The organism is Asanoa siamensis (assembly GCF_016862555.1).
Classification (GTDB): Bacteria; Actinomycetota; Actinomycetes; order Mycobacteriales; family Micromonosporaceae; genus Asanoa; species Asanoa siamensis.
Genome location: NZ_BONE01000066.1, coordinates 1 through 42,698, shown reverse-complemented (window position 1 = coordinate 42,698; position 42,698 = coordinate 1). Strand labels below are relative to the sequence as shown.

36 protein-coding genes and 3 pseudogenes are annotated in these 42,698 nt (G+C 70.8%); 31 read left to right on the top strand and 8 right to left on the bottom strand.

The window, feature by feature from the left end; genetic code table 11:
• The first annotated feature begins 5 nt into the window (after nucleotides 1-5).
• The 5 genes from paaA to paaE are packed head-to-tail and all read left to right on the top strand — an operon-like array spanning nucleotide 6 to nucleotide 3,479.
• Complete coding sequence (paaA, locus tag Asi02nite_RS30860; RefSeq protein WP_239127278.1) at nucleotides 6-929, top strand: 1,2-phenylacetyl-CoA epoxidase subunit PaaA; 924 nt, start codon at nucleotides 6-8, stop codon at nucleotides 927-929.
• The gene (gene paaB, locus Asi02nite_RS30855) at nucleotides 926-1,207 is read left to right on the top strand and encodes a 1,2-phenylacetyl-CoA epoxidase subunit PaaB (protein ID WP_203717517.1); all 282 of its coding nucleotides are present in this window, start codon (nucleotides 926-928) and stop codon (nucleotides 1,205-1,207) included. The genes paaA and paaB overlap by 4 nt, the downstream gene beginning before the upstream one ends.
• The gene (paaC, locus tag Asi02nite_RS30850; protein ID WP_203717516.1) at nucleotides 1,204-1,908 is read left to right on the top strand and encodes a 1,2-phenylacetyl-CoA epoxidase subunit PaaC; all 705 of its coding nucleotides are present in this window, start codon (nucleotides 1,204-1,206) and stop codon (nucleotides 1,906-1,908) included. The genes paaB and paaC overlap by 4 nt, the downstream gene beginning before the upstream one ends.
• Nucleotides 1,902-2,369, top strand: coding sequence for a 1,2-phenylacetyl-CoA epoxidase subunit PaaD (gene paaD / locus Asi02nite_RS30845; RefSeq protein WP_203717524.1), 468 nt, complete (start codon nucleotides 1,902-1,904; stop codon nucleotides 2,367-2,369). Before paaC ends, paaD begins: the two co-directional genes overlap by 7 nt.
• A gap of 3 nt (nucleotides 2,370-2,372) precedes the next feature.
• Nucleotides 2,373-3,479 carry a 1,2-phenylacetyl-CoA epoxidase subunit PaaE gene (paaE, locus tag Asi02nite_RS30840; RefSeq protein ID WP_203717515.1) on the top strand — a complete coding sequence of 369 codons (1,107 nt, stop codon included), beginning with the start codon at nucleotides 2,373-2,375 and terminating at the stop codon, nucleotides 3,477-3,479.
• Here the strand turns inward: paaE and Asi02nite_RS30835 are convergent.
• The 3 genes and pseudogenes from Asi02nite_RS30835 to Asi02nite_RS42455 all read right to left on the bottom strand — a co-directional run.
• On the bottom strand, nucleotides 3,467-4,285 hold the full coding sequence (locus tag Asi02nite_RS30835) for an SWIM zinc finger family protein (RefSeq protein WP_203717514.1): 819 nt from the start codon (nucleotides 4,283-4,285) through the stop codon (nucleotides 3,467-3,469). The two genes, paaE and Asi02nite_RS30835, sit on opposite strands and share 13 nt — an antisense overlap.
• Nucleotides 4,285-6,828 carry an SNF2-related protein gene (locus Asi02nite_RS42460; protein WP_203717523.1) on the bottom strand — a complete coding sequence of 848 codons (2,544 nt, stop codon included), beginning with the start codon at nucleotides 6,826-6,828 and terminating at the stop codon, nucleotides 4,285-4,287. Before Asi02nite_RS42460 ends, Asi02nite_RS30835 begins: the two co-directional genes overlap by 1 nt.
• 405 nt (nucleotides 6,829-7,233) lie before the next feature.
• Nucleotides 7,234-7,977, bottom strand: a pseudogene (locus Asi02nite_RS42455) (SNF2 helicase-associated domain-containing protein); the annotation flags it as partial.
• A gap of 673 nt (nucleotides 7,978-8,650) precedes the next feature.
• Between Asi02nite_RS42455 and mqnC the strand changes: the two are divergent.
• From mqnC to Asi02nite_RS30715, 22 genes and pseudogenes are all read left to right on the top strand, one after another.
• Nucleotides 8,651-9,841, top strand: a complete 1,191-nt coding sequence (mqnC, locus tag Asi02nite_RS30820; RefSeq protein WP_203717513.1) for a cyclic dehypoxanthinyl futalosine synthase — start codon at nucleotides 8,651-8,653, stop codon at nucleotides 9,839-9,841.
• Nucleotides 9,842-10,160: 319 nt separating this feature from the next.
• Complete coding sequence (locus Asi02nite_RS30815; RefSeq protein WP_203717512.1) at nucleotides 10,161-11,324, top strand: LPXTG cell wall anchor domain-containing protein; 1,164 nt, start codon at nucleotides 10,161-10,163, stop codon at nucleotides 11,322-11,324.
• A 63-nt stretch (nucleotides 11,325-11,387) separates the two neighbouring features.
• Nucleotides 11,388-12,080, top strand: a complete 693-nt coding sequence (locus Asi02nite_RS30810; protein WP_203717511.1) for a demethylmenaquinone methyltransferase — start codon at nucleotides 11,388-11,390, stop codon at nucleotides 12,078-12,080.
• 185 nt (nucleotides 12,081-12,265) lie between these two features.
• Entirely contained in the window at nucleotides 12,266-13,555 is a 1,290-nt protein-coding gene (locus tag Asi02nite_RS30805) for a geranylgeranyl reductase family protein (RefSeq protein WP_203717510.1), read from the top strand.
• Between the two features lie 105 nt (nucleotides 13,556-13,660).
• Entirely contained in the window at nucleotides 13,661-14,026 is a 366-nt protein-coding gene (locus tag Asi02nite_RS30800; RefSeq protein WP_203717509.1) for an NADH-quinone oxidoreductase subunit A, read from the top strand.
• A 16-nt stretch (nucleotides 14,027-14,042) separates the two neighbouring features.
• Nucleotides 14,043-14,717, top strand: a complete 675-nt coding sequence (locus tag Asi02nite_RS30795; RefSeq protein ID WP_203717508.1) for a NuoB/complex I 20 kDa subunit family protein — start codon at nucleotides 14,043-14,045, stop codon at nucleotides 14,715-14,717.
• Between the two features lie 146 nt (nucleotides 14,718-14,863).
• Entirely contained in the window at nucleotides 14,864-15,565 is a 702-nt protein-coding gene (locus Asi02nite_RS30790; protein ID WP_203717522.1) for an NADH-quinone oxidoreductase subunit C, read from the top strand.
• The gene (locus Asi02nite_RS30785; protein WP_203717507.1) at nucleotides 15,562-16,890 is read left to right on the top strand and encodes an NADH-quinone oxidoreductase subunit D; all 1,329 of its coding nucleotides are present in this window, start codon (nucleotides 15,562-15,564) and stop codon (nucleotides 16,888-16,890) included. Before Asi02nite_RS30790 ends, Asi02nite_RS30785 begins: the two co-directional genes overlap by 4 nt.
• Nucleotides 16,887-17,573: pseudogene (gene nuoE, locus Asi02nite_RS30780) on the top strand (NADH-quinone oxidoreductase subunit NuoE); the annotation flags it as partial. The gene Asi02nite_RS30785 and the pseudogene nuoE, both read left to right, overlap by 4 nt.
• 26 nt (nucleotides 17,574-17,599) lie before the next feature.
• Complete coding sequence (gene nuoF, locus Asi02nite_RS30775; RefSeq protein WP_203717506.1) at nucleotides 17,600-18,919, top strand: NADH-quinone oxidoreductase subunit NuoF; 1,320 nt, start codon at nucleotides 17,600-17,602, stop codon at nucleotides 18,917-18,919.
• Complete coding sequence (locus Asi02nite_RS30770; RefSeq protein ID WP_203717505.1) at nucleotides 18,919-21,357, top strand: NADH-quinone oxidoreductase subunit G; 2,439 nt, start codon at nucleotides 18,919-18,921, stop codon at nucleotides 21,355-21,357. Before nuoF ends, Asi02nite_RS30770 begins: the two co-directional genes overlap by 1 nt.
• Entirely contained in the window at nucleotides 21,354-22,745 is a 1,392-nt protein-coding gene (nuoH, locus tag Asi02nite_RS30765) for an NADH-quinone oxidoreductase subunit NuoH (protein ID WP_203717504.1), read from the top strand. Before Asi02nite_RS30770 ends, nuoH begins: the two co-directional genes overlap by 4 nt.
• Nucleotide 22,746: 1 nt before the next feature.
• Nucleotides 22,747-23,328 (top strand): NADH-quinone oxidoreductase subunit NuoI, encoded by a 582-nt coding sequence (nuoI, locus tag Asi02nite_RS30760; RefSeq protein WP_203717503.1) that lies wholly within the window; start codon nucleotides 22,747-22,749, stop codon nucleotides 23,326-23,328.
• Nucleotides 23,325-24,086, top strand: a complete 762-nt coding sequence (locus Asi02nite_RS30755; protein WP_203717502.1) for an NADH-quinone oxidoreductase subunit J — start codon at nucleotides 23,325-23,327, stop codon at nucleotides 24,084-24,086. The genes nuoI and Asi02nite_RS30755 overlap by 4 nt, the downstream gene beginning before the upstream one ends.
• Entirely contained in the window at nucleotides 24,083-24,382 is a 300-nt protein-coding gene (nuoK, locus tag Asi02nite_RS30750) for an NADH-quinone oxidoreductase subunit NuoK (RefSeq protein WP_203717501.1), read from the top strand. Before Asi02nite_RS30755 ends, nuoK begins: the two co-directional genes overlap by 4 nt.
• 13 nt (nucleotides 24,383-24,395) lie before the next feature.
• Nucleotides 24,396-26,315, top strand: coding sequence for an NADH-quinone oxidoreductase subunit L (nuoL, locus tag Asi02nite_RS30745; protein ID WP_203717500.1), 1,920 nt, complete (start codon nucleotides 24,396-24,398; stop codon nucleotides 26,313-26,315).
• Between the two features lie 2 nt (nucleotides 26,316-26,317).
• Nucleotides 26,318-27,853 (top strand): NADH-quinone oxidoreductase subunit M, encoded by a 1,536-nt coding sequence (locus tag Asi02nite_RS30740; protein ID WP_203717521.1) that lies wholly within the window; start codon nucleotides 26,318-26,320, stop codon nucleotides 27,851-27,853.
• Nucleotides 27,850-29,412 (top strand): NADH-quinone oxidoreductase subunit NuoN, encoded by a 1,563-nt coding sequence (gene nuoN / locus Asi02nite_RS30735; RefSeq protein ID WP_203717499.1) that lies wholly within the window; start codon nucleotides 27,850-27,852, stop codon nucleotides 29,410-29,412. Before Asi02nite_RS30740 ends, nuoN begins: the two co-directional genes overlap by 4 nt.
• A 132-nt stretch (nucleotides 29,413-29,544) precedes the next feature.
• Nucleotides 29,545-30,543, top strand: coding sequence for a polyprenyl synthetase family protein (locus tag Asi02nite_RS30730; protein ID WP_373312355.1), 999 nt, complete (start codon nucleotides 29,545-29,547; stop codon nucleotides 30,541-30,543).
• Between the two features lie 275 nt (nucleotides 30,544-30,818).
• Nucleotides 30,819-31,613, top strand: a complete 795-nt coding sequence (locus tag Asi02nite_RS30725) for an IclR family transcriptional regulator (RefSeq protein ID WP_203717498.1) — start codon at nucleotides 30,819-30,821, stop codon at nucleotides 31,611-31,613.
• A gap of 80 nt (nucleotides 31,614-31,693) precedes the next feature.
• Complete coding sequence (locus Asi02nite_RS30720) at nucleotides 31,694-32,188, top strand: sigma-70 family RNA polymerase sigma factor (protein WP_239127274.1); 495 nt, start codon at nucleotides 31,694-31,696, stop codon at nucleotides 32,186-32,188.
• Nucleotides 32,185-32,910, top strand: coding sequence for an anti-sigma factor family protein (locus Asi02nite_RS30715; protein ID WP_203717496.1), 726 nt, complete (start codon nucleotides 32,185-32,187; stop codon nucleotides 32,908-32,910). The genes Asi02nite_RS30720 and Asi02nite_RS30715 overlap by 4 nt, the downstream gene beginning before the upstream one ends.
• Nucleotides 32,911-32,967: 57 nt before the next feature.
• Here the strand turns inward: Asi02nite_RS30715 and rarD are convergent, their stop codons facing one another.
• From rarD to Asi02nite_RS30695, 4 genes are all read right to left on the bottom strand, one after another.
• On the bottom strand, nucleotides 32,968-33,891 hold the full coding sequence (gene rarD / locus Asi02nite_RS30710) for an EamA family transporter RarD (RefSeq protein ID WP_203717495.1): 924 nt from the start codon (nucleotides 33,889-33,891) through the stop codon (nucleotides 32,968-32,970).
• Nucleotides 33,888-34,322: a GNAT family N-acetyltransferase gene (locus tag Asi02nite_RS30705; RefSeq protein WP_203717519.1), complete on the bottom strand. Its 435-nt coding sequence runs from the start codon at nucleotides 34,320-34,322 to the stop codon at nucleotides 33,888-33,890. Before Asi02nite_RS30705 ends, rarD begins: the two co-directional genes overlap by 4 nt.
• A 159-nt stretch (nucleotides 34,323-34,481) precedes the next feature.
• Nucleotides 34,482-34,868, bottom strand: a complete 387-nt coding sequence (locus tag Asi02nite_RS30700) for a phage holin family protein (RefSeq protein ID WP_203717494.1) — start codon at nucleotides 34,866-34,868, stop codon at nucleotides 34,482-34,484.
• Nucleotides 34,869-34,969: 101 nt separating this feature from the next.
• Nucleotides 34,970-37,288: a hypothetical protein gene (locus Asi02nite_RS30695; protein ID WP_203717493.1), complete on the bottom strand. Its 2,319-nt coding sequence runs from the start codon at nucleotides 37,286-37,288 to the stop codon at nucleotides 34,970-34,972.
• Between the two features lie 212 nt (nucleotides 37,289-37,500).
• Between Asi02nite_RS30695 and eccB the strand changes: the two genes are divergently transcribed.
• The 4 genes and pseudogenes from eccB to Asi02nite_RS43000 all read left to right on the top strand — a co-directional run.
• Complete coding sequence (gene eccB, locus Asi02nite_RS30690) at nucleotides 37,501-38,844, top strand: type VII secretion protein EccB (RefSeq protein WP_203717492.1); 1,344 nt, start codon at nucleotides 37,501-37,503, stop codon at nucleotides 38,842-38,844.
• Between the two features lie 133 nt (nucleotides 38,845-38,977).
• Nucleotides 38,978-39,295 (top strand): WXG100 family type VII secretion target, encoded by a 318-nt coding sequence (locus Asi02nite_RS30685; RefSeq protein ID WP_203717491.1) that lies wholly within the window; start codon nucleotides 38,978-38,980, stop codon nucleotides 39,293-39,295.
• Nucleotides 39,296-39,307: 12 nt separating this feature from the next.
• Nucleotides 39,308-39,601, top strand: a complete 294-nt coding sequence (locus Asi02nite_RS30680) for a WXG100 family type VII secretion target (RefSeq protein WP_203717490.1) — start codon at nucleotides 39,308-39,310, stop codon at nucleotides 39,599-39,601.
• A 528-nt stretch (nucleotides 39,602-40,129) separates the two neighbouring features.
• Nucleotides 40,130-40,565 (top strand): annotated as a pseudogene (locus tag Asi02nite_RS43000) (SseB family protein); the annotation flags it as partial.
• Here the strand turns inward: Asi02nite_RS43000 and Asi02nite_RS41920 are convergent.
• Nucleotides 40,465-40,851, bottom strand: a complete 387-nt coding sequence (locus Asi02nite_RS41920; RefSeq protein ID WP_239127279.1) for a hypothetical protein — start codon at nucleotides 40,849-40,851, stop codon at nucleotides 40,465-40,467. The pseudogene Asi02nite_RS43000 and the gene Asi02nite_RS41920 overlap by 101 nt on opposite strands.
• Nucleotides 40,852-42,698 lie beyond the last annotated feature (1,847 nt).

Sequence of the window (42,698 nt, the reverse complement as noted above, 5' to 3'; positions counted from 1 at the left end):
CGGCTCTGCAGGACTATTTCGACGCGGTGATCGCGGCCGACCAGAAGATCGAGCCGCGTGACTGGATGCCCGACGCGTACCGCCGCGGTTTGGTCCGGCAGATCGCCCAGCACGCCCATTCCGAGATCATCGGCATGCAGCCCGAGGGCAGTTGGATCGCCCGCGCGCCGTCGCTCAAGCGCAAGGCGATCCTGCTGGCCAAGGTCCAGGACGAGGCGGGACACGGCCTCTACCTCTACGCGGCCGCGGAGACGCTGGGGGTCAGCCGCGCGGAACTCGTCGACATGCTCCTCGACGGCCGCCAGAAATACAGCTCGATCTTCAACTACCCGACGCTGACCTGGGCCGACATCGGCGCGATCGGCTGGCTCGTCGACGGCGCCGCGATCGTCAACCAGGTGCCGCTGTGCCGCTGCTCCTACGGGCCCTACGCGCGCGCGATGATCAGGATCTGCAAGGAAGAGTCCTTCCATCAGCGGCAGGGCTACGAGATCCTGCACACGCTCGCGCAGGGCACGCCCGCGCAGCACGAGATGGCCCAGGACGCGGTCGACCGCTGGTGGTACCCGTCGCTGGCGATGTTCGGCCCGCCCGACACCGACTCCACGCACTCCGCCCAGTCGATGGCCTGGAAGATCAAGCGGTTCTCCAACGACGACCTGCGCCAGCGGTTCGTCGACATGTGCGTGCAGCAGGCCGGCGTCCTCGGTCTGCGGATCCCCGACCCCGACCTGCGCTGGAACCCCGACCGTCAGGCGCACGACTACACCGCGCCCGACTTCGACGAGTTGATGCGGGTCATCAAGGGCGACGGTCCGTGCAACGCCGAGCGGATGGCGCACCGCCGTCGGGCCCATTCCGACGGCGCCTGGGTCCGCGAAGCGGCCGCGGCCTACGCCGAGAAGCAGAGGGAGGCGGTGACCGTATGAGCGGTGAACCCTTGTACGAGGTGTTCGTGCGGCCGCGGCGTGGGTTGTCACACACCCACGTCGGCAGCCTGCACGCGCCCGACGCCGCGATGGCGCTGCGCAACGCCCGCGACGTCTACACCCGGCGCGAGGAGGGCGTGTCCATCTGGGTCGTGCCCGCCACCGCGATCACCGCGTCGAGCCCCGACGAGAAGGACGCGTTCTTCGACCCGGCGGCCGACAAGGTCTACCGGCACCCCACCTTCTACGACGTCCCTGACGGAGCGCAGCACCTGTGACGACGGTCGACTACGTTCTCCGGCTGGGCGATGACGCGCTGATCACCGCCCAGCGCCTCGGCGCCTGGTACGCGGCCGGCCCCGAGATGGAAGAAGACGTCGCGCTGGCGAACATCGCCCTCGACCAACTCGGCGCCGCCCGGCTGCTGCTGACCTACGCCGGCGAGCGGGAGGGCGCGGGCCGCGACGAGGACGCCCTGGCCTACCAGCGGGACGCCGCCGCGTTCCGCAACTGCCGCCTGGTCGAGCAGCCGGAGCCCGACTTCGCCGCGGTGATCGCCAAGCTGCTGCTGCTCTCCGCGTTCCAGCTCCCGCTCTACGAGGCGCTGGCCGCCGGCGCCGACGAGCGGCTGGCCGCGATCGGTGGGAAGGCCCGCAAGGAGTCCGCCTACCACCTCGACCACAGCACACTGTGGACACTGCGGCTCGGTGACGGCACCGACGAGTCGCACGAGCGCATGCAGGCCGCGATCGACGCGCTCTGGCCGTTCGTCGACGGCCTGTTCTCAGGCGAGGGCGGCCCGGTCGCCCCCGCCGCGATCCGCCCGGCCTGGACGTCCACTGTGGAAGACGTGCTCAAGCGGGCGACGCTGAGCGTGCCGGCCCCCGTCGCCGAGCCGGCCGGGGAGCGCCCGCACCTGGTCGAGCTGCTGGCCGAGATGCAGGAGCTGCACCGTGCCCATCCGGGGGCCCGCTGGTGACCCCACGGGAGGCGGTGGCCGCGGTCGTGGACCCGGAGCTGCGCGTGGTCACCATCGACGAGCTCGGCATCCTGCGTGACGTCGAGACCGACGAGCACGGCCACGTCACCGTCACGATCACCCCGACCTACACCGGCTGCCCGGCGATGGACGTGATCCGCGCCGACATCGGCGCCGCCCTGCGCGCCGCCGGGCACGGCGACCACGAGGTGCGGACGATCTTCGCGCCCGCCTGGACCACGGACTGGATCTCCGCCGGCGGCCGCGACAAGCTCGCCGCGGCCGGCGTCGCGCCGCCCGGGCCGAGCGGTGGGCCCGTGGCGCTGTCGATCGGCGTGCGCTGCACCCACTGCGGCTCACCCGACACCGAGCAGCTCAGCCGCTTCGGCTCGACCGCCTGCAAGGCGCTCTGGCGCTGCCGCGCCTGTGGCGAGCCGTTCGACGCGATGAAGGCGTACTGACCCATGAGCGTGACGATCAGCCGGCCGACCCGCCGGCGCCCGGTGTTCCACCCGCTGCCCGTCGCCGCGATCGACCGGCTGACCGACGACGCGGTCGCGATCACCTTCGCCGTGCCCGTGGAGCTGCGCGACCAGTTCGACTTCCGGGCCGGCCAGCACCTGACCGTGCGCAAGACCGACGACGGCGACGCCCGCCGGTCGTACTCGATCTGCTCCACGCCGGCCGACCTGGCCGCCACCGGCCTGCTCCGGATCGGCGTCAAGGAGATCCCCGGCGGCGTCTTCTCCACCTACGCGGCCGGCGCGCTGCGGCGCGGCGACGCGATCGACGTGATGCCGCCGCTGGGCAAGTTCACCTCGGCGTTCGACGCGGGCCGGCGGCGGCACTACGGCGCGATCGCCGCGGGCTCGGGGATCACGCCCGTGCTGTCGCTGGTCGCCACCGCCCTCGCGGTCGAGCCCGACAGCCGGTTCACCCTGCTCTACGGCAACCGGTACGCCCGCAGCGTGATGTTCGCCGACGAGCTGGGTGACCTGAAGGACCGGTACGCCGCCCGGCTGCACCTGGTGCACGTGCTCTCGCAGGAACCCGGCGAGTCCGAGCTGCTCTCCGGCCGGATCGACGCCGACCGGCTGGCCCGGCTGCTCGACCTGGTGATCCCGGCGGACGCTGTCGACGAGTGGTTCCTGTGCGGGCCGTACGGGATGGTCACCGACGCCCGCAACGTGCTCGCCGGCCGCGGCGTCGCACCGGGCGCCGTACACACCGAGCTGTTCCACGTCGACGACGTGCCCGAGCCGCCGCGGCGCGCCGGCGGCACCGGCGAGGCCGGCCCGGTCGAGGTCTCGGTGCTGCTCGACGGCCGGGTCTCCACCCTGCGGATGCACCGCGACGAGCGGGTCCTCGACGCCGCGCTGCGGGTGCGCTCCGAGCTGCCGTTCGCCTGCAAGGGCGGCGTCTGCTCGACCTGCCGGGCCCGGATCGTCGAGGGCGAGGTCACGATGGCCCGCAACTACGCGCTCGAGCCGGACGAGGTCGCCCGCGGCTACGTGCTGACCTGCCAGAGCAGCCCGGTCACCGACAAGCTGGTCGTCGACTACGACGGCTGATCGTTCAGGCTTCGATAGACGGGGCGGAGCAGGTCGACCAGCGGGATGTGCCGCACCTTGACCGGCGGCGGGTCGAGCACCCGCAGCAGCAGCTCCGGTGGCGCGGCCGCACCGCCGGGCAGCTCCTTGAGCTTCGCCAGCGACTGGGCGGGCGCGTAGAAGTCGGTCACGGCCAGCGGCCGGTCCGGCACCTCCAGCGGGTCGGCCGGAGGCTCGTCGGCGGCCGGGCCGCGCAGCGCGCCCAGGAGCTCGTCGCGCGCCCGGCCCCGCCAGGCGAGCACCAGGAACGGGTCCTCGTCGAACGCCTCCGCGAGCAGGTAGAGCACCGCGGAGAGGTGCTTGCACGGGAAGCCCCAGTCCGGGCAGGTGCAGCTCATGTCCAGGTCGGTGGGGAACAGCGGCAGGCCGAGGTCGTCGAAGACCGCGACGATCTCGATCGGCATCTCGCCGGCGAGCAGCTTGGCCCTGAACACCGCCTGGTGTGCGAGGGCCTCCTCGACCCGTTGCCAGGCCGCGTCGTCGTACACCGGGATGGTGATCTTGACCTGATAGGGCGCGGTGCGCGAGCCCTGGACCCGCGAGTGCACCGAGCCGGGCTCGAGGTCGAGGTCGAGCACCTGGCCGGCCCGGGCGTAGCGGCGGCCGCGCTCCAGGCGGCCCTTGTCGCAGATGCCCTCGAGGATGTCGATGAACCGGCGCGACCACCACTCCTCGCCGATCCGGCCGCGTCGCGAGCGGGCCTTGATGCCGCCCTCGACCTTGATCGCCTTGCCGCCCTCGAACCAGCCGTCGGGACCCACCGGCATCAGCCCACCGCCTTCGGGTCGAGCGCGAACAGGTCGCGCAACTCGTCGGTGGACAGCTCCGTCAGCCACTCCTCGCCGGTGCCCACGACCCGGTCGGCCAGCGCCTTCTTCCGCTCGATCATCTCGTCGACCCGCTCCTCGATGGTGCCGGTGCAGATGAACTTGCGGACCTGCACGTTGCGGGCCTGCCCGATCCGGTACGCGCGGTCGGTGGCCTGGTCCTCCACCGCCGGGTTCCACCACCGGTCGACGTGGATGACATGGTTGGCGGCCGTCAGGTTGAGCCCGGTGCCGGCCGCCTTGAGCGACAACAGGAAGATCATCGGCTCGGCGTCGGTCTGGAAGCGGGTGACCAGCTCGTCCCGGCGCTGCTTGGACAGCCCACCGTGCAGCCAGAGCACCGGCCGGTCCAGGTGGGCCGCGAGGTAGGGCTGCAGCAGCGCGCCGAACTCGGCGTACTGGGTGAAGACCAGCGCCTTGTCGCCCTCCTCGACGATCTCCTCGGCCAGTTCCTGCAGCCGGGCGAGCTTGCCGGACCGCCCGGCGAGCTTGGACCCGTCGCGCAACAGGTGGGCCGGGTGGTTGCAGACCTGCTTGAGCCGGGTCATCGCGGCCAGCACGTTGCCCCGGCGCTCGATGCCGGAGCTGGACCCGATCTTGTTGAGCATGTCGTCGACGACGGCCTGGTAGAGCGCGGCCTGCTCGGGGGTGAGCGGGCACCAGACCTTCATCTCCAGCTTCTCCGGCAGGTCGGAGATGATCGACTTGTCGGTCTTCAGCCGCCGCAACACGAACGGCCCGGTGGCCCGCTTCAATGCGGCCGCGGCGTCGTCGTCCTGCCGCACCTCGATCGGCTCCTGGTAGCGGCGCCGGAAGGTCTTCGCCGGGCCGAGCAGCCCGGGATTGGCGAAGTCCATGATGGACCACAGCTCGGCGAGATGGTTCTCGACGGGCGTGCCGGTCAGGGCGAGCCGCGTACGAGCCGGAATCGCCCGCACGGCCTGCGACTGCCGGGTGCCGGAGTTCTTGATGGCCTGCGCCTCGTCACAGACGACCCGCCCCCACTCGACCCCTTGCAGGGCCCCCAGATCCCGCAGGGCGGTGCCGTAGGTGGTGATCACGAGATCGGCGCCGGAGAGCCGCTCGACGTCCCGGGTGGCACCGTGATGCACGTAGACGTCGAGGGAGGGCGCGAACTTCTCGGCTTCCTTGCGCCAGTTGCTGACGAGCGACATAGGACAGACGAGCAACGTCGGCCCGACCTCCCCACCGCGCTCCCGCTCGGAAACCAACAAAGACAACGTCTGCGCGGTGTTGTGGCAGAGCATTCCGCCGGCGACGAAGTTGTGGTGCTCCGCCACCTCGAAGTCGTAGACGTAGCCGTCATAGTCGAGATCTTCGACGCTGATCACGCGCGCGTAGAAGACGTCCTGGTTCGTCCGGCGATCCAGCCGGTCGCGAATCGCGGTGAGTCCGGCGCGGTCCACCCCCGCATACGCGGCGCGGGTGCGCGCGGTCCATTTGCTGCCGGGCAACGCCAGGTAGGCATGTTCGGCCTCGCCAGTCAAGATCCGGTCGAGGGCGGCGACCGCCGCTGCGGCACTCGTGCGGGAGAGTTCCTGGGTGCCGGCGAAATAGACGGTTCCCACACCGAAATGACGTTGCGGCAAGTTGGTCAGCGTACGGGCGGCAACGAGCAGATCGTGTCCGGGGACGCCCTCCACATTGGTATTGGCCTTGGTCATGCAGATCCCCGCCAGCTTCGCGTGCTTGGCGGGGTCGCCGAAGCCGACCAGCGTGTAGAACCGGCGCAGGCTGTCGCCGCCGATGACACCGACTCGATACGGGCGGGTCGTTCGAGAACCGTTCGAGGCGGCCTTGTGCTTCGTCGTGACCCGCATCCAGATCCCGAAGCGGCGTAACAGCGTCACGAGTTGGTCCATCAACCAGCCGGACGCTGAAGCGATCTCCACCATCCGCATACGGGCGTTGACCGATCCCTCCGCGCTGAAGAACTCGCGGAGGAAGAGTCGAACCGAGGCAAGATCGCCCGTCATGACGAGGTCGGGGATGCGTTTCTGCGCGGAACGCCGGCCCCAGACATAGCCATGGCTCCCGAGGAACCTCGCGTAAGCCGTGCTGTCGAACCGCAACACGTGACAGTTGCGATCGGCGAAGACCCGCGGCGAGTTCACGCGGAGCTGGAACGAGTCGCCGACCGCACGTATGTGATCAACCAGCTCTTGGAGGATCGCGGGGTTCTTTTGAGTGATTCGGAGCGTGCCGCCGCGTGACTCGTCTCCTTCGCTGATCTGCCAGGCGAGCAGCCGGACGAGGTCGTGACTGACCGGAGCTCCGGTCCATTCGAGCCGGCCCGGTACGGCGAGGACATCGCCGACCGCGAAATCCCGGGTCCATCCCTCGATTCCGCGGAGGCGGTGACGTCGAGTCAGCAGGAGGCGGCTGCCGTCGTCAAGTGTCACCTGGCGTACGGGCTCGGCGATCCGCTGGCGATAGATCCGGGTGACCGGCGCTGTCACCATCCGGCCGTCCGAGTCGAGCGCATTGGTCACGAGCGGTGCGGCCGGCGTGCGCCATGTGCCCTCGCCGTCGTGGGTCTCGCTGCGCTCATCGCCGTACCGCTGCCATGCGTCCGCCGCACTCACCAGAGTGCCGTTGAGGAAGACCGGCGAGTCCGGGCCGAGGCACTTGCCGAGGCCCATGTCGTCGGCGAGGATGCCGCCGATGCCCAGGCGCGTGAGGAAGTCCAACCAGGACAGGCCGCGTTCCTGGTACGGGCGTAGCGTGCCCTGGAAGGACGGCGGCGTCGGGGTCGGGCGGAGGCGGTGGTCCGCGTCGCCCGAGAGCAGGTCGTCCAGCCAGCCGTCGGCGTCCACCGCGACCAGTGGCAGGTCCTCGTCGCCGCCCGCCGCGACCGTCGACAGCACCTCGGCGATCGTCATCTCGCCCGTGCGGTGCTGCTCCACCGCCCGGATCGCGGCCGTGAGCTGCCGGTCGTCGAACTCGACCCAGCGGCCCTTCACCCGCAGCAGTGGCACCTTCAGGCGGGCCAGGTCGTGCAGGTCCGCGGCGCTGATCTCCTCGTCGCCCGCCATCAGGTCGATCGTGAAGTCGACCAGCTGGTCCTTGCCGACGCCCTGCGCCGCCAGCGCCTTGCCGCCGGCCGCGGTCTTGGACCTTGTGGTGAGCTTCAGGCCCAGGCTCTTGCGGCCCGCCCACGCCGGCAGCTGCACGCCGTAGCCCGCCGCCTGCAGCAGGGGCGCGGCCTGGCGCAGGAAGGTGTACGCGGCCGCGGTGTCGAGCAGCGCCTCCGTCGGCTGCGACTCGCGCAGCGCCGCGTCCAGCGGCGGGAACAGCCGCACCGCGCGGCCGAGGCCCGCCAGCAGGGTCTCGTCGGGCCGCGCCGGCAGGCCCGGCACCCGCTGCCCGGCCCAGATCACCGCGGCCGGCACGTACAGCGACGGGTCGTCCACCGACTGCAGGGCGAACTCGAGGTCCCACCGGTCCGTGGTGGGCAGCGGCTCGACCAGCCGGAACGAGACCCGGACCGGCTCGTTGGCCTGGTGCGCGGCGCGGTGCCAGGCGTCCAGCGCCGTCCGCAGCGCCAGCAGCTCCGGGCGCTGCGGGGTGGTCACCGTGACGGTCGGGTCGGCGGCGGTCAGCGCGAGCATCCACCGGTCGGCTACCGGGGCCTTCGGGCCGGGGCGGTGGCCGAGCAGCAGGCGCTCGGGCAGCGCGCGCCGGGCGGCGGCGTCCGTGAACGCGTCGAGCAGCCCGTGCAGCACCTCGCCGGGCGGCGGTGCGCCCAGTGCCCGGACCGCGCCCGGCATCGCCGCGGCCAGGTCACGGAAGGCCACCGCGTCGCGGCCGGTGAGCACCGGGCGCCAGCGGGCGGCGTGCGCCCCGTCGGCGGTGACCAGCCGGGGGAGCAGCCGGCCCCGCCGGAACAGACCCTGGGCGTACGCGGCGACGACCGCGAGGTAACGCAGGTCACCACCGGGTGTCCAGTCCGGATCGTCGGTCGCGTCGAGGCTCTCCAGCAGGTCGAGCGCGGTCGCCGGATCGAGCAGGCGGGCCTCGACGGGCTGTGCGACCAGCGTCGCTCCGGCGGGCGGTTCGTCGGCCGCGGGCACGGGGCGGCCGTCGACGGTCGGCAGCGTGAGCGTCAGCGTGACCGGCTCGCCGGGCAGGTCCGGTAGCCCGGCCTCGCCCCACAGGCCCAGCGCCGCACCGGTCCAGACCCCGTGTACCACCCGCACCCTGACATTTCCCTTCTACGCGACGCTCGACACTACCCGCGCGGTCCGCCGAGCTGCCCGTCCGGCGCGGAGCTAGGCTCGGTCCGTGGATAACGCGCGGGAGATCGACGACGTTCTGCAGCGTGGCGCCGACGGTGGGCGGATCACCCCCGAGGAGGCGTTGCTGCTCTACACCGAGGCGCCGTTGCACGCGCTGGGCGAGGCGGCCGACGCGGTGCGCCGCCGCCGCTATCCGGACGGCATCGTCACGTACCTGATCGATCGCAACATCAACTACACCAACGTGTGCGTGACGGCCTGCAAGTTCTGCGCCTTCTTCCGCGCGCCGAAGCACGCCGAGGGCTGGACCCACCCGACCGAGGAGATCCTGCGGCGGTGCGGTGAGGCGGTCGAGCTCGGCGCGACGCAGGTGATGCTGCAGGGCGGGCACCACCCGGAGTACGGCGTCGAGTACTACGAGGAACTGTTCAGCGCGGTCAAGGGCGCGTACCCGCAGCTCGTCATCCACTCGATCGGGCCGTCCGAGATCCTGCACATGGCCAAGGTGTCGGGGGTCAGCCTCGAGGAGGCGATCTCCCGGATCAAGGTGGCCGGGCTCGACTCGATCGCCGGCGCCGGCGCGGAGATGCTGCCCGACCGGCCGCGCAAGGCGATCGCGCCGCTCAAGGAGTCCGGCGCGCGCTGGCTCGAGGTCATGGAGATCGCGCACACGCTCGGCCTGGAGAGCACCGCGACGATGATGATGGGCACCGGCGAGACCAACGCGGAGCGCATCGAGCACCTGCGGATGATCCGCGACGTGCAGGACCGCACCCGCGGTTTCCGGGCCTTCATCCCGTGGACCTACCAGCCCGAGAACAACCACCTCAAGGGCCGCACCCAGGCGACCACACTCGAATACCTGCGGCTGATCGCGGTGGCCCGGTTGTTCTTCGAGACCGTCCCGCATCTGCAGGCCTCCTGGCTGACGACGGGCAAGGACGTCGGACAGCTCGCGTTGCACATGGGCGTCGACGACCTCGGTTCGATCATGTTGGAGGAGAACGTCATCTCTTCCGCCGGTGCGCGGCATCGGTCCAACTTGCACGAACTGATCTGGATGATCCGTTCCGCGGGCCGGATCCCGGCGCAGCGCGACACCCTCTACAACCACCTGAGGGTGCATCACACGCCGGCCGACGACCCGACCGACGACCGCGTGGTCTCGCACTTCTCGTCGATCGCGCTGCCGGGTGGCGGGGTCGGCACGCCGTTGCCGCTCGTCGAGACGCGCTGAAAAACGTTTCAGCGGGGCCTTCGGCAACATTTCGGCAACGGTCAGCACACGAATCGTGCCGCCTGCTAGCGGCTGCTTTTCGCGGGTCGATAGCGTCCGTGACGTCGCGAGGCATGCGACCGGATGCGCGCCAATGAGACGCCGACCGCTCGGGCGGTCGTACATATAGAGCCGAGGCGGGATGGGAAACCATCCCGCCTCGGCGTTTTTCTATCCGATCTCCGTCTAGCGGTGCGTCGGTTCCGGCGGTTACCGTGCGCTGTTCCCATTCCCACCTGTCACACAGGCATCAATAGCCTCTCAGCCCCCAGAGGATCAGATGAACACGCGCACGCTGCTCCGCGCCGGTGCCGCCGCGGCCCTCGCGATCGGCTTCGTGGTCGTCGCCGGGCCGGCCGGGCCGGCGTACGCGGCCGATGGCCCGGACGTGGCCGTCACCCCGAAGAGCCTGAGCATCGCCGAAGGCGTGAAGCGGGCCAAGGCCAAGCCGTTCGTGGTCGAACTCGACAACCTCGGCAACGCGGTCGCCGCCGACGTGGTCGTCAAGGTCGAACTCGACAACCTGGACGGCGGCGTCGGCTGGAAGCGGCCCGAGGGTTGTGAGAAGGCGGGCCGGCTGGCCTACACCTGCGCGATCGGCGACATCCTGCCCGGTCAGGACTACGAGTTCGGCGTCCCGCTGTTCAGCATCGACGCCTTCCGGGGCTCGGGCGGCTTCTTCAAGGTCACCGCGACCGTCGCCGGCGACACCAACCTCGCCAACAACGTCGTCGAAGCCGACATCACGGTCAAGAAGAAGACCTACGACTTCACCGTGTGGGCGCAGGACGTCTACGCCGGGGTCGTCGCCGACGGCGACGAGGTCGGCGAGGAGACGCGCACCCCGGTGACCCCGGGCGACACGGCGCCGTTCGACTCGGCGATCTTCAACCACGGCAGCAAGCGCGTGGTCGGCGTGACCTACACCCTCAAGCTTCCCGACCACGTCGAGGTCGCGTCGGCACCGGCCGACTGCGAGGCGGCCGACGTCCCCGGTTTTGCCCTGTTCTGCGAGAACGCCGACGTCGTGCTCAAGCCGGGTGAGGTGCTGCTGCCGGCCATCACGGTCAAGGTGGCCGCCGACGCCCCGGCCGGCGTCATTCCCGGCGGCGTCCTGCACGCCCAGGCGATCACGCCCGACGGCGACGACGCCGAGCGCGCGGGCGACGAGGCCCGGATGGCGACGCAGTCGCAGAAGAAGGAGATCACCGAGGCCGACGAGGGCGACAACGACGTGCAGTTCGTCGCGGTCGTCGGGACCGCGCCGTCGAGCCCGCCGGCGAGCCCGAACCCCGACGTCCCGGGTGGCGGCGGTGGCGGTGACGGCCTGCCGGTCACCGGCACGCAGACGGCGCTGATCGCCGGCGTCGGCGCGGCCATCCTCGCCGCGGGCCTGGTGCTGGTGCTGGTCCTGCGCCGCCGCCGCACCTTCACGGCCGAGTAACCAAACCAACGTCGAATCGGCCCGCTCCCGACCCGGGGGCGGGCCGAACCATAGAGTGGCCGGGTGACGCGAGCCAACCTGGACAAGCAGCCGCACGAGGTCGCCGAGATGTTCGACGGAGTGGCGCAGCGGTACGACCTGACCAACACCGTCCTCTCCTTCGGGCAGGATCGTGGCTGGCGGCGGGCGACCCGCGCGGCGCTCGACCTCGAGCCCGGCGAGAGGGTGCTCGACGTCGGCGCCGGCACGGGCGTGTCCACCGAGGAGTTGGGCCGCTCCGGGGCCTACGCCGTGGGCGCGGACCTCTCGACCGGCATGCTCCGCGCCGGCCGGCACACCCGGCCAACCGTGCCGCTGCTCGCGGGCGACGCGCTGGCCCTGCCGTTCCCCGACGCGACCTTCGACGCGGTGACCATCTCGTTCGCCCTGCGCAACGTCGTCGACACCGGCGCCGCGTTACGGGAGTTGGCCAGAGTGACGCGGCCCGGCGGCCGCCTGGTGGTCTGTGAGTTCAGCCACCCGACCAACTTCACGTTCCGCACCATCTACCTTTCGTATCTGATGCGGTCACTCCCCGCAGTCGCCCGGCGGGTCTCCAGCAACCCCGACGCCTACGTCTACCTCGCCGAGTCGATCCAGATGTGGCCTAACCAGCGAGATCTCGCGACCCGCATTCAGCAGGCCGGATGGGGTGCTGTGGGGTGGCGCAACCTGTCTGCCGGAATCGTGGCGCTGCATCGCGCCACCCGCATGTGAGCCTTTTTCGTAAATGTCCGGTTCGCGAAACGGACATCGATCGACAACTCGGTTTCGCCTCGGGAGTTAGGCATACCTAACCGGGCGCCCGCAGTATCCCCGGTTCTAGACTCGCCCCAACGAGCTTGTGAAGCATTTCACGAGCACTGGAGGAGCGGGACGCCAGCAGCCGAGGGGGAATCGCAGTGGCCGCCAGCAGGGAGAACGACGCCGACGTCATCGTCGTCGGCGCCGGGCCGGGTGGATCCACGACGGCCTACCACCTGGCGCGGCACGGCATCCGCGTGCTCGTGCTCGAGAAGTCGCAGTTCCCGCGCGAGAAGGTGTGCGGCGACGGCCTGACGCCGCGCGCGGTCAAGCAGCTCATCAAGCTGGGCATTACCGCCGGCGGCTCCTTCGAGGAGCAGGGCTGGCTGCCCAACAAGGGCCTGCGGGTGATCGGTGGCGGCGTCCGCCTCGAGCTGGACTGGCCCGACCTCGCGAGCTTCCCCAACTACGGCCTCGTGCGCACCCGCTTCGACTTCGACGACCTGCTCGCGAAGCAGGCCGTCAAGGCCGGCGCCGAGTTGCGCACCGGCGTCACGGTCACCGGCCCCGTCCGCGACGAGGCCGGCACCGGCCGCGTCATCGGCGTGACCGCCGAGGCCGAGGGCGGCGAGCAGCTCACGTTCCACGCGCCGCTGGTCATCTCCGCCGACGGCGTCTCCGGCCGCTTCCCGCTCTCGATGGGCCTGGCCAAGCGCGAGGACCGGCCGATCGGCGTCGCGGTCCGCCGCTACTACCACTCGCCGGCCAAGCACGACGACGACTACCTCGAGTCCTGGTTGGAGCTGCGCAGCAAGGAGGGCGGCGACAAGCTGCTCCCCGGCTACGGCTGGATCTTCGGCATGGGCGACGGCCGGGTCAACGTCGGCCTCGGCGTGCTCAACTCCTCGGCCGCGTTCGGCAAGACGAACTACCGCCGGATGCTCACCGAGTGGCTCGGCGCCACGCCGCCCGAGTGGGGCATGAACGACGAGGCCAACGCCGACGGCCCGATCCTCGGCGCCGCGCTGCCGATGGGCTTCAACCGCGTGCCGCACTACACCCGCGGCGTGCTGCTGGTCGGCGACTCCGGCGGCATGGTGAACCCGTTCAACGGCGAGGGCATCGCGTACGCGATGGAGTCGGGCGAGCTCGCGGCCGAGGTGGTCGCGCAGGCGCTCGCCCGCACCGGCGCCGACCGCGAGCGCGCGCTGGCCGCCTACCCGGCCGCGTTGAAGGCGCGTTACGGCGGGTACTACCGCCTCGGCAACGTCTTCGTGAAGATGATCGGCAACCCGCAGATCATGCGGATAGCAACCAAGCACGGCATGCCGCACCCGACGCTGATGCGGTTCGTTCTCAAACTGCTGGCCAACCTGACGGATCCGCGCGGTGGCGACGCGATGGACCGCGTCATCAACGCGATGACGAAGGTCGTGCCGGCCGTGTGAGTGCGATACAACGGCCTGACCCCGCCGGGCGAAGGCCTGCACAACGGTGAATACTCAGACGCTGGTTCTCGATAGAGGGCAGGGAAGGACGAGCAGGGGAAGACCATGACGCTCTCTCCGTACGCACCGATCGTTGGGCTCTTCGCCCTCGCTGCCTTCTTCGCGCTGTTCTCCGTGGCGTCGGCGCGGATCGCCGGCCCACGCCGCTACAACCGCGCCAAGCTCGACGCTTACGAGTGCGGCATCGAACCGAGCCCGCAGCCGGTGGGCGGCGGCCGGTTCCCCATCAAGTTCTACCTGACGGCGATGCTCTTCATCGTCTTCGACATCGAAATCATCTTCCTCTACCCGTGGGCCGTGAGCTTCGACCAGCTCGGGCTCTTCGGGTTCGTCGAGATGGTCATGTTCATCGGCACCGTGTTCATCGCCTACGCCTACGTCTGGCGACGCGGCGGCCTGGACTGGGACTGAAGGGAGGCGCGCCAGCATGGGCATCGAAGAGAAACTCCCCGCGGGCGTCCTGCTCACCTCCGTGGAGAAACTGGTCAACTGGTCCCGCAAGTCGTCGGTCTGGGGCGCCACGTTCGGCCTCGCCTGCTGCGCGATCGAGATGATGGCGGCCGGTGGCCCGCACTACGACATGGGCCGCTGGGGCATGGAGGTGTTCCGTGCTTCGCCCCGCCAGGCCGACCTGATGATCGTCGCCGGCCGGGTGTCGCAGAAGATGGCGCCCGTGCTCCGGCAGATCTACGACCAGATGGCGGAGCCCCGCTGGGTGCTCTCCATGGGCGTCTGCGCGAGCAGCGGCGGCATGTTCAACAACTACGCGATCGTCCAGGGCGTCGACCACGTCGTGCCCGTCGACATGTATCTGCCCGGCTGCCCGCCGCGGCCCGAGATGCTGATCGACGCGATCCTCAAGCTGCGCGAGAAGATCAACCACGAGCCGCTGGGCCCCAACGGCCGGCGCATGCTCGAGCAGCGCAAGGAGCGCGGTGACGTGCCGGTCGTGCCGTACGGCTCGATGCCCTCCTCCTATCGCAACGACAAGGCCCGCCGCGCCGAGTGGACCCAGGCGGTCCGCGAGGGCCGCGAGGAGCAGTTGCGGATCGAGAACTGGATGAAGCAGGAACGACACCTCCAGGGAGGTGGACGGTGGTGACCACGACACCCGGCAAGGACCCGGTTGCCGACAAGGACCCGGTGGCCGATCCGAAGGAACACGCCCAGCGCACTCCGCCGCCGGACGAGTCGGCCAACCCGACCAACCAGGACCCGACGCCGCCGAGCGCCAAGCCCGGTGGCGGCGTGCCCGTGCAGGCGGCCCCGGTCGGCGCGCACACCGGTGCGCCCGCGGAGCTGCCGCCGTCCTCTGTGGCCGGTCGCGGCATGTTCGGCATCCAGGGTTCCGGTGACACCTCCGGCTTCGGCGGCCTGGTGCGCCGCCGGGTCGGCGCCGGCGGCACCGAGCGCCCGTACGGCAGCTACTTCGACGAGGTCTACGACTCGCTCGAAGAGGCCTTCCCGGGCCTCGACGAGGCCATCGAGAAGGTGGTCGTCGACCGCGGCGAGCTGACGCTGCACGTCAAGGCCGAGCGGATCGTCGAGGTCGCCCGCACGATGCGCGACGACGAGTCGCTGCGCTTCGAGCTCTGCTCCTCGGTGTCCGGTGTGGACTATCTCGGTTCCGACGAGCGCCGGCTGCACGTGACCTACCACCTGGCGTCTATGACCTACCGACGCCGGGTGCGACTCGAGGTCGCGGTCGGCACCGACCACCCGCACGTGCCGTCGGTGACCTCGGTCTACCCGACCGCCGACTGGCAGGAGCGGGAGACCTACGACATGTTCGGGGTCGTCTTCGACGGCCACCCCGGCCTCACCCGGATCCTCATGCCGGACGACTGGGAAGGCCACCCGCAACGCAAGGACTACCCGCTCGGCGGGGTCCCGGTCGAATACAAGGGCGCCGAGATCCCACCGCCGGACCGGCGGAGGAGCTACCAGTGACCACCAATCCGAGTTACGCCCCTGAGCGCGAGACGTCCGAGGGCAAGGTCTTCACCGTTACCGGCGGCGACTGGGACACCGTCGTCAGCGGCACCGACCCGGTCAACGAGGAACGGCTCATCGTCAACATGGGCCCGCAGCACCCGTCGACCCACGGCGTGCTGCGGCTGATCCTCGAGCTCGAGGGCGAGACGGTCCGCGAGATGCGTTCCGTCGTCGGCTACCTGCACACCGGCATCGAGAAGAACCTCGAGTACCGCAACTGGACGCAGGGCACGACGTTCGTGACCCGGATGGACTACCTCGCGCCGATCTTCAACGAGACCGCCTACAGCCTGGCGGTCGAGAAGCTCCTCGGCATCGAGGACGAGATCACCGAGCGGGCCACCACCATCCGCGTGCTGATGATGGAGCTCAACCGGATCTCGTCGCACCTGGTCTGGCTGGCCACCACCGGCATGGAGCTGGGCGCCATCTCGATCATGTTGTACGGCTTCCGCGAGCGCGAGTACATCCTCGAGATCTTCGAGATGATCTCCGGCCTGCGGATGAACATGGCCTACGTGCGCCCGGGCGGCGTCGCGCAGGACGTGCCGGACAGCGCGATCGCGAAGATCCGCGAGTTCCTCAAGGTGATGCCCAAGCGCCTCAAGGAATACGAGGACCTGCTCTCGGGCCAGCCGATCTGGATCGAGCGCACGCAGAACGTCGCGGTGCTCGACGTGACCGGCTGCGTCGCGCTCGGTGTCACCGGCCCGGTGCTGCGCTCCGCCGGCCTGCCGTGGGACCTGCGCAAGACCATGCCGTACTGCGGCTACGAGACCTACGAGTTCGACGTGCCGACCTCCAACGACGGCGACGTCTGGGGCCGCTACCAGGTGCGGCTCGCCGAGATGCGCGAGTCGCTCAAGCTCGTCGAGCAGGCGGTCGACCGGCTCCGGCCCGGCCCGATCATGGTCGCCGACAAGAAGATCGCCTGGCCGGCGCAGCTCGCGCTCGGCGTCGACGGCCTCGGCAACTCGCTGGAGCACGTCGCCAAGATCATGGGTCAGTCGATGGAGTCGCTGATCCACCACTTCAAGCTCGTCACCGAGGGCTTCCGGGTGCCGCCCGGCCAGGTCTACGTGGCGATCGAGGGCCCGCGCGGAGAGCTGGGCGCCCACGCGGTGTCCGACGGCGGCACCCGCCCCTACCGGGTGCACTTCCGCGAGCCCAGCTTCGTGAACCTGCAAGCGCTTCCCGCGATGGCCGAGGGCGGCCTGATCGCCGACGTCATCGCCGGCGGCGCCTCGCTGGACCCGGTGATGGGTGGGTGTGACCGATGACAGCGCCAACGACCGTCTTCGACGAGGAGATCCGGCAGCGGGCCCGGGAGATCCTGGCCCGCTACCCCGCCGACCGCACGCGGTCGGCCCTGCTGCCGCTGCTGCACCTCGTGCAGTCGGTGGAGGGTCACGTCTCCCCGGCGGGCGTCGAGTTCTGCGCCGAGGTGCTCGGCATCAACAAGGCCCAGGTCGGTGCGGTCGCGTCGTTCTACACGATGTACAAGCGCCGCCCGACCGGTGACTACCTGGTCAGCGTCTGCACCAACACGATGTGCAACGTGCTCGGTGGCCAGGAGGTCTACGACACGCTCAGCGAGCACCTCGGTGTCGGCCACGACGAGACCACCGCCGACGGCACGATCACGCTGGAGCACGCCGAGTGCCTGGCCGCGTGCGACTACGGCCCGGTCATGACGGTCAACTACGACTTCTTCGACAACGTCACCCCCGGCTCGGCGACCGACCTGGTCGACGACCTGCGGCGCGGCGAACGGCCGCAGCCCAGCCGCGGCGCCCGGCTCTGCACGCTCAAGGAGATGTCGCTGCAGCTCGCCGGTTTCCCGGACACGCGGGACGAGGCGGTCGCCGACGGCGTGCCGGGCGAGCCGACCCTGCGTGGCCTGCAACTCGCACAGCAGCACGGCATCGCGGTCGCGGGGTTCAACCCGGACACCCCGATCAAGAAGGCCGGCGCCAAGGAGGACAAGAAGTGACCACCTCTCCGCGGCGGGAAGTCCTCGAGAAGCTCACCCCCGTCCTGACCAAGCGCTGGCTGTCGCCCAACGCCTGGAGCGTCCGGACCTACGAGCAGCTCGACGGCTACCAGGCGCTGAAGAAGGCGCTCAAGGCGCACCCCGACGACCTGATCCAGCTCGTCAAGGACTCGGGCCTGCGCGGGCGCGGCGGTGCCGGGTTCCCGACCGGGCTCAAGTGGGGCTTCATCCCGCAGGGCGACGGCAAGCCGCACTACCTCGTCGTCAACGCCGACGAGGGCGAGCCGGGCACCTGCAAGGACCTGCCCCTGATGACCCACGACCCGCACTCGCTGATCGAGGGCGTGATCATCGCCAGCTACGCGATCCGCGCCGAGCGGGCCTACATCTACATCCGCGGCGAGGCGGTGCACGCCGCGCGGCGGCTGCGCAACGCGGTGCTCGAGGCCTACGACAAGGGCTACATCGGTCGCAACATCCTCGGTTCCGGGTACGACCTCGAGGTCGTCGTGCACAGCGGCGCGGGTGCCTACATCTGCGGCGAGGAGACGGCCCTGCTCGACTCGCTGGAGGGCTTCCGCGGCCAGCCCCGGCTGCGCCCGCCGTTCCCCGCGACGCACGGCCTCTACGCCTCGCCGACGGTGGTCAACAACGTCGGCACCATCGCCAGCGTGCCCTACATCGTGCTGGGCGGCGCCGACTGGTGGAAGACGATGGGCACCGAGAAGTCGTCGGGCCCGATGATCTACTCGCTCTCCGGGCGGATCAACAACCCGGGCCAGTACGAGTGCTCGATGGGCATCACGCTGCGCGAGCTGATCGAGCTGGCCGGCGGCATGCAGCCGGGCCACCAGCTCCGGTTCTGGACCCCGGGCGGCTCGTCGACCCCGCTGCTCACCGCGGACCACCTCGACGTGCCGCTGGACTTCGAGGGCGTGGCCGGTGCCGGCAGCATCCTCGGCACGACGGCGACGCAGATCTTCTCGGACCAGGACTGCCCGGTCTACGCGACCTACCGGTGGCTGGAGTTCTACCACCACGAGTCGTGCGGCAAGTGCACCCCGTGCCGCGAGGGCAACTACTGGATGGTCCGGGTCTACCAGCGGATCCTCTCCGGCCAGGGCACCCACGAGGACCTGGACACGCTGCTCGACACCTGTGACAACATCCTGGGCCGCTCGTTCTGCGGTCTGGGCGACGGCGCGACGAGCCCGGTGACGTCCTCGTTGCAGTACTTCAAGCAGGACTACCTCGACTACATCGAGGGCCGGACGGCTCCCCGGCTGTCCGAGAAGGCTCTCGTGGGGGCGCACTGATGACGGATGTAGCCAAGAAGGCCGACGAGGTCACCCTGACCATCGACGGCGTCGAGGTGACCGCGCCGAAGGGCACGCTGCTGATCCGGGTTGCCGAGCAGCTCGGCATCGCGATCCCGCGGTTCTGCGACCACCCGCTGCTGGCGCCCGCGGGTGCCTGCCGGCAGTGCCTGGTCGAGGTCGAGGGTCAGCGCAAGCCGGTCGCCTCGTGCACCCAGCCGGTCGCCGACGGCATGGTGGTCAAGACCCAGCTCAGCTCTCCGGTCGCCAAGAAGGCGCAGGAGGGCATCATGGAGCTGCTCCTGATCAACCACCCGCTCGACTGCCCGATGTGCGACAAGGGCGGCGAGTGCCCGCTGCAGAACCAGGCGATGTCGACCGGCCGGGCCGACTCGCGGTTCCACGAGCACAAGCGCGAATACCCGAAGCCGATCAACATCTCCTCGCAGGTGCTGCTCGACCGCGAGCGGTGCGTGCTCTGCCAGCGCTGCACCCGGTTCTCCGAGGAGATCGCGGGCGACAAGTTCATCGACCTGATGAACCGCAGCAGCGCCGAGGAGATCAACGTCTACCGCGACGAGGTGTACGACGCCGCGGCGGGCGAGGAGGCGGAGGGCGACGTTCCCTTCAACTCCTACTTCTCCGGCAACACCGTGCAGATCTGCCCGGTGGGCGCGCTGACCGGTGCGCAGTACCGGTTCCGGTCGCGGCCGTTCGACCTGGTGTCCTCGCCGTCGACCTGTGAGCACTGCGCCTCGGGCTGCAGCATGCGCACCGACCACCGGCGTGGCAAGGTGCTGCGCCGGCTGGCCGGCGACGACGCGGCGGTCAACGAGGAGTGGAACTGCGACAAGGGTCGCTGGGGCTTCCGCTATGCGACCGCCACCGACCGGCTCACCACCCCGCTCGTCCGCGACGCGGCGACCGGCGAGCTGCGGTCGGCCTCCTGGAGCGAAGCGCTGCAGGTCGCGGCCGACGGGCTGCGCACGGCCCGCGAGGGCGCGCACGGCGTCGGCGTGCTGACCGGCGGCCGGCTGACCGTCGAGGACGCCTACGCGTACGCCAAGTTCGCGCGGGTCGCCCTGCACACCAACGACATCGACTTCCGGTCGCGGCCGCTGTCGACCGAGGAAACCGAGTTCCTGGCCTCCTCCGTGGTCGGCACGACCGACGTCACCTACGCCGACGTCGACGCGGCACCGGCCGTCGTCATCGTCGGCCTGGAGCCGGAAGAGGAGTCGCCGATCCTCTTCCTCCGCCTGCGCAAGCAGTTCACCAAGCGCAAGCTGCCGATCTACGCGCTCTCGCCGTACGTGACCCGCGGCCTGGAGAAGCTCGGCGCCAAGGTCGCCCGGATCATCCCGGGCGAGGAGGCGCGCGTGCTGGCCGAGCACGACGTGGTCGCCGAGGCGCTCAAGGCCCCCGGCGCGCTGCTGATCGTCGGCGAGCGGCTCGCCTCGGTGCCCGGCGGCCTGTCCGCCGCGGCGGCGCTGGCCGAGCGCACCGGCGCGAAGCTCGCCTGGGTGCCCCGGCGCGCGGGCGACCGCGGCGCGGTCGACGCGGGCTGCCTGCCCAACCTGCTGCCCGGTGGCCGGCTGGTCTCCGACGCGGCCGGCCGGGCCGAGCTCGCCGGTGCCTGGGACCTGGCGGCCGGGGTCATCCCGAGCACGCCGGGCCGCGACACCGACGCGATGGTCGTGGCGGCCGCCGGCGGTCGGCTCGGTGCGCTGGTCGTCGCCGGCGTCGACCCGGCCGACCTCACCGACCCGAAGCTCGCCGAGCAGGCGCTCGACGCGGTGCCGTTCCTGGTCAGCCTCGAGGTGCGGCGCAGCGCGGTGAGCCGCCGCGCCGACGTGGTCTTCCCGGTCGCCCCGGTGGCCGAGAAGTCCGGCAGCTTCCTCGACTGGGAGGGCCGGCTGCGGACCTTCGAGACGGTGCTGCCGACCGACGCGATGAACGACGGCCGGGTGCTCGACGCCCTCGCCGCCGCGCTCGGCGTCACGCTCGGCACCGGCGACGTCAACACGGTCCGCCGCGAGCTGGGCGGCCTGCCGGTCACCCGGGCCGACCGCCCGCACGCGCCGCTGCACGAGCCGGCCGAGGCGGCCGAGCCCGGCACCGGCGAGGCGGTGCTGGCGACCTGGCACCAGCTCATCGACCTCGGCAGCCTGCTCGACGGCGACCAGGAGCTGGCCGGCACGGCCCGCCCGCCGGTGGTCCGGCTCGACAAGGCGACCGCCGAGGCGATCGGCGTCGCCGACGGCGAGGCGGTCACGGTCGGCACCGGCCGCGGCGCGGTCACGCTGCCGGCGATGATCACGGAGATGCCGGCCGGTGTGGTCTGGCTGCCGACCAACTCGCCCGGATCGACCACCCGGCGGACGCTGGGCGTCACCTCCGGCGCGGTCGTCTCGATCTCGGCTGGAGGAGCCCGATGACGACCCCCGCGGTCTACCTCGCGCAGGACCCGACGCTGGCCGACTTCGGGCACGATCCCTGGTGGATCTCGCTCATCAAGGTCGTCGCCGCGTTCGTCTTCGCGGTGCTCGCCACGCTGCTGGGCGTCTGGTTCGAGCGGCGCGTCGTGGGCTTCATGCAGGTGCGGCCCGGTCCCAACCAGGTCGGCCCGTTCGGCCTGCTGCAGACGCTGGCCGACGGCCTGAAGATGGCCTTCAAGGAAGACATCCTGCCGAAGGGCGCCGACAAGGTCGTCTACTTCTTCGCGCCGACCATCTCGGTGATCTGCGCGGTCACGGCGCTCGCGGTGATCCCGTTCGGCCCGATGGTGAGCATGTTCGGCCACCAGACGCCGCTGCAGGTCACCGACGTGTCGGTGGCGGTGCTGGTGATCCTGGCCGCGTCCTCGATGGGCATCTACGGCATCGTGCTCGGCGGCTGGGCCTCCGGCTCGACCTACCCGCTCCTCGGCGGCCTGCGGTCGAGCGCCCAGATGATCTCGTACGAGGTCGCCATGGGTCTCTCGATCGTCGCGGTGTTCATGACCGCCGGCACGATGTCGACCAGCGGGATCGTCGCCGCGCAGGCCGGCAGCGACCGCAGCGCCTCGCTCGGCGGGTTCGAGTTCTTCGCACCCGGCTGGTACGCGATCCTGCTGCTGCCGAGCTTCATCATCTACTTCATCTCCGCGGTCGGTGAGACCAACCGGGCGCCGTTCGATCTGCCCGAGGCGGAGTCCGAGCTCGTCGCGGGCTTCATGACCGAATACAGCTCGCTGAAGTTCGCGCTCTTCATGCTCGCCGAATACGTCAACATGGTGACCGTCTCCGCGGTCGCCACGACGCTGTTCCTCGGCGGCTGGCGGGCGCCCTGGCCGATCAGCATCTGGGACGGTGCCAACTCGGGTTGGTTCGGCCTGATCTGGTTCTTCGCCAAGGTCATCCTGCTGGTCTTCGTCTTCGTCTGGCTCCGTGGCACGCTGCCCCGGCTGCGCTACGACCAGTTCATGCGGCTCGGCTGGCGCGTCCTGCTGCCGATCAACCTGGTCTGGATCCTGGCGCTGGCCGGCATCCGGGTGCTGCAGAAGGAGAACAGCGACGCGGTCCGCTGGGGCATCATCGGCGGCGCCCTGCTGGTCATCCTGCTGATCACCCTGGCCTGGCCGGACCGCCGCAAGCAGCCGCCGCGACCGCTGCAGGAGCAGGTCAACGCGCGGCCGCAGGGCAGCTTCCCGCTGCCGCCGATGGACCTCGTGGTCCCGCCGAGCCCGCGGGCCCGGCGCGGGGTGGCGCAGCGGCAACCGGCCAACGTGGGCGGTGGCGCACCGGACGTCGTCGACACCACCTCGACCGAAGAGAAGGAAGACTGAGATGGGCGCCATCACGGGCACGTTCAAGGGCTTCGGCGTCACGTTCTCGCACATGTTCCGCAAGATCGTGACGACGGACTACCCGTTCGAGCCGGCTCCGGCGGCACCGCGCTACCACGGCCGGCACATCCTCAACCGGCACCCGGACGGGTTGGAGAAGTGCATCGGGTGCGAGCTGTGCGCCTGGGCCTGTCCCGCCGACGCGATCTACGTCGAGGGTGGCGACAACACCGACGAGCAGCGGTTCTCGCCGGGCGAGCGGTACGCCAGCATCTACCAGATCAACTATGCCCGGTGCATCTTCTGCGGACTGTGCATCGAGGCGTGCCCGACCCGTTCGCTGACGATGAGCAACGAGTACGAGCTCGCCCGCGACAACCGCCAGGACCTGATCTTCACCAAGGAACAGCTCCTGGCCCCGCTGCTGCCCGGCATGGAGCAGCCGCCGCACCCGATGCGGCTGGGTGAGACCGAGAAGGACTACTACGTGGGCGCGCTCACCAACCCGGGCACCTCCGCCGGGGCCGAGCGGGCTCCGTGGTCCGAGACCGGGACCAAAGACGCGACGGGAGAAGCGTCATGACCAACATCGCGCTCGCGGCCACCGTCACCACCGGCGAGGCGGTCACGTTCTGGATCCTCGCCCCGCTCGCGCTGCTCGGCGCGATCGGCATGGTGGTGGCCCGCAACGCCGTGCACTCGGCGCTCTGGCTGGTGCTGACCATGCTCTGCCTCGGCGTGTTCTACGTCGTGCAGGCCGGTCCGTTCATCGGCATGGTACAGATCATCGTCTACACCGGCGCCATCATGATGCTGTTCCTGTTCGTGCTGATGCTGGTCGGCCGGGACGCGTCCGACTCGCTGATCGAGACGTTGCGCGGGCAGCGGGTCGCCGCGGTGCTCGTCGGCCTCGGCTTCGCCGGCCTGGTCGGCACGCTGGTCGCGCGGGCGGTCGGCGACACCACCGCGGTCGGCCTCGAGGCCGCCAACCAGAACGGCAACGTCCAGGGCATCGCGGCGCTGCTCTTCACGAACTACGTGTTCGCGTTCGAGGCGACGTCGGCGCTGCTCATCACGGCGGCGGTCGGCGCGATGGTGCTGGCGCACATCCACAAGCCGAAGAGCGAGCGGCTGGGCCAGCCCGAGACGATGCGGCTGCGCTTCCGGCCGGGCAACTACCCGGCGCCGAAGCCGGGCCCGGGCGTCTACGCCACCTCAGACTCGGTCGCCACGCCGGGGCGGCTGCCGGACGGCACGCTCACCCAGCGCAGCGTCCCCGAGATCCTCCCGACGCGTGAGCTCAGCCCGCGCGAGACCGCCCCGAAGGGCACCGAGAAATGAACCCGAGCTACTACCTGGTGCTGGCCGGCATCCTGTTCACGATCGGGGCCGTCGGCGTGTTGATCCGCCGCAACGCGATCGTGCTCTTCATGTGCATCGAGTTGATGCTCAACTCGGCCAACCTGACGCTGGTCACGTTCAGTCGGATCATCGGCAACCTCAACGGCCAGATCATCGCGTTCTTCGTCATGGTCGTCGCTGCCGCGGAGGTCGTGGTCGGTCTCGCGATCATCATGACGATCTTCCGGACGCGACGCTCGGCGAGCGTCGACGACGCGAACCTGCTGAAGTACTAGAGGGGCCGCATTCGTGGAACAGACGATCGAGTACGCCCACGCGACGGGCGTACTGGGCAGCGTGTGGCTGCTCATCGCCATCCCGCTGGTGAGTTCGGCGGTCATCCTGCTGCTCGGGCGCCGGAGCGCGAAGTTCGCGCACTGGCTGGGCACAGCGGCTATCGGCGCCGGCTTCGTGCTGACCCTGATCTACTTCTTCTCGTTGCGCGACCAGCCCAACCGGGCGGTGGAGCGCAACCTGTGGGAGTTCATCTCGGTCGGCAACCTGAAGGTTGACATCGGTCTGCTGTTCGACCCGCTGTCCGCCGTCTTCTGCCTGCTGATCACGGGTGTGGGTTTCCTGATCCACCTGTACGCGGTCGGCTACATGGCGCACGACGAGCGCCGGCACACCTTCTTCGGCTACTTCAACCTCTTCGCCGCCGCGATGTTGCTGCTGGTCCTCGGCAACAACTACGTGATGCTCTACCTCGGCTGGGAAGGCGTCGGCCTGGCGTCGTACCTGCTGATCTCGTTCTGGTACACCCGGCCCTCGGCGGCCACCGCGGGCAAGAAGGCGTTCCTGATGAACCGCGTCGGCGACGCCGGCCTGGTCATCGCGATCTTCACGATGTTCGCCTACCTCGGCTCGACGAACTACGCGGACGTCTTCAACGGCGTCGGCGGGCTGTCGTCGACCGTCGTGCTGCTGATGGGCCTGCTGCTCCTGCTCGGCGCGACCGGCAAGTCCGGCCAGTTCCCGCTGCAGGCCTGGTTGCCCGACGCGATGGAGGGCCCGACGCCGGTCTCCGCCCTCATCCACGCGGCCACGATGGTCACCGCGGGCGTCTACCTGATCGCCCGGTCCAACGCGATCTTCTCGGCCAACGAGGTGCTGCAGACGGTCGTGGTCAGCGTCGGCGCGCTGACGCTGCTGATCGGCTGCATCATCGGCGCGGCCAAGGACGACATCAAGCGCGTGCTGGCCTGGTCGACGGTCTCCCAGATCGGCTACATGTTCCTGGGCGTCGGCCTCGGCGGCGGCGCGTACGCGCTGGCGATCATCCACCTGCTCGCGCACGGCTTCTTCAAGGCCAACATGTTCCTCGGTGCCGGCTCCGTCATGCACGGCATGAAGGACCAGGTCGACATCCGGCGGTTCGGCGGGCTGTGGAAGCTGATGCCGTGGACGTTCGGCACGTTCACCGCCGGCTGGCTGGCGATCGTCGGCTTCCCGGGCTTCTCCGGCTTCTTCACCAAGGAGCCGATCATCGTCGCGGCCTTCGAGCGTGAGGGCTGGACCGCCTGGCTGTACGGCTGGGCCGCGCTGCTCGGCGCCGGGCTCACCGCCTTCTACATGACCCGGCTCTGGGTGCTCACCTTCCTCGGCCCGAAGCGCTGGACCGAGGACATCGAGCACCCGCACGAGTCACCACCGATCATGGTCGGGCCGCTGGTGCTGCTCGCGATCGGTTCGGCGATCGCCGGTGGCCTGATGGCCAGCCCGGTCGCGAAGTGGCTGGAGCCGCCGCTGCCGCACGAAGCTGGTCATCCGGAGCCGGTGATGTCGCACGGGGTGATCACCACGCTGTCGCTGGTGCTCACGTTCGCCGGCATCGGCCTGGCATACCTGCTCTTCCGCCGCGGCACCGCGCTGGTCGAGCAGCCGGCCGGCGTGGTCGTCACGGCCGCCCGCCGCAACCTCTACGCCGACGCCTTCAACGAGATCGTCTTCGAGAAGCCCGGCATCTTCCTGACCCGCGCGCTGGTGTTCCTGGACAACCGGGGCATCGACGGTGCGGTCAACGGCCTCGCGGCCGCGGTCGGCGGCGGCTCCGGCCGGTTGCGCCGGCTGCAGACCGGCTTCGTCCGGTCGTATGCGATGTCCATGATGGCCGGCGCCCTGGTCGTGGTCGCCGCGTTCGTCGCAGTGCAGATGGGATGGCTGAGCTAGCGATGCAGGACTTCCCGTATCTCACGGTCCTGACGGGGTTGCCGCTTCTCGGCGCGATCGTCGTCTGGTGCCTGCCGAAGTCGCGGCCGGAAACGGCCAAGATCGTGGCGCTGGCCTGGTCGCTGCTGGTCTTCGTGCTGTCGGTGGTCATGTGGATCGCCTTCGACGCCGGGGGCGACCGGTTCCAACTGCGTGAGTCGTACCAGTGGATCCCGACCTGGGACGCCCGGTTCACGTTCGCGGCGGACGGCATCGCGCTCGTCATGCTGTTGCTGGTCACCGTGCTGGTGCCGATCGTGATCGTCGCCTCCTGGCACGACGCCGACAAGAGCCGGCGGAGCATTCCGACCTACTTCGCGCTGCTGCTGGTCCTCGAATGCACGATGATCGGCGTCTTCGCGGCCGCCGACGTCTTCCTGTTCTACGTGTTCTTCGAGGTCATGCTCGTGCCGATGTACTTCCTCATCGGCAGCTTCGGCGGACACCAGCGCCAGTACGCGGCGGTCAAGTTCTTCCTCTACTCGCTGGTCGGCGGCCTGTTCATGCTGGCCGCGGTGATCGGCCTCTGGGTCGTCGGTGGGCACACCTTCGACTGGCAGGCGCTGACGTCCAGCGAGTTCGCGACGAACACGGGCCGCTGGCTGTTCCTCGGGTTCTTCATCGCCTTCGCGATCAAGGCGCCGTTCTTCCCGTTCCACACCTGGCTGCCGGACGCCGGTGGTGCCGCACCGGCCGGTGCCGCCGCGCTGCTCGTGGGCGTGCTCGACAAGGTCGGCACGTTCGGCATCCTGCGCTACTGCCTCCCGCTGTTCCCGGAGGCGTCGCGCTGGTTCGCGCCCTGGGCGATCGCGCTGGCGCTGATCGGCATCATCTACGCGGCGCTGCTGGCGATCGGCCAGAACGACCTCAAGCGGCTGGTCTCCTACACGTCGATCGCGCACTTCGGCTTCATCGGCGTCGGCATCTTCGCGTTCACCACCCAGGCCGGCACCGGCGCGGTGCTCTACATGCTCAACCACGGCCTGGCCACCGGCCTGCTGTTCCTCGTGGTCGGCATGCTGGTCGCCCGCCGCGACTCGGCCAACATCCGTGACTTCGGCGGCGCCGGCAAGCTGGTGCCGGTGCTGGCGGGCGTGCTCTTCTTCGCCGGCCTGGCCTCGCTGGCCCTGCCCGGCACGGCGCCGTTCGTCTCCGAGTTCCTGGTGCTCGTCGGCACGTTCACGGTCAACAAGCCGGTCGCGGTCATCGCGACGGTCGGCATCATCCTGGCGGCGGCGTACGTGCTCTGGATGGTGCAGCGGACGACGCAGGGCAACCTCAACCCGGCGCTGCTCGAGGAGCCGCGGATGCGCCGCGACCTCTCGGTGCGGGAGAAGGTCGTGGTCGCGCCGCTGATCCTGCTGATCCTGTTCCTCGGCTTCTACCCGAAGCCGGTGACGGACGTGATCAACCCGGCCGTGCAGGCCACCATGCAAGACGTGGGCAAGTCGGATCCGGCCCCCATCTCCGGCACCACCACGGAGGCAGCAGTCAAATGACGATCAAGTTCCCTGACATCGACTACGCCGCGATCGCGCCGCTGCTCATCATGTTCGGCGTGGCGGCGCTCGGTGTCCTCGTCGAGGCGTTCGTGCCCAAGCGCGCGCGCCACCTGACCCAGCTCGTGCTGGCGCTGGCCGGTCTGGTCGCGGCGCTGGTCGTGCTGGTGACGCAGGCCGAGACCCGGGTGGTGACGGCGGGCGGCGCGATCGCGGTCGACGGCCCGGCGCTGTTCCTGCAGGGCTCGATCATCGTGCTGGCCATCATGGCCGTGCTGCTGATCGGTGAGCGGTCACTGGAGAAGGGCGGCCCGTTCGTCGCCCAGGCCGCGATCACGGTGGGCTCCGAGGACGACCGCCGCCAGGCGGCCCGGGCCGACGGCGCCACCGAGGTCTACCCGCTGGCCACGTTCGCCATCTTCGGCATGATGCTGTTCGTCTCGGCGAACGACCTGCTGACGATGTTCATCGCGCTCGAGGTGCTCTCGCTGCCGCTCTACCTGATGTGCGCGCTGGCTCGCCGGCGGCGGCTGGTCAGCCAGGAGGCGGCACTCAAGTACTTCATGCTGGGCGCGTACGCGTCGGCGTTCTTCCTGTTCGGTGTGGCGCTCGTCTACGGCTTCACCGCGTCGGTGCAGGCGGCGCCGGGCCGGATGGCCGGTGGCGTCGACTTCGCGACGATCCACGCGGCCGCGACCCAGTCGCCGGCCAACCGGGCGCTGCTCTTCGGCGGTCTCGCGATGATCGCGATCGGCCTGCTGTTCAAGGCGGCCGCGGCGCCGTTCCACGTGTGGACGCCCGACGTCTACCAGGGCGCGCCGACGGCGGTCACCGGCTTCATGGCGGCCTGCACCAAGGTCGCCGCGTTCGGCGCCCTGCTGCGGGTGCTGTACGTCGCGTTCGACGGCGCCCGCTGGGACTTCACGCCGGTGCTCGGCGCGATCGCGATCCTGACGATGCTGGTCGGCGCGGTGCTCTCGGTGACGCAGACCGACCTCAAGCGGCTGCTCGCCTACTCGTCGATCGCCAACGCCGGCTACCTGCTCGTCGGCGTGCTCGCGGGGGTCCGCGAGGGCATCTCCAGCACGATGTTCTACCTGGTCGCGTACGGCTTCACGGTGATCGCCGCGTTCGCGGTGGTGACGCTGGTGCGGGACGCCGACGGGGAGGCCACGCATCTGTCCCGCTGGGCGGGCCTGGGCCGGCGGTCGCCGGTGTTCGCGGGCGTCTTCACGTTCATCCTGCTGGCGTTCGCCGGCATTCCGCTCACCAGCGGCTTCATCAGCAAGTTCGCGGTGTTCGGGGCGGCGCTGGACGGTGGGCAGACCTGGCTCGTCATCGCGGGTGTGATCACCAGCATGGTGCTCGCGTTCCCGTACCTGCGGGTGGTGGTCATGATGTGGCTGTCGGAGCCTGGTGAGAGCACCCCGACGATCGCCGTGCCGGGTGCGCTGACCGCCGCGGCCCTGGTGATCGGGGTGGCAGCGACGCTCGTGCTCGGTGTGGCGCCCGCACCGCTGCTCAACCTCTCCGACACGGCGGGGCAGTTCATCCGATAACTCTCGTTTGCCGGAGGGGGTCGCTATTGCGGCCCCCTTTCTGGCATTTCGGGTGCTCGTACGGCCGGTCCGCGCGCTGAGTCGATTTCGCGGTGTGGCATCGTGGGTTACGTGGTGAGGGGGGCTGAGGAGCTGACCTCGATCGGGCTCGACTTCGTCGATCCGGCGGTCGAGGCGTCCGTGCGTGCGGTCCTGGCATCGGTCGAAGACGAGTTGCACAGTTGTGTGGCGAGTGCCGACCCGATGGTCACGGAAGCGGCGCGGCATCTCGTCGAGGCGGGCGGCAAGCGGTTCCGGCCGTTGCTGGTGGCACTGGGCGCGCAGTTCGGCGACCCGACCGCGCCGCAGGTGGTGCAGGCCGCGGTGGTGATGGAACTGACCCACCTCGCGACGCTCTACCACGACGACGTGATGGACGAGGCGCCCGTGCGCCGGGGCGTCCGCAGCGCCAACTCCCGGTGGACCAACTCGGTGGCCATCCTGGTCGGCGACTACCTGTTCGCCCGGGCCGCCGACATCGCCGCCGATCTCGGCACCGAGGCCGTCCGCCTGCAGGCGCGCACGTTCGCCCGGCTGGTGCACGGTCAGATCGCCGAGACGGTCGGCCCGCGGTCCGGTGTGGACCCGGTCGCGCACTACCTCGACGTCCTCGCCGAGAAGACCGGCTCGCTGATCGCCACGTCGGCCCGGTTCGGCGGCATGTTCGGCGGAGCGACGCAGGATCAGACCGAGGCGCTGGCCCGGTACGGCGAGAAGATGGGTATCGCGTTCCAACTCTCCGACGACCTGATCGACATCGCGTCGGAGTCGGCGCAGAGCGGCAAGACGCCCGGCACCGACCTGCGCGAGGGCGTGCCGACCCTGCCGGTGCTCTACGCGCTGGCTTCCGACGACACCGACGTGTCGGCCACCCGGTTGCGCGAGATCCTGTCCGCCGGGCCGGTGACCGACGACGACCTGCACGCCGAGGCGCTCTGCCTGCTGCGTGAGTCGGCCGCGATGAAGCGGGCGCGGGAGACGGTGCGCTCCTACGCCGAGGAGGCGCGGGAGCGGCTCGCCCCGCTGCCGGAGAACTCGACGCGGGCCGCGTTCGAGTCGCTGTGCGACTTCATCGCCGACCGGACCGGCTGACAGTTTCGGGTGCGCGACCCGGCGCGAGCGTGGCAGCGAAGCGTCAGCGAGCGGTCACCGGCGGGAGCGACGGTCGGGTCCCCGGCGGACCCGGGACCGCTTTATATTGATCTTGCTCGCCTTGGTCAGGTCTCCGACACTGCGGGGCGGATGAACTCCGCGTATCGGACGCATCGACGCTCCGTGTCGAGAAATTTGGCGTTCTCGATACCAACAGGCATTTCGCGGACGGGCGCTTTTTCATATGGTGTAAGCCCCGGCCCCCGGAGGTGGGTGTGCGCGACCCTCTGGCAGAACCCTCGGACCTGATTCGCAGCGTGTCCCGCGCCCTGCGGGTGTTGGAAGCCGTGGGTCGGGCCCCGAAGGGTCTGACCGTCAAACAGGTCGCCCGACGCTGCGAGCTGACCGTGGCGACGACCTATCACCTCGTGCGGACGCTGGCCTACGAGGGCTACGTCATCCGTCGGGAGGACGGCACCTACATCGTCGGGCTCGAGGTCGCCGACCGCTACCGGGAGTTGGTCGCGGCGTTCCGCGGCCCGCCCGCCGTCGGCGACGCGCTGCGCAAGGCGGCCGGCGACACCGGCTACAGCCATTACCTCGGCCGATTCGTCGGCGGTCAGGTGGCGGTCACCGCGGCAGCGGAGGGCCCGCGGTCGCCGTACCTGGAGGAGATGGTTCCCGGCTTCGACGAGGGTGCGCACGCGACGGCGCTCGGCAAGGCCCTGCTGGCCACGCTGACGCCCGATCAGCGGTTCCGCTACCTCCGGGAATACGGGATGCGGCCGTTCACGCCGCAGACGCTGACCTCGACGGAGGCGTTCGAGAGCGACCTGGCCGCCGGTGAGCGCCGCGGCATGCACCTCGAGATGGGGCAATATCGACCTGGCGTCGCGTGCGCGGCCGTGATCGTCACGCCCGATCGCGACATGGAGCGCCGGGTCGTGCTGGCCTGTTCGCTACCCGCCGCCGAGATGATGACGTCCGCGCGCGTCGTGCGGGCGAAGTTACTCACCGTGGCGCGTTCGGTCTCCGACGCATTGGGTGCACCCGACAACGGAAACGGCTGAACCACTGCCGCCAACCGTGCGTGCGTTGGGTTGACACAGATCAGGGGAGGCCCGAGAGCTTGGCCGACGACGACGCTGAGCTGCTGCGCGCACTCAACGAGGAGCACGGTGACGCACTCTTCGCGCACGCGCTGCGGTTGGTGAGTGGCGACCGGCAGCGGGCCGAAGACCTGGTCCAGGAGACGCTGCTGCGGGCCTGGCGCCATCCGGAGGCGCTCGACCCACAGCGTGGCTCCGTGCGGGCGTGGTTGTTCACGACCGCACGACACCTCGCGATCGACGCGTGGCGCCGACGGGCGTCGCGGGTCGGCGAGGTGGTGACCGACGACTTGCCCGAACCACCGCCCGAGGTCGACGAGGCCGACCGGGCGGTCGAGGCCTGGACGGTCGCGGAAGCGCTGGCCCGCCTCTCGCCGGCGCACCGCGACGTGCTGGTCGAGTGCTTCTACCAGGGCCGCTCGGTCGCGGAGGCGGCCGTCCGGCTGGGCGTGCCGCCAGGCACGGTGAAATCGCGCACGCACTACGCGCTGCGCTCGTTGCGACTTGTGTTGGAGGAGATGGGGGTGACCCAGTGACGCACTGCCCGCACGCGCTCGATGACGGTGCCTACGTGCTGGGCGCCCTGTCGCCGAGCGAACGCGCCGAGTACGAGCGGCACCTGGCCGGGTGCCCGGCCTGCCGCGAGGCGGTCGCGGAGATCGCCGTGCTGCCCGGTCTGCTGGGGCGGCTCACCGATCCCGACAGCCTGGACCTGTCGCCGTCGACGCCGCTGCCCGACCGGATGCCCGCGCTGCTGACCGCCGTCGGTGCCGAGCGGCGCCGGATCCGGCGGTCGCGGCGGCGGCGGTACGCCGGGGCGGCGCTGGTCGCCGCCGGGCTCGCGGCCGTCGTCGGGGTCGGGGTGGCCGGGGTCGATGCCGGTTGGTTCGGTGGCGGGTCGGGGGCAGGTCAGATCGCCGGCCGGGGCACGCAGATCAACGTGAAGCTGGTTCCCATGGAGCCGGTCGGCGGCACGGTGCCGGTGACGGCGGAGGTCGGGCTCAACGGGACCAAGTGGGGCACCGAGATCAGCATGCGGTGCACGTACAAGGCCGGCGGCGACAGCAAGAAGGCGTGGACGTTCCGGCTGGTGGCGCACGGCGCCGACGGGGCCAAGGAACAGGTGGGCTCGTGGATGGCGGCGGCGGGGGAGACGGTCGAGATGAACGGGGCGACCCGGTTCACCGGGCGTGAGCTGGTGCGGTTGGAGCTGACGCGATACGACGGGACGGCGCTGCTGGCGTACGACGTGCCGTAGGTGGTGGCCTTTGTCGGTGGTTTTGGCCGGCAGGCCTTGGTTTGGCCCGGCGGGTCTTTAGTTGGTGGCCAGCGCTGCTTCGGTGTTCTTGGCTCGGGCGGCCCGGGCGGTGCGTTGGGCGGTGCGGAAGCCGTCGACGGTGAAGACGACGAGGGCGACCCAGACGAGGGCGAACCCGGCGAGGCGGGCCGGCGGCATCGGCTCGTGGTAGAGGAAGACGCCGAGGGCGAGCTGCAGGGTCGGCGTGAGGTACTGCAGGATGCCGAGCGCGGTCAGCGGGATCCGGTTGGCCGCGCCGGCGAAGAAGAGCAGTGGCACGGCGGTGACGGCGCCCGCGAGGACGAGCAGGATCGTCAGGTGCGGCTCGTCGCCGAACGTGCTGTCGGGCGTGCTGGTCAGCCAGATCAGGTAGGCGAGCGACGGCAGCGCGAGCACGCCGGACTCGACGAGCAGGCCCTCGGCGGCGGCGAGGCGGAGGCGCTTCTTGACGAGGCCGTACCCGCCGAAGGTGACCGCCAGCGTCAGCGCGATGTAGGGCAGCCGCCCGTAGTCGATCGTGAGCACCGCGACGGCGGCGGCGCCGATGCCGACGGCGGCCCACTGCGCGGGCCGCAGCCGCTCACGCAGGACCGTCACGCCGAGGACGACGGTGACCAGCGGGTTGATGAAGTAGCCGAGCGCGGTCTCGACGACGCGGTCGCTGTTGACGCCGTAGATGTACATCCACCAGTTGGCGGCGAGCAGGGCGGCGGCGAGCGCGATCGCGGCGAGGGCCTTGGGGCGCTTGAGCAGGGCCAGGAGTTGCTTGCCGCGGCGCAGAGCGAGCAGCAGGAGCGCCACGAGGACGACGGACCAGACGACGCGGTGGGCGAGGATCTCGACGGAGCCGGCCTCGTGGAGCTGCTTGATGTAGATCGGCATGAACCCCCAGAGGAGGTACGCGCCGAGCCCGAACAGGTAGCCCTTGCGCAGCTCCGTCATGGGGTGTTCCGCCGGTCGATCTCCATCCAGCGGTCCGGCCGGGCGACGGGCACGAAGCCGGCCTTCGCGTAGACGCCGTGGGCGTCCCAGGTGGCGAGGATGATGCGCAGGACGCCGCGCTCGGCGAGCAGGTCCCGGGCGGCTTCGGCGAGCCAGGTGCCGAGGCCGTGGCCACGCTCGGCCGGGTCGACGTAGACGTCGCACAGCCAGCCGAAGGTGGCGTGGTCGGTGACGATCCGGGCGAAGGCGACCTGGGTGTTGCTCCTGTAGATCCCGAGCGGGATGGAGTTGGCCAGCGAGCGGTCGACGATGTCGCGGGGGCGGTTGGCGGCCCAGTAGCTGTCGGTCGCCAACCAGTGGTGGACCCGGTCGACGTCGATGCGGCCGGGATCGCTGGAGAGCTCGTACCCGTCCCGCGTCGCGGTCCAGATCGTCGCGTCGGTGGGCTGGTCGGGAGTCGGGCGCGCGAAACCGTGCCGTGTGGTCATATCCACGCAGGCGACGTTAGCCCGCGACCGGTGCGCGGTCGCGGGCCAATGCCGTCCCGGCGGCCCGTGGCGGGGCCGCTTTCCGCCGTTTTGCGGGCGGGATCAGTCGCGATCGAAGATCAGGCCGAGCACCCAGGTGACGAGGCTCACGAACAGCGCGCCGAGTACGGCCGCGGGCCAGAACCCCTCGACCTCGAACGGAAGATCGACCTGCTCGGCGATCCACCCGGTCAGCATGAAGAGCAACGCGTTGACCACGATCGCGATCAACCCGAGCGTCAGAATGTAGAGCCCACACCCCAGCGTCTTGATGATCGGCTGAAGCACGGCGTTCACGACACCGAAGATCACCGCGACCAACACGACGGTCAGCACGACCTCGCCGGTGGAGTCGGTGTCCAGGTTGATGCCGGGAATGATCAGGGTGGCCAACCAGAACGCGAACGCGGTGGCCAACAGCCTGACAAGAACACCTTTCATGAAACCCATGGGCGGCATAGTGCCACGGAGATCGCCCGGAGTCGCCCCCTGACCGGCACTTTCCCGCGCTGCTCACGGCCCGCAACCCATCGACGCCACTCGGTGTTGTCTCAGCGGTTCCGGGTTTCGGTGAGTGCACGTTCGATCGGCGTGGTCCGCACGGCGGCCCACCGGACGGCGCCGGCACTGACGACGGCGACCACGTCGCCGCGTCCCCGCACCAACCAGTCGGCGGCGTCGTGGATTCGGAGTGCGTCGGCGGCGAGAGCGGCCTCGTCGGGGCTCAAGGTCGTCCGCATGATGACGAGGTCCGCTTCCGCTAGTAGCTGTGCGTCGCCCTCCACCAGCTCGTCCCGGACCGCCACCACGGTGTGCCACCGTTCGCCCACCGGCTCGGGCCGCTCGTCGTCCGTGGCGGGCGGGTCGTGCCCGTAGTCGTCCGGCCCATCCAACTCGAGAATGTGCCGCCTGCCTGCTCTCCGCCGAGACACCGCCACCCCGCCGACGCCGGCTGGAGGGTGACCTCGGGCCGGAATTGCGCCGGCCGTCGAGCGAGCCGCCGTCGCGTTGGCGCTCATCACCGCGCTAGCCGTTGCCGCGGCGGCGTTGGTGCCGAACGGAGACGCGGTCGGAGCGTCGCACACCGCGACATTTGGTGAGCCCGGCGTTCGTCGGCGCGTGGAGACGTCGAGGACTGTCAGGCGCGGGTGCATCGGGGTCGCTCCTTCGGCTGGCCCGCTGGCCGTCCCGTGCGGCCGAGCCGCGTAAGCCGAAGCATTGCCGGGCGCCGGCCAGTGCTGCAGCGGTGCGGCGTCGGGCGTGACCGTAACGGTGTCGACGGCGCCGGCCGCCTCCTCGGCGAAGCCGTGCCAGGCCGCCCACCTGCGGGTCCGAACGTCGAGGCGCGCCCCCAACGCCAGCCCGCGTAGGGCCAGGACCTGCGCGGTCGCCAGCCCAGCCACCACGACGATCCGCGTCCCGCCCACCCGGTGTAGTCGGACCACAATCGGCGCCCCATGCCGGTCGTAACCGAGCACCATGCCGGCCGAGGGGAGTGGCTGGCTCACTAAGGTGTCCCGTGAGTTCGGGGCCACGGGGTGCCTGCGCGGTGGTCGAGGTCTCGGCCTGGGCCGACCGGGCTGCACCTGTCCCGGCAGAGGTGCCGGTTCACGAACCCGAGCCGCTTCTGCTGCGCTCCTTCCGCCATTCCTGCCCGGCGCCGACGGCGTCGGCGCCTCTGCTGAGCTCAATCCGCCGGCCCTGCCGGGCGCCGACGGTGTTGGCGCCTCTGCTGCGCTCAATCCGCCTGCTCTGCCCGACGCCGACGGTGTCTCGGCAGGGCGCGGGCTCGACCAGGCACCCGCCCGCGCCACGATCGAACCGAGCCCGAGTGAGCGCGAATGCCCGGCGAACGGCAAGGTCTCGGCCATCGCGAAGCGGTGGTCGCCGTCCCGCCGTTCGAGAGTGGCCCCCTCGACGGCTGCCAAGTGCCGCAGCGCGCGATCGGCCTGGGCCAGATGCCTCGGCGACTCCGCGGCCAGGCGGATCGCCAGTCCGTCGGCCTTGCCCACCACGACGGTCGTCGCCGCCGCGGGCAGGGCTAGCACCTCCCGCACGAGACGGTCGCCATCCGCCGTTCTCAACCGATAGCCGGCCTGACACAGCCCACCGATCGTGATGTGCGCCCAGCGCTCGTCAACCGCGGACCTGCCGTCGTGATGGACCAGCTCCGCGACCGTGGCTAGCGCGTCGTCGCTGCCAAGACGGCGATGCGGACCAAGCCGCTTGCCAACCCGCCGGGCGACGCGGGCCACCGTCGGCCGTAGATCGCCGTCGGACCGACCGACCGGCCGCCCAACCCGCAGCACGACGAACGTCCGCCGCAGCGTCAGCACCCGATCGCCGGTCAGCCGGCGGTACGACGCCGCCGCCGCAGTGCCCTCCTGCCGAGCCGTCGGCGCCCGGGCGACCGTCACCAGCAGCTCGATGCAGACGACCGGTGTTCCTCGGGCGCTGAGCCTGCCGCCAGCCTCCGCACCATGGCCCGAAATGGCGGCCTCGAGGCCATCACGCAGGACCGTCTCCCTGCCGTCGTGTGCGGCGCTCGCGGGTATGTCGTGGGCACGGAGGCCATCGAGCAAAACTTCGACGTCGGGTAGCGCGCTTCCCGGACCCGCGATCGGCTCTTCGAGCTCGAAGACCACGACCATGCCGTCCGCGTCGACGAAGGCGCCCTCGTCAGTCGTGGCCAGGTCCGGAGCCAGGAAGGCAGCCAAGCCCGCCGGGGTGGCCTGAGCCGGCAGGACGTGGCGGCGTGTCGCGTACCGGACGCATGTCGCCAACCAGGCGAACAACCATCGGCCGCGCACACGGGCAAAAGCGACGACCGCTACCGCGACCGCGGCAGCCAGCGCGGTGGCCAGGAGCATGGGTCCACGGCCGCTCGCGGCCAAAACGCCGGCGAGCGCCACCTGGGCGACCAGGATCTGGCCGAGGCGCACGCGGATCCATTGTGGAGGCGAGTGCACCATCTTCCGTGAGGGGTCCACCGTCATCGATGCCATCGGGGTAGCCTCCCCTCCGTATTCGGCGCGGTTACTCGCCGCATCCTAAGACCGTCAGTGCCCACAAGGGAGCCTCGATGCCGTCCCGGCAAGATCAGCTGCACTCCCACCAGTTCATGGTGCAGCGGGTGGTGTCCGCGCTGGTCACCCACGAGACCGACCCGGCGCAGCCGCCGTTTCGGCACGCCGCCGGTGCCGTGCTGGCCGGGGTTTTGGTCGCTGTGCTGGCGTTGGCCGGATTCGTCGTTTATGGCGCCCTCGTCGACGGCGGCGGCACGCGGTGGCGGGACAGCTCCGCCGTCATCGTCGAACGGGAGTCCGGTGCCCGCTATGTCTACCGCGACGGCAAGCTGCACCTCGCGGCCAACTACGCGTCGGCGCTGCTCGCAGTCGGAGCGCCCCAGCCGAAGACCGTGCTCGTGTCGCGCCGTTCCATCGAAGGGGTGCCCCGGGGCGGCACGCTGGGCATCGCCGACGCACCGGAGTCGCTGCCGGCCTCGGGTCGCCTGCTCGGTCCACCCTGGACCGTCTGCACCGTGCCGGGGCCCGCATCGGTGGTGCTCGTCGGCGCGACGAGCTCGGGCGGCACTGCACTCGGAGACCGCGCGGTGCTGGCAACTCATCCGGACGGCTCCCTTCATCTGGTGTGGCAAAGCCACCGCTACCGCGTACGCGATCCGGCCCTGGCGTTGACCGCCCTCGGCTGGACCACCGCGCGTCCGTTTCCGGCCGGGCAGGCGTTGCTGAGCGCCCTGCCGGCCGGCGCGGACCTGACCGTGCCGCGGATCGCCGGGACGGGCGAACGCTCGGACGCCGTGCCGTCGGCGCGGATCGGTGAGGTGTTCGTGGTGACCAGCCAGGGTGGTGGCCGGCAGTTCTCGGTGGCGCTGCGCGACGGCCTCGCCGGCATCACCCAGGTGCAGGCCGACCTCCTGCTGACGGCCAACCGGCAGGACCGGCCGGTCGACCTCGGCCAGGGGCGGTTCGCGGCCATCCCGAAGGTGCCGGATCTGGTGCCCGACGGTCTGGTGCCCACGGTGACTCCCTCGCTGGTCGAGTCGTTCGGGGGTGCGCTGTGTGCCGTGGTGCGCGACGAACGCGGCGTCGCCGAGGTGGTGGCCGGCGCCGCCGTGCCCGATGTTGCGGATGTCGCCAGATCGCGTGGCGCGGACGACGCCGCCTCTGTGTCCGTGCCGCCGGGCCGAGCGGCCCTGGTCGAGGCGGTTCCGGCGCCCGGCGCGACCGGCGGCACGGTCAGCATCGTCACGGACCTGGGCCGCCGGCACCCGGTTGTCGGCGCCGACACGTTGGCGATGCTCGGATATGGCGGTGTGCGGCCGGTGCGCCTGCCGGCGGCGGTGGTGGCGCTGGTGGAGGCTGATGCATCCCTCGATCCTGCCCGGGCGCGGGAGCCGGTCTGAGGTTATCCACAGGCGGGAGGTTGTCCACAGCAGGTGCTGTCGGGGCTACCGAACGTGTGCCGCGAAGGACTAGCGTCAGCGTCGGCATGCGAGACATTCGCGAACTTCGACGTGAGAGCGGGGTGACGTCCGGGTGTCCCAGACGCAGGCACAGGCCGCGGTGATGCAGCAGACCGCGGCCAGGTTCGAGCAGGTCGACCAGTCCCTACAGAGCATGCTGACCAACCTGATGGCGGAGCTGGCCGTCCTGCAGACCGCCTGGCGCGGTGCCGGCGGCCGCTCCTTCGAGCAGGTCAAACAGCAATGGGGCCAGGATCAGGCCGCCATGCAGCGCGCCCTACGCGAGACGGCGGGCGCGATCCGCACCGCCGGACGGCAATACGAAGCAACCGACAGCGAGGCCGCCAGCCGGATCGCCACCACCAACCGAGGCATCCAGCTGCCGTTGTAGAGGAGACCCGCGATGCGCGACGACATCCTGGTCGTCAACTTTCCCGCCCTGCAGCAGGCCGGCGCCGACATCCAGAAGGCCCTCAACACCCTCGACACGCAGCTAGGCCAGCTCGAGCGCGACGCGGCACCGTTGGTGGCCACATGGGACGGCGAGGCCAGAGCGGCCTACGACCAACGGCAGAGCCGCTGGCGCGCCGCCTCGGCCGACCTACAGGCGATGCTCCGCGACATCAAGCGGGCGTTGGACGACTCGGCGACCGACTACCTCAGCACCGAGAAGAAGAACACCAACCTCTTCCAGTGAGGTGGGCGGAGCGGGGCGCCGCCGGCACCACCCTTGCCGGCGGCGCCCAGGAGGCGAGGTTGGTTGCCCTGTCCGATGTCCAGAAAGTGCGTGCCGATTGTCACCCGGTCGCGGAGTTGCGGGTCATCCGTCTCCACATGGAGGTCGACTACCGCTAGCGTCACGCCGGTGTTGGTTGCCAGGTCAGTACGTGGGCGGTCGCGGGTCGGCCGCCACGGCGGCGGATCGCGGCTGTCGGCGCCCGGTCGGGAGCGCGCCCGCACGGGTCCGCTGGGCGATGACGGAACCTGGTGCAACTGGCAAGATGACGATTGGCAGGGAGAAGGCGGCGGCGACTACGGTCGCGAAGGGACGGGGTGCGCAACCGGCGGTCGTCGAGCACCTTTCGGGTCCACCCGCGGGTTCGGATCGCGACGGTATCGACGAGCGGTGCGGGTGATACAGCCAGTGACGTCCCTACATCGTGATCTAGCTGACACCTTGTAGGTTGTACGCGATGCGTCTGGCCTGTCCAGGAAGGGGGTGGCCGTGACCGATTGGGAACCGGCCACCGAGGTCGAGGCGGCGATGCGGGACGCGCTCCGCGCCGGCGATCAGGAACTCTACTTCCGCATCCTGGCCCGCTCCGAGCTGCTGCTCCCCGTCTCGGCGGACGCACTCGCCGGACGCGCGCCGGTCGGTTGGGGCACCTGGACGACCAACGGCCGTACGCACGTCCTCGCCTTCACATCCGGTGACGCTCTGCGCATATGCCTGGCGGACAACGCCGGGTCGGCCCGGCGCATGCCTTACCACGACCTCGCCTCCAGCTGGCCCAACCTGGAGTGGTGGCTGGCGGTCAACCCGGGCCTACCCATCGAGGGCTACCTACCGGCCTGGTTCGTGTCCCAACTCGCCCGCGGCGACGTGCGGCTCCCGGGCCGCACCATGGGCGCCCGCGCCCGCCTCGACCGAGCGGAGACGGCGGCGCGGGCCCGCGCGCGGGCCTCCGTACCCGGGCAGGTCGTCCAGGGCGAGATCATCGAACCCCCCTTCGTCGACCGCGCCGCCGCGGTGACCGGGCCGGTCCTCGAACCCGACAGCATCGAGCCGCCGCGCCGCAACCGGCCGACCAGGCCGCCCGGCTTCGACTCGCCGATCGCCTCCGGCCGGCGCCGGGGCGGGGTTGCCCCCACTGATGCCACCCCGTCGTCGCCCGCGGCGCCACCGCCGTTCCAGCCGCTGCCGCCGCCGCAGGTCACGGACGCCACGCCCTACCAGCAACGGCCCGACGACAACGGGTACGGCCGCCAGCCCGCACCCGCGACCAACGGCGACAGCACGGCGTGGCCGCCACCGGTGGTGCACGGCGACCAGCCGCCGCCGCGCTCCCTAGGCCCCGGGGCCGACCCCCCGCGCGAGGTCACCGACCGCCCGGCGCCGCAGATGCGACCCCGCTCGCCGTTCCGCGACGATCCGGCGCGGCTCAGCCCGCCCGGCCGCTTCAGCACGCCGCCACCGGCTCCTCGCCCGCCGTCCAGACCCACCTCCGGCGGCGGCTTATTCGGCGGATCCGACTCGGAGCAGGCCGGCCCAGGCCGCCGGCCGGTTCATGACGACTCGCGCCCCGCGGCCTGGTCGCCCACCAACGGCTCGACTGAGGGCAGACCCGCCCCGGGTACGCCCGACCGGGCGACCCCGCCCGGCCCGGCGAGCGGCCGGGTGCCTGGCACCGCGTCCGGCTGGCCCGACGGTGCGCTCCCGACCCGGCCCACCGAAACGCAGGGCCCCTGGCCAGACAGTGCGGGCCCGACGCGGCCCACGGACGCGCAGGGCCCGCCATCGGGGTGGGCCGACAGCGTGGGTTCGACGCGTCCCACGGACGCGCCTAGCCCTGCGCCGGGTTGGCCAGACAGCGCTGCGGGCACGACCCGGGGTACCGACCCGCAGACCCCGGCGCCGGGTTGGCCAGACGGCGGAGGCCCGGCACGGCCGGCGCCGGCATGGCCGTCGCCCGCCGCGTCCGCCCCGCCGACGACGGCACCGGCCAATTCGCCGCAGACGGCCGGGCAGCTTTGGCCCGGCTCTGCGATGCCTTCCGGTGGTACGGACGGAACGCAGCGCTGGCCTGCCCGACCGGGCGAAGCACCGGCAGCCCAGCAGTGGCCCGACCAGAGTCCGGGCGGTGCACCCTACGCGCGTCCCGAGACGCCGGAAGCCGGCTCCTCGCAGTCCGGAAGCGCGCAGTCCATGCCGGCCCGTCGCCCGGCGCCCGCCGGCGGCGAGCCAGGCGGCCAGGGCGCGTTGCCCACAGCGCAGTCCTGGGCGGGTCAGTCGCCGGCGAACCCCGCGGGCGCGCAGACCTGGACGGGCCAACCGCCGACCGCCGGTGCCCCGTCCCAGCCGGCACCGCCGCACGCCCCTAGCGAGGGTGCGGGGCCGGCAGCGCGGGCCGGATCCGCGGCCACCGACCCGCAAGCGACCGTGGCGACGCCGACCACCGCCGGAACCCGGCCCGACGAGCAAACCCCGGCTGCGGGCAGCCGGGGCGTCGCGCGGCCTGGCTCATCGGCGACGGACCTGTGGACCAGGCGTCAACCCGGGCAGAGCAGCCCGGGCAACCCGCGGCCCACGGCCGATGCGGCCCCACCGACCGACCTGTTCTCGGAGCGCAAGCCCTCCCCGACGGCCGACGATGCGCCTGCTGTGGCCGAGCGGGGTTCGTCGGCGACCGATCTGTGGTCGGACCGCAAGCCCAGTCCGACGGCGGCTGATCAGCCGGCGGCCAGGCCGGAATCGCGGTCGTCTGCGACGGACTTGTGGTCGGACCGCAAGCCCGGCCCAGCGCTTGGTGATCAGTCAGCAGCCCCGGTGGAGTCGCGGTTGTCGGCGTCGGAACTGGAGCATGCGGCGGCAGGCGATCCGTCGCCGCCTGCGGCGGAATCGCGGTCCTCGGCGACCGATTTGTGGTCGCAGCGCAAGCCCGGTCCGACGTCGGGTGATCAGTCGATGCCTGCGGCAGAGTCTGGGTCGTCGGGGACGGAGTTGTGGTCGGACCGCAAGCCGGGTCCGACGCCGGTTGATCAGTCGATACCTGTGGCAGAGTCCGGGTCGTCCG

Coding starts and splice junctions, on each gene's coding strand:
- paaB (WP_203717517.1), top strand. CDS start 926: ATGAGCGGTGAACCCTTGTACGAGGTGTTCGTGCGGCCGCGGCGTGGG.
- paaE (WP_203717515.1), top strand. CDS start 2,373: ATGAGCGTGACGATCAGCCGGCCGACCCGCCGGCGCCCGGTGTTCCAC.
- Asi02nite_RS30835 (WP_203717514.1), bottom strand. CDS start 4,285: ATGCCGGTGGGTCCCGACGGCTGGTTCGAGGGCGGCAAGGCGATCAAG.
- Asi02nite_RS42460 (WP_203717523.1), bottom strand. CDS start 6,828: ATGGTGACAGCGCCGGTCACCCGGATCTATCGCCAGCGGATCGCCGAG.
- Asi02nite_RS30815 (WP_203717512.1), top strand. CDS start 10,161: ATGAACACGCGCACGCTGCTCCGCGCCGGTGCCGCCGCGGCCCTCGCG.
- Asi02nite_RS30800 (WP_203717509.1), top strand. CDS start 13,661: ATGACGCTCTCTCCGTACGCACCGATCGTTGGGCTCTTCGCCCTCGCT.
- Asi02nite_RS30795 (WP_203717508.1), top strand. CDS start 14,043: ATGGGCATCGAAGAGAAACTCCCCGCGGGCGTCCTGCTCACCTCCGTG.
- Asi02nite_RS30770 (WP_203717505.1), top strand. CDS start 18,919: ATGACGGATGTAGCCAAGAAGGCCGACGAGGTCACCCTGACCATCGAC.
- nuoH (WP_203717504.1), top strand. CDS start 21,354: ATGACGACCCCCGCGGTCTACCTCGCGCAGGACCCGACGCTGGCCGAC.
- nuoI (WP_203717503.1), top strand. CDS start 22,747: ATGGGCGCCATCACGGGCACGTTCAAGGGCTTCGGCGTCACGTTCTCG.
- Asi02nite_RS30755 (WP_203717502.1), top strand. CDS start 23,325: ATGACCAACATCGCGCTCGCGGCCACCGTCACCACCGGCGAGGCGGTC.
- nuoK (WP_203717501.1), top strand. CDS start 24,083: ATGAACCCGAGCTACTACCTGGTGCTGGCCGGCATCCTGTTCACGATC.
- Asi02nite_RS30740 (WP_203717521.1), top strand. CDS start 26,318: ATGCAGGACTTCCCGTATCTCACGGTCCTGACGGGGTTGCCGCTTCTC.
- nuoN (WP_203717499.1), top strand. CDS start 27,850: ATGACGATCAAGTTCCCTGACATCGACTACGCCGCGATCGCGCCGCTG.
- rarD (WP_203717495.1), bottom strand. CDS start 33,891: ATGACGGAGCTGCGCAAGGGCTACCTGTTCGGGCTCGGCGCGTACCTC.
- Asi02nite_RS30700 (WP_203717494.1), bottom strand. CDS start 34,868: ATGGGTTTCATGAAAGGTGTTCTTGTCAGGCTGTTGGCCACCGCGTTC.
- Asi02nite_RS30695 (WP_203717493.1), bottom strand. CDS start 37,288: ATGCTCCTGGCCACCGCGCTGGCTGCCGCGGTCGCGGTAGCGGTCGTC.
- eccB (WP_203717492.1), top strand. CDS start 37,501: ATGCCGTCCCGGCAAGATCAGCTGCACTCCCACCAGTTCATGGTGCAG.
- Asi02nite_RS30680 (WP_203717490.1), top strand. CDS start 39,308: ATGCGCGACGACATCCTGGTCGTCAACTTTCCCGCCCTGCAGCAGGCC.